The organism is Hassallia byssoidea VB512170 (genome assembly GCF_000817785.2).
Taxonomy (GTDB): Bacteria; Cyanobacteriota; Cyanobacteriia; order Cyanobacteriales; family Nostocaceae; genus Hassallia; species Hassallia carrinoi.
Window position 1 is genome coordinate 1 of sequence record NZ_JTCM02000028.1, and the last position, 57671, is coordinate 57671.

At 41.1% G+C, this 57671-nt stretch carries 57 protein-coding genes and 1 pseudogene; 22 read left to right on the forward strand and 36 right to left on the reverse strand.

The genetic code is table 11. The features are described from left to right. The first annotated feature begins 139 nt into the window (after positions 1-139). The gene (locus PI95_RS14435; RefSeq protein ID WP_039754803.1) at positions 140-796 is read left to right on the forward strand and encodes an L-threonylcarbamoyladenylate synthase; all 657 of its coding nucleotides are present in this window, start codon (positions 140-142) and stop codon (positions 794-796) included. Positions 797-858: 62 nt separating this feature from the next. On the opposite strand, the gene PI95_RS14440 is transcribed toward PI95_RS14435, so the two are convergent. Then, positions 859-1083, reverse strand: a complete 225-nt coding sequence (locus tag PI95_RS14440; protein ID WP_163518900.1) for a hypothetical protein — start codon at positions 1081-1083, stop codon at positions 859-861. Positions 1084-1142: 59 nt separating this feature from the next. On the opposite strand from PI95_RS14440, the gene PI95_RS14445 reads away from it, so the two are divergent. Together PI95_RS14445 and PI95_RS14450 are read left to right on the forward strand one after the other, a co-directional pair. After that, positions 1143-2363: a HetZ-related protein gene (locus PI95_RS14445; RefSeq protein WP_039754804.1), complete on the forward strand. Its 1221-nt coding sequence runs from the start codon at positions 1143-1145 to the stop codon at positions 2361-2363. A 623-nt stretch (positions 2364-2986) separates the two neighbouring features. Next, positions 2987-3469, forward strand: a complete 483-nt coding sequence (locus PI95_RS14450; RefSeq protein WP_039754805.1) for a PD-(D/E)XK nuclease superfamily protein — start codon at positions 2987-2989, stop codon at positions 3467-3469. On the opposite strand, the gene PI95_RS14455 is transcribed toward PI95_RS14450, so the two are convergent. After that, complete coding sequence (locus PI95_RS14455) at positions 3466-4395, reverse strand: DNA adenine methylase (protein WP_039754806.1); 930 nt, start codon at positions 4393-4395, stop codon at positions 3466-3468. The genes PI95_RS14450 and PI95_RS14455 overlap by 4 nt on opposite strands. 156 nt (positions 4396-4551) lie before the next feature. Here PI95_RS14455 and PI95_RS14460 point away from each other — a divergent pair, with 156 nt between their 5' ends. The 5 genes from PI95_RS14460 to PI95_RS14480 all read left to right on the forward strand — a co-directional run bounded on the left by PI95_RS14460 (position 4552) and on the right by PI95_RS14480 (position 7407). Further along, positions 4552-4758, forward strand: a complete 207-nt coding sequence (locus PI95_RS14460) for a DUF751 family protein (RefSeq protein WP_039754808.1) — start codon at positions 4552-4554, stop codon at positions 4756-4758. A gap of 101 nt (positions 4759-4859) precedes the next feature. After that, entirely contained in the window at positions 4860-5273 is a 414-nt protein-coding gene (gene rbfA, locus PI95_RS14465; RefSeq protein WP_039754809.1) for a 30S ribosome-binding factor RbfA, read from the forward strand. 542 nt (positions 5274-5815) lie between these two features. Further along, on the forward strand, positions 5816-6130 hold the full coding sequence (locus tag PI95_RS14470; RefSeq protein ID WP_039754811.1) for a hypothetical protein: 315 nt from the start codon (positions 5816-5818) through the stop codon (positions 6128-6130). Positions 6131-6462: 332 nt separating this feature from the next. Beyond that, positions 6463-6699: a DUF4327 family protein gene (locus PI95_RS14475; protein WP_039754813.1), complete on the forward strand. Its 237-nt coding sequence runs from the start codon at positions 6463-6465 to the stop codon at positions 6697-6699. Positions 6700-7248: 549 nt separating this feature from the next. Continuing rightward, positions 7249-7407 carry a hypothetical protein gene (locus PI95_RS14480; RefSeq protein WP_163518901.1) on the forward strand — a complete coding sequence of 53 codons (159 nt, stop codon included), beginning with the start codon at positions 7249-7251 and terminating at the stop codon, positions 7405-7407. Here the strand turns inward: PI95_RS14480 and PI95_RS14485 are convergent. Further along, positions 7383-7736, reverse strand: a complete 354-nt coding sequence (locus tag PI95_RS14485) for a hypothetical protein (protein WP_039754814.1) — start codon at positions 7734-7736, stop codon at positions 7383-7385. The two genes, PI95_RS14480 and PI95_RS14485, sit on opposite strands and share 25 nt — an antisense overlap. A gap of 408 nt (positions 7737-8144) precedes the next feature. Between PI95_RS14485 and cdf31 the strand changes: the two genes are divergently transcribed. Then, positions 8145-9032, forward strand: a complete 888-nt coding sequence (cdf31, locus tag PI95_RS14490) for a CDF family zinc efflux transporter Cdf31 (RefSeq protein ID WP_039754815.1) — start codon at positions 8145-8147, stop codon at positions 9030-9032. 32 nt (positions 9033-9064) lie between these two features. Here the strand turns inward: cdf31 and PI95_RS14495 are convergent, their stop codons facing one another. After that, positions 9065-9715: a TetR/AcrR family transcriptional regulator gene (locus PI95_RS14495; protein WP_039754816.1), complete on the reverse strand. Its 651-nt coding sequence runs from the start codon at positions 9713-9715 to the stop codon at positions 9065-9067. Positions 9716-9796: 81 nt separating this feature from the next. Here PI95_RS14495 and PI95_RS14500 point away from each other — a divergent pair, with 81 nt between their 5' ends. Together PI95_RS14500 and PI95_RS14505 are read left to right on the forward strand one after the other, a co-directional pair. Next, positions 9797-10846, forward strand: a complete 1050-nt coding sequence (locus PI95_RS14500) for a methyltransferase (RefSeq protein ID WP_201280453.1) — start codon at positions 9797-9799, stop codon at positions 10844-10846. 264 nt (positions 10847-11110) lie between these two features. Further along, positions 11111-12352: an RNA-guided endonuclease InsQ/TnpB family protein gene (locus tag PI95_RS14505; RefSeq protein WP_039754817.1), complete on the forward strand. Its 1242-nt coding sequence runs from the start codon at positions 11111-11113 to the stop codon at positions 12350-12352. Positions 12353-12446: 94 nt separating this feature from the next. On the opposite strand, the gene guaA is transcribed toward PI95_RS14505, so the two are convergent. The 5 genes from guaA to PI95_RS14530 form a co-directional block, all read right to left on the reverse strand. Next, positions 12447-14066: a glutamine-hydrolyzing GMP synthase gene (gene guaA, locus PI95_RS14510; protein ID WP_039754818.1), complete on the reverse strand. Its 1620-nt coding sequence runs from the start codon at positions 14064-14066 to the stop codon at positions 12447-12449. Positions 14067-14495: 429 nt separating this feature from the next. After that, the gene (locus tag PI95_RS14515; protein ID WP_039754819.1) at positions 14496-14795 is read right to left on the reverse strand and encodes a DUF7734 family protein; all 300 of its coding nucleotides are present in this window, start codon (positions 14793-14795) and stop codon (positions 14496-14498) included. A gap of 84 nt (positions 14796-14879) precedes the next feature. Next, the gene (locus PI95_RS14520) at positions 14880-17375 is read right to left on the reverse strand and encodes a two-partner secretion domain-containing protein (protein ID WP_039754821.1); all 2496 of its coding nucleotides are present in this window, start codon (positions 17373-17375) and stop codon (positions 14880-14882) included. Between the two features lie 270 nt (positions 17376-17645). Next, on the reverse strand, positions 17646-18242 hold the full coding sequence (locus tag PI95_RS14525) for a DUF3177 family protein (RefSeq protein ID WP_039754823.1): 597 nt from the start codon (positions 18240-18242) through the stop codon (positions 17646-17648). 393 nt (positions 18243-18635) lie between these two features. Then, entirely contained in the window at positions 18636-18881 is a 246-nt protein-coding gene (locus PI95_RS14530) for a Calvin cycle protein CP12 (protein WP_039754825.1), read from the reverse strand. Between the two features lie 266 nt (positions 18882-19147). Between PI95_RS14530 and PI95_RS14535 the strand changes: the two genes are divergently transcribed. Both PI95_RS14535 and PI95_RS14540 read left to right on the forward strand, forming a co-directional pair. Next, positions 19148-19354: a hypothetical protein gene (locus PI95_RS14535; RefSeq protein WP_163518898.1), complete on the forward strand. Its 207-nt coding sequence runs from the start codon at positions 19148-19150 to the stop codon at positions 19352-19354. A gap of 27 nt (positions 19355-19381) precedes the next feature. After that, the gene (locus tag PI95_RS14540) at positions 19382-20602 is read left to right on the forward strand and encodes an FIST signal transduction protein (RefSeq protein WP_039754828.1); all 1221 of its coding nucleotides are present in this window, start codon (positions 19382-19384) and stop codon (positions 20600-20602) included. Between the two features lie 307 nt (positions 20603-20909). Here PI95_RS14540 and PI95_RS14545 read toward each other — a convergent pair whose 3' ends face one another. Further along, positions 20910-22010, reverse strand: coding sequence for a metallophosphoesterase family protein (locus PI95_RS14545; protein WP_039754830.1), 1101 nt, complete (start codon positions 22008-22010; stop codon positions 20910-20912). 373 nt (positions 22011-22383) lie between these two features. Between PI95_RS14545 and trmB the strand changes: the two genes are divergently transcribed. Beyond that, positions 22384-23025, forward strand: coding sequence for a tRNA (guanosine(46)-N7)-methyltransferase TrmB (gene trmB, locus PI95_RS14550; RefSeq protein ID WP_039754997.1), 642 nt, complete (start codon positions 22384-22386; stop codon positions 23023-23025). Positions 23026-23176: 151 nt separating this feature from the next. Here the strand turns inward: trmB and PI95_RS14555 are convergent, their stop codons facing one another. From PI95_RS14555 to PI95_RS14590, 8 genes and pseudogenes are all read right to left on the reverse strand, one after another. Beyond that, a complete protein-coding gene (locus tag PI95_RS14555) occupies positions 23177-24352 on the reverse strand; it encodes an ATP-binding protein (protein ID WP_063842477.1) in 1176 nt (391 codons plus the stop codon). 174 nt (positions 24353-24526) lie between these two features. Continuing rightward, entirely contained in the window at positions 24527-24973 is a 447-nt protein-coding gene (locus PI95_RS14560) for a response regulator (protein ID WP_039754834.1), read from the reverse strand. After that, entirely contained in the window at positions 24918-27224 is a 2307-nt protein-coding gene (locus PI95_RS14565; protein WP_039754836.1) for a sensor histidine kinase, read from the reverse strand. The genes PI95_RS14560 and PI95_RS14565 overlap by 56 nt, the downstream gene beginning before the upstream one ends. Before the next feature lie 253 nt (positions 27225-27477). Then, positions 27478-28977 carry a dolichyl-phosphate-mannose--protein mannosyltransferase gene (locus tag PI95_RS14570; RefSeq protein ID WP_039754837.1) on the reverse strand — a complete coding sequence of 500 codons (1500 nt, stop codon included), beginning with the start codon at positions 28975-28977 and terminating at the stop codon, positions 27478-27480. Positions 28978-29117: 140 nt separating this feature from the next. Next, on the reverse strand, positions 29118-29669 hold the full coding sequence (locus tag PI95_RS14575) for a GNAT family N-acetyltransferase (RefSeq protein WP_039754839.1): 552 nt from the start codon (positions 29667-29669) through the stop codon (positions 29118-29120). A gap of 21 nt (positions 29670-29690) precedes the next feature. After that, positions 29691-29909, reverse strand: a pseudogene (locus PI95_RS14580) (PhzF family phenazine biosynthesis protein); the annotation flags it as partial. Between the two features lie 71 nt (positions 29910-29980). Next, positions 29981-30532: a GNAT family N-acetyltransferase gene (locus PI95_RS14585; protein WP_039754840.1), complete on the reverse strand. Its 552-nt coding sequence runs from the start codon at positions 30530-30532 to the stop codon at positions 29981-29983. Positions 30533-30556: 24 nt separating this feature from the next. Then, the gene (locus PI95_RS14590) at positions 30557-31345 is read right to left on the reverse strand and encodes a PhzF family phenazine biosynthesis protein (RefSeq protein ID WP_039754841.1); all 789 of its coding nucleotides are present in this window, start codon (positions 31343-31345) and stop codon (positions 30557-30559) included. A 312-nt stretch (positions 31346-31657) separates the two neighbouring features. Here PI95_RS14590 and PI95_RS14595 point away from each other — a divergent pair, with 312 nt between their 5' ends. Together PI95_RS14595 and PI95_RS14600 are read left to right on the forward strand one after the other, a co-directional pair. Further along, the gene (locus tag PI95_RS14595) at positions 31658-32956 is read left to right on the forward strand and encodes a TolB family protein (RefSeq protein ID WP_039754842.1); all 1299 of its coding nucleotides are present in this window, start codon (positions 31658-31660) and stop codon (positions 32954-32956) included. A gap of 17 nt (positions 32957-32973) precedes the next feature. Beyond that, positions 32974-33936, forward strand: a complete 963-nt coding sequence (locus PI95_RS14600; protein ID WP_039754843.1) for a M23 family metallopeptidase — start codon at positions 32974-32976, stop codon at positions 33934-33936. 84 nt (positions 33937-34020) lie between these two features. Here PI95_RS14600 and PI95_RS14605 read toward each other — a convergent pair whose 3' ends face one another. Then, entirely contained in the window at positions 34021-34509 is a 489-nt protein-coding gene (locus PI95_RS14605; protein WP_039754844.1) for a hypothetical protein, read from the reverse strand. A gap of 214 nt (positions 34510-34723) precedes the next feature. Then, complete coding sequence (gene ppsA, locus PI95_RS14610; protein WP_039754845.1) at positions 34724-37303, reverse strand: phosphoenolpyruvate synthase; 2580 nt, start codon at positions 37301-37303, stop codon at positions 34724-34726. A gap of 489 nt (positions 37304-37792) precedes the next feature. Between ppsA and PI95_RS14615 the strand changes: the two genes are divergently transcribed. After that, on the forward strand, positions 37793-38836 hold the full coding sequence (locus PI95_RS14615; RefSeq protein WP_039754846.1) for a hypothetical protein: 1044 nt from the start codon (positions 37793-37795) through the stop codon (positions 38834-38836). Positions 38837-38914: 78 nt separating this feature from the next. Here the strand turns inward: PI95_RS14615 and PI95_RS14620 are convergent, their stop codons facing one another. Continuing rightward, positions 38915-39934, reverse strand: coding sequence for an aldo/keto reductase (locus tag PI95_RS14620; protein ID WP_039754847.1), 1020 nt, complete (start codon positions 39932-39934; stop codon positions 38915-38917). 28 nt (positions 39935-39962) lie between these two features. Beyond that, positions 39963-40280: a cytochrome c6 PetJ gene (gene petJ, locus PI95_RS14625; RefSeq protein WP_371641016.1), complete on the reverse strand. Its 318-nt coding sequence runs from the start codon at positions 40278-40280 to the stop codon at positions 39963-39965. 286 nt (positions 40281-40566) lie between these two features. On the opposite strand from petJ, the gene PI95_RS14630 reads away from it, so the two are divergent. Continuing rightward, on the forward strand, positions 40567-41346 hold the full coding sequence (locus PI95_RS14630) for a hypothetical protein (protein ID WP_039754850.1): 780 nt from the start codon (positions 40567-40569) through the stop codon (positions 41344-41346). Positions 41347-41561: 215 nt separating this feature from the next. On the opposite strand, the gene PI95_RS14635 is transcribed toward PI95_RS14630, so the two are convergent. From PI95_RS14635 to PI95_RS14655, 5 genes are all read right to left on the reverse strand, one after another. Then, a complete protein-coding gene (locus PI95_RS14635; RefSeq protein ID WP_039754851.1) occupies positions 41562-41750 on the reverse strand; it encodes a YqaE/Pmp3 family membrane protein in 189 nt (62 codons plus the stop codon). A 165-nt stretch (positions 41751-41915) separates the two neighbouring features. Then, entirely contained in the window at positions 41916-42314 is a 399-nt protein-coding gene (locus PI95_RS14640; protein ID WP_039754852.1) for a phage holin family protein, read from the reverse strand. Between the two features lie 230 nt (positions 42315-42544). Further along, positions 42545-42904 (reverse strand): 2Fe-2S iron-sulfur cluster-binding protein, encoded by a 360-nt coding sequence (locus PI95_RS14645; protein ID WP_039754853.1) that lies wholly within the window; start codon positions 42902-42904, stop codon positions 42545-42547. Between the two features lie 274 nt (positions 42905-43178). Beyond that, complete coding sequence (locus PI95_RS14650) at positions 43179-43601, reverse strand: ester cyclase (RefSeq protein WP_039754854.1); 423 nt, start codon at positions 43599-43601, stop codon at positions 43179-43181. Between the two features lie 329 nt (positions 43602-43930). Next, positions 43931-46090, reverse strand: a complete 2160-nt coding sequence (locus PI95_RS14655; protein ID WP_039754856.1) for a Tex family protein — start codon at positions 46088-46090, stop codon at positions 43931-43933. A 234-nt stretch (positions 46091-46324) separates the two neighbouring features. Between PI95_RS14655 and PI95_RS14660 the strand changes: the two genes are divergently transcribed. Further along, positions 46325-46585 carry a hypothetical protein gene (locus PI95_RS14660; protein WP_039754857.1) on the forward strand — a complete coding sequence of 87 codons (261 nt, stop codon included), beginning with the start codon at positions 46325-46327 and terminating at the stop codon, positions 46583-46585. A gap of 218 nt (positions 46586-46803) precedes the next feature. On the opposite strand, the gene PI95_RS14665 is transcribed toward PI95_RS14660, so the two are convergent. The 4 genes from PI95_RS14665 to PI95_RS14680 form a co-directional block, all read right to left on the reverse strand. Then, a complete protein-coding gene (locus PI95_RS14665) occupies positions 46804-48165 on the reverse strand; it encodes a hypothetical protein (protein ID WP_052325912.1) in 1362 nt (453 codons plus the stop codon). Positions 48166-48273: 108 nt separating this feature from the next. Further along, a complete protein-coding gene (locus PI95_RS14670; RefSeq protein WP_039754859.1) occupies positions 48274-48873 on the reverse strand; it encodes a hypothetical protein in 600 nt (199 codons plus the stop codon). 253 nt (positions 48874-49126) lie between these two features. Beyond that, complete coding sequence (locus PI95_RS14675; protein ID WP_052325913.1) at positions 49127-50305, reverse strand: hypothetical protein; 1179 nt, start codon at positions 50303-50305, stop codon at positions 49127-49129. 311 nt (positions 50306-50616) lie between these two features. Beyond that, on the reverse strand, positions 50617-51129 hold the full coding sequence (locus PI95_RS14680) for a DUF4385 domain-containing protein (protein WP_052325936.1): 513 nt from the start codon (positions 51127-51129) through the stop codon (positions 50617-50619). A 217-nt stretch (positions 51130-51346) separates the two neighbouring features. Between PI95_RS14680 and PI95_RS14685 the strand changes: the two genes are divergently transcribed. Continuing rightward, a complete protein-coding gene (locus tag PI95_RS14685; protein WP_039754862.1) occupies positions 51347-51817 on the forward strand; it encodes a VOC family protein in 471 nt (156 codons plus the stop codon). On the opposite strand, the gene PI95_RS14690 is transcribed toward PI95_RS14685, so the two are convergent. After that, positions 51774-51941, reverse strand: coding sequence for a hypothetical protein (locus PI95_RS14690; RefSeq protein ID WP_163518899.1), 168 nt, complete (start codon positions 51939-51941; stop codon positions 51774-51776). The genes PI95_RS14685 and PI95_RS14690 overlap by 44 nt on opposite strands. Positions 51942-51999: 58 nt before the next feature. Between PI95_RS14690 and PI95_RS14695 the strand changes: the two genes are divergently transcribed. Together PI95_RS14695 and PI95_RS14700 are read left to right on the forward strand one after the other, a co-directional pair. After that, entirely contained in the window at positions 52000-52287 is a 288-nt protein-coding gene (locus PI95_RS14695; RefSeq protein WP_039754863.1) for a hypothetical protein, read from the forward strand. 221 nt (positions 52288-52508) lie between these two features. Further along, the gene (locus PI95_RS14700) at positions 52509-52790 is read left to right on the forward strand and encodes a hypothetical protein (RefSeq protein ID WP_039754864.1); all 282 of its coding nucleotides are present in this window, start codon (positions 52509-52511) and stop codon (positions 52788-52790) included. Positions 52791-52847: 57 nt separating this feature from the next. Here PI95_RS14700 and PI95_RS14705 read toward each other — a convergent pair whose 3' ends face one another. The 4 genes from PI95_RS14705 to PI95_RS14720 all read right to left on the reverse strand — a co-directional run bounded on the left by PI95_RS14705 (position 52848) and on the right by PI95_RS14720 (position 57634). Further along, positions 52848-53603: a class I SAM-dependent methyltransferase gene (locus tag PI95_RS14705; RefSeq protein ID WP_039754866.1), complete on the reverse strand. Its 756-nt coding sequence runs from the start codon at positions 53601-53603 to the stop codon at positions 52848-52850. Between the two features lie 122 nt (positions 53604-53725). Beyond that, entirely contained in the window at positions 53726-55297 is a 1572-nt protein-coding gene (locus PI95_RS14710; protein WP_039754867.1) for a metallophosphoesterase family protein, read from the reverse strand. A 63-nt stretch (positions 55298-55360) separates the two neighbouring features. Then, on the reverse strand, positions 55361-55630 hold the full coding sequence (locus tag PI95_RS14715) for a hypothetical protein (RefSeq protein ID WP_039754869.1): 270 nt from the start codon (positions 55628-55630) through the stop codon (positions 55361-55363). Positions 55631-55801: 171 nt separating this feature from the next. Next, a complete protein-coding gene (locus PI95_RS14720) occupies positions 55802-57634 on the reverse strand; it encodes an ABC transporter ATP-binding protein (RefSeq protein WP_039754870.1) in 1833 nt (610 codons plus the stop codon). Positions 57635-57671 lie beyond the last annotated feature (37 nt).

Consider the following 57671-nt stretch of genomic DNA (forward strand, 5'->3'; position numbering starts at 1 on the left):
CAACGGAGGACACCTCCGCACAGCGCTGGCTCCCCTTGTCCACGCCAGACGCCTCAACGGAGGACACCTCCGCACAGCGCTGGCTCCCCTTGTCCCCTTGTCTCCCTGTCCCCCCCTCCCCCACTCCCCCACTCCCCCTATGGCAACAATTTTCTCTGTCCATCCTGATAATCCCCAAAGCCGGCGAATACAAGAAATAAAGGAGGCACTTGCTGGTGGAGCAGTGATGCTTTACCCTACCGATACAGTTTACGCGATCGGTTGTGACTTAAATGCTAAATCGGCGGTGGAACGAGTGCGGCAAATTAAACAGCTAGCAAATGATAAACCACTGACGTTTTTGTGTCCTTCCCTTTCAAATGTGGCAACTTATGCTTTGGTGAGTGACACAGCTTATCGAATTATGAAGCGCTTGATTCCTGGACCTTACACATTTTTGTTACCTGCGACCAAGTTAGTACCGCGACTGGTGCAAAGTCCCAAGCGGAAAACTACCGGGATTCGCGTACCAAATCATCCAGTGTGTTTGGCGTTGTTAGCAGCTTTAGAAAATCCGATTATTTCGACTTCGGCACATTTGCCGGTAGATAAAGAAGATGAAGAGATTGAGGTAGACATAGAAGATATCCTGTCGCGAGCAGATTTATTTGACCGTTTGGACAATTTGGTAGACGTGATTGTGGATACTGGCGAGGAACCTACATATGAAGTGTCTACTATTTTGGATTTGACGGGAGAGGAACCAACGATTACTAGACGGGGTTTAGGTTGGGAGGAAGCGGTAGCTTGGGTGTAATAAGTTAACTTCACATACTGCCCCGGTAATTTCGGAAAATGACAAAAAAGATGCTCCAGTTTTCATATTGTCATACCGATCAAGCTAGGAGCGGCTACAATCGGGATGGCGGCAAAAGTCGGCACAGCAACGGTTATAACCGATTTTAGGCATTGGCACATAGCCTTGTGCCAGTCGCTATCTGGTTGCTGATGAAAAAACCGACACACCGACATCCCCGTAACTTTTGCATATTCTTTACAGTCATACATATATGTGAGCAGCGCTTGCGGCGAATTATGAAGCACTTGCTTTAAATGCTGTGTCTGCTTGAAGTTACGGTGCTATACCCCTCCTAGGAAAAGTCATGAAAGTCAACCTCGCCAATCTACCAATTTCTGAGCCATCTTTAGACAACCACGTTACGAACGAAGAATTGTCAGCCAGCAACGCCGATGCTTTGATAAAGCTGCTATGTAAGGAAATGCAAGCGGCTGTGAAAGCTACACCTGCAAGCGTAGAATCTGTAGTCAAACGCATCGTCAAAGAAGTAGAGCGCATTTGCGATAAGAGCTATCGCATCCAAAATTCTGGGGAAGTTAAGTCTTGGCAGCTAACATTAGCAAGGCATCGCCTGCAAAAATGCCTGCGTTACTATCAATTGGGTTCCAAGCAAGGGCGCGTAGAATTACATAGCCATTTAGGTGCGATTGTTTACCGTCACATTTCCGCTGTCGGCGGCGAGTTAAAATTTGAGGCTCGTTACAATCTGATTGAAGATTTCTTACAAGCATTTTACATCGAAGCAATCAAAGCTTTTCGCCGGGAAAACGAATTACCGGAAAATTACACTCCCCGCACTCAGTTGGAATTAGCAGAATACATGGCGTTTACAGAGCAGTATGCCAAACGCCGGATTAATTTACCAGGTGGTGCTAATCAGCAGTTGATTATACTGCGTGCCCAAGGTTTTGCCCGTCGTCAACCGCAGGAAACTACGGTTGATATTGAAATGGCGGTGGAATCTGCTAAGGGTGAAGAAGGAGAATCTTATCAGCGTAACTCGGCAGTGCAACAAGTGCGATCGCAAATGCTTGCCCAAGCTAGTTTCGATCCGGCTGAAGAATCTGAGCGCGATCGCGTTATCGCTGAGTTGGTAAAATATCTAGAATCTCAAGGTCAATCTGACTGCGTTGATTATCTCACCTTGAAACTTCAAGATTTGTCAGCACCAGAAATTGACTCGATTCTCGGTTTAACCAGTCGTCAGCGCGACTATCTGCAACAGCGTTTTAAATATCATGTAGAAAAGTTCTCCAAACAACACCATTGGCAATTAGTACATCAATGGTTGGGTGCAAGTTTGGATCACAAGCTGGGACTATCTTCGCAGCAGTGGGAAATGTTTTTGAGCCAACTTTCACCGCAGCAACAGCAAATCTTGCAGTTGAAAAGCGCAAAACATAGCGATCAGGCGATCGCCAAAGCAATTAAATGCACCCCCAAACAACTGCAAAAGCGCTGGACTCAACTTCTAGAACTTGCATGGGCTATTCGTAACAATAACTCAGAAGCCCAGGCTGGCTAAAGTCTTAGTATAGTAGGTGATATTTAAGTAATATCAGCATTTTCTAAGCTTTATCCTAATTCTGCAAATATTTATTTTAGATGTTTTATCTAATCTCCAAGCAAGTTAATCTTCCTTATCTTCCCCCCCCATAAAGGGGGGAATTTAAGTATTAGGCTTGTTAGATTTGTCAAATGTGAAATGATATCAAGGCTTAAAATAGTTTTAAATCCATAGTCTCATCAATCCAAACAATTAAGTTAAATTTCCAATACAGTTATCTTTATTTAGTACAAAAATACCACCCGTAGGGTGTGTTAGCTTCGCTAACGCACCATATGTAATTGTCGATTTCGTTGCGTTAGTAAATAAATTTCAACCGTAGGGTGTGTTAGCTTGGCTAACGCACCATATGTAATTGTCGATTTCGGTGCGTTAGGCTAATGCCGCAGGGCACCCTACATGAACTTAATACATTTGTCTTTGATTAGTACACAAATACTATTTATTTTTCGCTTTCTATTTATAAAACTAGTCTTTCCCATCTCCAATCGAAAATTCATATTAAGTAACTGATAATTTTCTGCTGCTTCCGTGGAATCCTAGAATAAGCAGGACTTTTTGCAGAAAAACTCAGGATAGCTATGAATCAAGGCGCAAAGGCAAACAAGGTTGGTGAAGTTTTAGAAAAGACTGTAGAAGGAACATTACGGGGACATGGGTATTATGAAGTATGTCCTAATGTTCCGAAGTCGCAGCAAAAAGAATACATATTAAACTCTATATTATTTCCAAAACGCTATGCCAGGAGTGTTTACATTGGAACGGGAATCTATGAAACTGAAGTTTATGTTGACTTCTACATCATTGACTTAGACAAGTTCCCATTTGGCTTAATTATTGAATGTAAATGGCAAGAAAGTGGTGGTTCGGTTGATGAAAAGTTTGTTTATTTAAACCAAAATATTAAAGAATGTTACCCTACACAAACTATCCTAGTAATGGGAGGTGAAGGAATGAGACCAAAAGCACTGAACTGGCTTAAAAAACAAGTTGATTATAATCAAAATTTATTAGCAGTCCATAGTATAGATAGATTCATTGCCTGGGCAAACAAAAATTTTTAATAAGACGTTATTAAATACTCTGAAATTCTCCCGCGATTTTCCGTGTTAGAGTTAATTGAGCGTGTTGCTTGTATTGTGTGTATTTTCAAACCAACTTCGCTGTAAATATCTTTAATAAACTCACAATAAGAGTTAGATACCATAACTTTAACACCCCGATTTGCTAGTTGTACACAAGTATCTCTCAATTTTTCTTGGTCTTTTTCACGATCTTTAATTTCATGAAAAGAATGTTCACTATAGGCTGTAAAATAGCTAGTTTTACTAATAGGATAATATGGTGGGTCAAAGTAAACAAAATCATTAACGCTGTTTGCATGATTTAGCACTTCTGTAAAATCTGCTTGTTGTATTTCAGCACCAAAAAGGGCTTCGGAAGCGTCTCGAAGTAAATCTTCTTGACAAATTTTAGGATTTTCGTATCTACCTAACGGTACATTAAATTTACCTCTTGAATTCACCCTATAAAGACCGTTAAAACAAGTTCTATTAAGATAGATAAAACGAGCCGCTCTTTGAACGTCTGTATCATAAATTTTATCTCTAATATCGTAATAATACAAGTTTTTATGTTTGCTATTATAGTTTTTATGCATATTTATTTTGTAAATATTTGCAGATTCGTTGTGCAGCTTTTCATGTTCTTTTAGCAGTAAAATTACATCATCAACTTGGTATTGAATACATTTATATGTATTAATTAATTCTTCATTAATATCACTGAGATATGATGTTTTTATAGATGAAGGTGAATTCGCTAAATAAAAAAACAAAGCACCACTGCCTACAAACGGTTCATAGTAACGTTTAATGTTATCAATATCGGGTAATAAACTACGAATATGCTTGGGAATTAATCTAGTTTTTCCGCCTGCCCATTTGAGGAATGGACAATAATAAGTTTTATGGGGATTTTCAGTTAACATTATCAATTGGTATAATCAGATAAAAAGTTGCACTATCTGACTGAGGAATTATATTTTATATTAGTGTGTTGCGACAAAATCAAGACATATTAGAATAAAATATGAGAAAAAAGGTAATATGGACATCTGAATTATAATAAAGGAGTATAAATTCAAATGTTTGACGGATTCTGGGATAATATCTTACGTTACTTCCGCTACTTTATTACTACCCTCTTAGGCGTATTGCTGAACACGTTTGCGCCATTAGCGCCGTTGTTTAAAAACCCAGTTACTTCAATCGCTGTTTTCGGCTTAATTGTCGGTAGTCTCGTTTTCGTTACTCTTACCCTACGCGCAATGCTTGGCTTGAGTACAATTTAGACCATGAGTATACAATTGCTTGTATCAAGGGTGGCGATCGCTGCCGTCTTTGACTGATATCTATTTGTTTAGTTGAACCTCTGTGAGGAGGCATAATATCTATGGCTACAACTCGCCGTGTTTCCCGCGTTGCTGAATTAATTAAACGGGAAGTTAGCCAAATGCTGCTCAGTGGCATTAAGGATGACCGTGTAGGCACAGGAATGGTAAGCGTTACCGATGTTGATGTTTCTGGCGATTTGCAACATGCCAAAATTTACGTCAGCATTTATGGCACTGACGAAGCCAAAGCAGAAACAATGGCAGGCTTAAAATCGGCAACAGGTTACGTTCGCAGCGAACTTGGTGCCAGGGTGCGTCTGCGTCGCACTCCAGAGGTGGTTTTTGTCGAAGACCGCTCAATTGAACGCGGTAATAAGGTGCTGTCCCTATTAAACCAAATACAGAATAACCGTCCACCGGAAAATCAGGCATCAGACGACAGCACCGATGAAGATGATGATTTTCCCGATTGACATCCTCACCCGCCATTATGTTGATAATTTGGCGGAAGTATGCATGTTTGTAATATCCCCTCAGCTTAATTAGGCTGAGGGGTTTTAATTTTTGTGATGCTGGGAAACTTCACGGATATTTACGTAACTGAGATAACAATGTGATTTGAACAACAATTACTTCCAGGAAATCAGCCAAACACTTTACAGATGCGATCGCTTTACATTTGCTTAAATATGACTATGCCTGCTTCAGGGATATGGTAGTCACATATATATTATTTATGTATCCGTGGCTACTTTATAGCATCGCTTGTGCTCGCTCATAGCGGTGAAAGCATCATAGGAATGCAAACGACTTAACTAAATATCTTTGTTAAGGTTTGGTAACAAAATTAAATAGTTAATGATTCACTACCTCTCTTATCGATAAAACTTATCAATGTAATAAAACTTTATACACAAGACAGTATTCATTTACACAATCTAATTGCCAGAAATCACCTTTTGGCATTAGATTTTTTCACTTCAAGCCACCCAAGCAATTAAGGAAGCTATACCAAATGCTATACATAACTCCAAATAGCGATCGCCATACCCAAACCAGTATTAATTTAAAAGCAAATCATCCAACATTGTTACAGTTGTTTACCAAAAGCCATGCTTTTTTCTACATTCCGGAACTGAAATTCACATATGTATATTTATTTAATAAATTATTAACAATTAGTTATCCAAAAGCTTTTGTGGTGTACTTTAGCCGTTCTGCCTTGCAACAGTTTATACCCTGGTTGCTGCTAAATATTTCTGATCTGTTTCACCAGAAAACGATTTTACCCATCTGTGACACTACTTTAAGTACATCATGTGATATTTAAATAACTTCCCAAGAAACTAATAACTTCTACCAAATCAGAGATGAAAGCATCTTCTGTAAAGCTTTTAAACCTTCTCAAAAGAATTTGCACTTTTGATAAACAGGTTACTATAATTACCGAGGTACTATTTTTTGAGACGCATTCAAAGTAAATGTCATGAATACTTGACTTTCTTAACATTTCTTTAGATAATTTGAGGATATGTAGCGTCAAAATGAAAATAGTTCCGTATACCAAAATACAAAAGCCAAGCCACAAGATTAATCCTTGTGGTGTTCGTTCCTAACAAAAGTTGGGAAGACTAATTAAGTGTAACTTTGTGAGTTAAAACCATGAGTATCAATACGGTGCCTTCTATTAATTACTACTCTCTGGATGTCATCCAAGACGAAGCACGCCGACTGGTGCAAAAGGGAATGGTCAGCCGACAACAGCCAATATACACACTCTGCCAATACATTCCCGCGAGAGAGTGGGTTTGCGTGGAATGCGAATTAGAAAAATGTGATTTTTTACTGCGCGATCGCATCGGCGATTTGATTGGTCGTGAAAAATGGGAAAACGATTAATCGGTTTTTGTTGTAAATCTCAGTTTTTGAAATGAAAGTGTCTAAATGGATGTGCGGATGTGACAACAGAAGATTTAAGGCTTAATAGTCAAGGATATTCTCTGCTGATAATCGGTCTTTCCCGCTCCATGCCGCTCAATTCCATCATTACAGAAACTCGCTTAGTCTAACTTATACAAAAGCGTCAAGTAGCGCGATCGCCTCTATAACCCCAAGAGGTTTCGTTTATGGAAACTTCTTAAGCGTCACATGAAAACACGAAAGCAAGTGTCTTGGAGAAACGCTTAAAGGTTAGTACAGGCTGCGCGACGATTCGTATGTTGACTCTTGCTTTTCTCTTTGAAAAAGCTTCCTCCTGCTTTAAAAGAGCCAGGATAACCAAACAAAGGCAGCGGCGCGTTAGGCAATTGCAGCACATCCGGTACAATACCTAGAAAATAATTTGTTAATTAAATTACCGGGGCGGTTTCTCAAATGGAACTGCTCCGGTGATTTTTCATTTCTGATATGGGAATTGGGAATTGGGAATTGGGAATTGGGAATTGCTAATTGGGAACGTGGGAATTGCTAATAGTGATGTGCATTTTTCCCATTACCCATTCTCCATTACCCATTCCCTATTACCCATTACCCATTCCCCATTCCCCATTACCCATTCCCCATTCCCCATTCCCCATTTTCCCTCAACCAACTTGCTCCAAATACTGATTCACATCTTCAATCAAGCGGGTGAGTTCAGCTTCTGTGGTTAGACGGATACTCGCATCACGGATGGTGAGCAGGACTTTAGCCGCGAAGGGTGTAGCCCAGATATTGGGATTACAAAAAATTTCTAAAAATACCTCTCCCGTGTAACGATATTCCATCGGACGTTGGGGAGTAACTTTGCCGCTGCCAGAAGCGTTTTTAGTAGAAACAGCTTTGAGGCTTTGCATCAATTGATCGATCGCTGCTTTTAATTCCCGTGCTGCTTGCGGTGAAAAACTAAAAGAGACAGAACCTTCAATCAGGTTCAATGTTAGATTGTTTGGGGACATGAGCTATTTATGAGAACATCTTGCTACAAATAATATTTTCAAGCGCGATCGCGCTTTTTTCTTAATGGTTTTGCCCTTGGTTCTTATGGTTTAGAGAAAACCCTGCATACCAAGTTAATTTTGACGCTTATGGTGTGAACTTACTAAATGTCAACAATACCACTAAAGAATGATTTTTCATTAAATATTCCTGCTGTTAATGAGAAAAAGAAACACTTGCCTGAGTAAAGTAAATAGCAACGTTTATCAGGCTTGTAGCTAATTTTAGTTAAAAATTATGTCAATAATCTGGCGTAATAAGTTGAGGTTATAGAGAGATAAAATCCTTACTGCGTAAGAGTTTGATACATTAAAATGGTGTTTTAAGTTTTACATTAGAGGTCATAAAACATAATTGTAAAAACCTCTATGACATACGATAATCGTGCCACGGTGCGAAGGGTGTTAATTATCACCCTGCTACTAAACTTGTTTGTAATGATATTAAAAGCGGTAGTCGGAACGTTGACAGGTTCTCTCAGTTTGCTAGCTGATGCTTTACATAGCGTTACCGATAGCGCCAACAACATTTTAGGATTGATTGCTAGTAGGTTTTCTTCCCCAAAACCCGATCGCGAGCATCCCTACGGACATCTAAAATTTGAAGCTGTGGGTGCTTTGGGAATTTCCGCCTTTTTAGGAATAGCCTGCTTTGAAATTCTCCAAGGTGCAATCGAAGGAATTTTTAAAGGTAGGAACTTAGTAAAAATATCACCACCTGAATTGTGGTTATTACTGGTTGTACTGGGCGTGAATATTTTCGTAGCCTTTTATGAACGCCGTGTGGGTAAATCTGTAGGCAGCCCAATTTTGATTGCCGATGCCAAACATACCATGAGCGATGTTTGGGTAACAATTAGTGTAATAGGTGGTTTGATTGGCGTTTGGTTGGGTTATCAATGGCTGGATTTGGTTTTAGCCTTTCCCGTGGCTTTGTTGGTATTTTGGAGTGGCTGGTCAGTTTTAAAAGAGAATTTACCTTGGCTGGTGGATCAAATGGCGATCGCCCCAGAAGCAATTTATGATATCGCTGTTTCTGTACCTGGTGTCGTTAATTGTCACGAAATCGCCTCTCGCGGTGTTCTCGGTCGCCAAGTTTTCATCGAGATGCATTTAATCGTAGATTCCCCAGACGTTGAAACCGCACACCACATCACCGAGGAAGTAGAAAGACGCTTAGAAGAACGCTTTAGCCCAGTCAGGATTTTAATTCACGTCGAACCACCCTCTTACAAGTCTGAGCGAATTAGCTTTTGAGCTAAATAGCGCCTGTAGTTTTTCTTACAAAGCTAGTAAGCGCGTAAAACTCCTGCCATAATAAATGCGATCGCTTCAGTAGTGTGTTCTTCTATCATGTCTTGAGCGCTGATTTCGCGCTCCTGAAAAAAATGCTGTAAGTTGCCTTGAGAAATGAAATAAAAGAGAATCGTGCCCAAAATATTCACTGCCATATGTTGTGGATTAAGTGGGCGAAACACACCCGCCTCTACACCACGCTCTAAAATACACGAGAGCGTTCCATACACTAACTGTCCAACCTCTAGTTCTTTGTAATACAAACCCTGGTTTTGAATCGCTTCCAAAGCTAAGAGAGTGTGAATATCGGGTTGACTGGATGCATTTCGCAACACCTGTTGAATAAAGTTAGCAAGAGCTTGTTCAGGTGAGTTGTGCGTAAACTCTTCCTGCCGCTCCGGAGTTAGCAAGCCGCTAAACTGATTCTCTAAAACGGCGCGATAGAGTCCTTCCTTACTCTTGAAGTAGTAGTGGATCATCGCTTTAGTAACATGAGCCCGATGGGCGATTGCCTCGGTGCTAGTGGCTCTAAGCCCGTGTTGAGAGAATTCCTTCATCGCAGCAGCAAGAATCTCTGTCTTTACCTCATCCGGGTTGCGATTGGATTTAGACGGACGACCAATTTTAGAAGGAGTTGCAGGCATTGACAGGTACTTCAGGTAAGGTTAAAAATTAATTAACTGATTAATTATTTTATTGGCTGTTAATTTAGGAGACTCTTTAAAATGTCCGTGAATTCCACATTCTTTCAAGCCAATCCTAGTTTACAAAGCGATACGCTCAAGTCAATGCTTGAGATGATGAACGGTATGTGGCTAACGCAAACAATTGCGGTTGCAGCCCAACTTGGTGTAGCAGACCAACTTATTGAAGGTGACAAAAGTGTAGATACTTTGGCTGAATCCCTCAATGTTAACCCGCAAGCCCTCTATCGCCTTCTAAGAGCATTAGCTAGTGTTGGAATCTTTGCTGAAACAGAGCATCGACACTTCCAATTAACCCCGATGGCAAACCACCTTCGTAGCGACGTACCAAACTCGATTCGGGCGTTAGCAATTTGGACAGGAATTGAACCCGCCCATTGGCAAACCTGGGGACGACTGCTCGATAGCGTGAAAACAGGGCAGCCTGCATTTGAGCAGGTCACAGGAATGCCGATTTTTGCCTACATGAGTCAAAATCCTGAATTTGCCGCTATCTTCAATGGGGCAATGACTAGCGCTTCTTCAATGTATAACCCTGCAATCGTTGCTGCCTATGACTTTTCTTCCATCACAACGCTAGTTGATATTGGTGGCGGATACGGTGCGTTCTTAGCTGCCATCCTCCAAGCTAATCCCCATCTCAAGGGAATTGTTTACGATCTCCCTCCGGTTATGGCGGGTGCAATACAATATCTTGAAAAAGTTAATCTCACGCAACGGTGTCAAGCAGTAGGTGGCAGCTTCCTGGAATCTGTTCCCAGCGGCGATGCTTACATCATGAAAAATACCATGAGTAATTGGGATAATGAGAATGGCATTAAAATTCTGCAAAACTGTTATCATGCCATGCCATCTGGTGGAAAAGTCCTCCTTGTGCAAAATGTCCTGACAACCGCGAATGAGTCATCTCAAGGAAAGTTTACGGATTTGGAAATGCTGCTAGTGACGACAACTGGACGAGAGCGAACTGCCGCAGAATTTGAGAAACTCCTCAACGCAGGGGGATTTAAACTGAGTCAAATCATCCCGACACAATGCCCAGTCAGTATTATTGAAGGAATTAAACTTTAAAGAAAGGGAAAGTGATGAGTTTTAAGTTAACTTCACTCAAAACTCATCGAGATTCTCCGAGAAACCCCGTCGCATGAGAGCGCGGGGAGGAATAAAAGGGCGACTGACTGAGGAGTTCGACCCCTGAGCGATACCAATAAGCATAGCTTTTGAAAGGCGTTGGGGTGGACGACGAATGAGCAATAAATCGGGAGCATGGCAAGAAAAATTATTGGTTGCCTATTATTTTTCACTATATATTAAAAATATAGCGAAAAACTGTCTATGTACTTAACTCAGAAGAACCAATTACGCAATCTTGGCAAAGTCGAATTTTTGGCTCTGAAAGAGTTGTGCAGACTGAGTAAGAACCTTTACAATGTCGGTCTTTACAATGTTCGGCAATACTTCTTTGAAGAACGTAAACACCTGCGCTATGAGTCGGCTTACCATCTGTGCAAAGAAAATGAGAACTATCAAGCACTCAATACTGATATTGCACAACAGACGTTGAAAGTAGTAGATCGAACCTTTAATGGTTTTTTTGGACTAATTAAAGCTGTAAGATCTGGCACTTACCAACAAAAAGTAAAGCTTCCTCACTACCTACCCAAAGATGGGTATTTCGTTTTGATAATTCCTCGAATCAAAGTCAAAGACGGTAAGTTTAAAGTACCTATGTCTCCTGCTTTCAAAAAGCAGTTTGGCGAGGTAGTAATCAACTTTCCAGAACGACTAAATTCCGACACTATCAAAGAGGTTCGGATTCACCCTAAATATGATGCTCGATTCTTTGAGGTTGAGTATATTTCCAGGAGTGATAACGAACCAGTAGAAACAATTCCTGATAGTTCTTTGGCTATCGACTTTGGTTTGGATAATCTGGCAACTTGTGTTGATACCAATGGGGCATCCTTTATAGTGGATGGTCGCAAACTGAAATCTATTAACCAGTGGTTCAATAAGGAAAATGCTAGACTTCAATCTATTAAAGATAGACAAAAAATACAGAGACTTACTGAGCGTCAAGCACGGTTGTATGTCAATCGCAGCAACAAAGTCAGAGATTACCTGAACAAAGCTGCCAGACTGATAATAGACCACTGTATTAATGCCAAAATTGAATGCCTGATTGTCGGTTTTAATCTTGGCATGAAGCAAGATATTAATCTTGGTAGTCGCACTAATCAAAATTTTGTTCAGATTCCTTTTTTTAGTTTGAGAAATAAACTCAAATCTCTTTGTGAACGATATGGTTTGCAATACAAAGAACAAGAGGAGTCCTACACGTCTAAATCCAGCTATTTGGATGGCGACAATCTGCCCATTTACAACGCCGACAAGCCTGCTACTTACCAATTTTCTGGTAAGCGAGTTAAGCGGGGATTGTATCGAAGCAAAGAAGGGCATTTGATTAATGCAGATGCAAATGGTGCTGCAAATATTGGCAAAAAAAGCAAGCAGAATGGTTTCACCGGACTGTCTAGAGGCTGTTTGGCACAGCCGTTACGAATTAAAGTCTATTGAGGTTTTATTTCTTAAGAATCCCCGCTCGTTATACGGCGGGGAGTGTCAAAACTTATACTTTACCAACGCTGAATTCTGCCTCCTGAATTCTTTATTATTCCCACTCGATGGTTCCAGGTGGCTTCGATGTGATGTCATAAACCACGCGGTTAACGCCTTTTACCTCATTTACAATTCGGTTAGAAATCGCTTCTAACACATCGTAAGGTACACGCGCCCAATCTGCTGTCATACCATCTTCACTTGTGACAATCCGCAAGACAATCGGGTAAGCATAAGTACGCTGATCGCCCATTACCCCAACACTTTTGATTGGTAGCAATACGGCAAACGTTTGCCAGTAATCATGATATAAGCCGCGTTGGTTAATTTCTTGCCGCACAATCAAATCAGCGTCGCGCAAAATATTTAACCGTTCAGCGGTGACTTCGCCAAGAATGCGAATCGCCAAACCCGGACCTGGGAAAGGATGGCGTTGAACAATTTCTTCTGGTAAGCCAATAGATCGCCCGACTTTGCGGACTTCATCTTTAAATAGTTTCCGCAACGGTTCTACGAGTTTGAATCGCAAATCTTTGGGTAAACCACCGACGTTGTGATGGCTCTTAATTTTTACCGCTACCCGTTCGCCTGTTTGCGGATCGACGTTGGTATCAGCAGATTCGATCACATCTGGATAAAGTGTACCTTGAGCTAGATAGTCAAAATGACCCAGGCGTCTGGATGTTTCTTCAAATTCGCGGATAAATTCGTGTCCGATGCGGCGGCGCTTTTCTTCGGGATCGGTGACACCTTCAAGGGCATTGAGGAAGCGATCGCGTGCATTTACGTACTCTACCGGAATGTGAAACTGCTCTTTAAATAATTTCAGCAATCGCTCAGGCTCTAACTTCCGCATAAAGCCTTGGTCGATAAACACGCAAGTCAGCTGCTCGCCGATCGCTTTATACATCAAAAACGCCAGCGTCGAAGAATCCACCCCTCCAGAAAGCGCTAACAGCACTCGCTTTTCACCTACTTTGGCGCGAATTTCTCGAATCGCTTCTTCCACAAAAGCGGCGGTTGTCCAAGTCGGTTCACATTCACATATGTGGTATACAAAATTACGTATTAATGCTAAACCCCCTAGGGAATGCACCACCTCTGGATGAAACTGGACACCGTAAAGTTTTTTCGTGTGGTCGGCAATGGCTGCACAGGGCGTATTTTCAGTATGTGCTAGCAATTCAAATCCCGGCGGCATTTTCGTTACTGAGTCTCCGTGGCTCATCCACATCGTCGTGCCATCTTCGACATTAGTCAGTAAATCTGTGGGGTCATCTATGTATAGTGATGATTTGCCGTACTCACCCCGGTCAGCTTTTAATACTTCGCCACCAAGCTGATTTACCATCAATTGCATTCCATAGCACACACCCAAAATGGGAATTCCCAAATTCCAAATTTCTGGGTCACAATGGGGAGCGTAGTTGTCATACACTGAACTTGGTCCACCAGAGAGAATTATTCCCTTGGGATCGAGTTCGCGCAATTGTTCTGCTGTGGTGCGATAAGAAAGAACTTCCGAGTATACTTGTGTTTCGCGGATGCGACGGGCGATCAATTCAGAATACTGAGAGCCGAAATCGAGAATTAAAATAATTTGCCGATCGAGTCGCCCATAAGACTTAACTTTTTGAGGCGCTTGTTCTGTAGGTATCACCGCTGTATTCATGATGGCAAAAGTGGTAGATGTGATGAATAATTGTGGCTCTCTGGTCTAAACTGAGAGGTTTTTGCTGATAAATGGGCTTTTAAGGTAATCAAATCCCCAACAAACGCGCTGATGTCACGTTTGTCTTGTTGATAAAGAAAGCAAATGGTATTAAGAAGAAAAATTTAACCTATAGAAGCTACAAACAAAAATATTAATTGATTGGGATTTATGATGATTATTCATAATAAGTTAACATAATTTTGTCAATCGGATACAAGCAGTTTTTATCTTAATGGTAACGATCGCGCGATCGCATAAACATAAATTAAAACCATTGGCAGTAGCGGTTACGCCACTATCACCATAGTTTTTGATGTAAAAGAGCGAAAACGATAGCTGGATGTATGAGGCGATCGCCTGACTAAACTTTATTTACCTTCATACCCCTTAAACTCCCACCTCTGATAACAGGACTTGCATAGCTGACCAAGACAGTCCTTGTTGAATATAACGAGGTGTTTGGGGATTGTAAGGACTCGCTACTCGGTCGATACTCTCAATGTTTGCCTCATCTGGCAATACAGGTACATCCGGATCGAATGCAGTTGAGCGCATCAAAGAACTAGAAAAGCCTTTAAATATAACAATTGTGTCTTGTTCGCCAGCAATTTCTGCCGTTACAACTAAGACTTCTTGGGGGCGTTTGGTAGTATACTGTTCCAGCCGCTTGCTGATAAAATTTTGCATACATTGTGAATTATTACCTAGCTACTGACCGCCTTTAGGGTATGTTAAGCATCGAGAATGCGCTGTAGATTAGCATCTGCTGTTTCACCGTTGAGGGCAACTAGCAGGAGTAGCTTTAAAAGCAGTAGCATTGGAGGCAGAAGATATAAGCGTTACTTCTCCTTTATCGTTGAACACCCAACCAGTAGCAGGCACAATTTCCACGGATTTTGGCTTTGAAGGTTTATTAGTGGGTTTCTCTGAACGATACTGCTGCACGGTGATATTTGGCAGACGAGTATCTGACCAAACCACATCACTGCTAAGAGGTTCATCAGGGCTGGGGGGTACACCACCGCGTCCAGTCACGACGAAAGTACTGCCTTCTGAACCAGCAAAAGCATTACAGCTAGAAGCAATTAGTTTAATGTTATCAACTAAACCTGTAGGCAGTTCTACTAATCCTTGAATGGGGTCGATACCCGATGTGTTGAATTCTACCACACCAGCCACCCCACGTTCAGAGCTGGCAGTGATGTCACTTTCTAAGGTCTCTAGGGCACGAGACTGAATACCATAAATGCCAGAGGCTGTAATATTTATTCTGCCGCCTCTGCCAGTGAAGGCATTAGCTGAAATATCGCTATTTTCACCAGGGACACTAACAATGAAGCCATTGGGAGCATTGATAGTGATGTTGCCACCGTCTCCACCAGCGTCTTCTCTGCCTGCGGTAGTGGATATCCGACTGTTGCGACGCAACAGTAATAAGTCCTGCAAATCCAGTGTAATATTTCCGCCGTTACCTGACGCAGTTTCGGCTATGAGTTGTCCTTGGTTATCCAAATCAATAGAACGTGCCTGTACCTGAAGCCGACCTGCAACACTTGAACCTAGACTGCTCACACTAACTTGAGCACCATCGCGAACAACTAGGTTTCCAGTAGTAATCTTCAGGTTTCCACCGACACCAGTGCCGATGAATCTAGATCCCTCAATTCCTGATGAGGCAAACAAGCCACTGGGAATTAGCCGCTCACCACTGATAAGGGGAATTTTCGCGATTCCACTCAGCTCCACCGATTCCGAGGCATTTACGACCAAATTTCCAGCAGAACCTATACCCAGACTAGCGGACGATACTTGCCCTCCATCTCTAACAATCAGCTTTTTAGTGGTAATCGTCAAATCTCCAGCAGTTTCCAACCCAAAAGTATCTGTAAACAAGAAGCTTTCGGCTCCCCCTATTTCTACCGACTCTGAAGCAGTCACTGCCAAACTTCCTCCCTCTCCTGAAGATGAAGTAGCATTAAGGACTTGTCCACCATTAAAAATATTTAGATTTTTTGTGTCAATAGTCAATTGACCAGCATTTCCCTCGTTCAGAGAGCCTGTAGCGATCAAGCCTCGGTTTACTATATTCACCGAGTCTGTTGCTCGTATTGTTAAGTTTCCTGCATTACCTACACCCTCAGTTCCAGTTTCTACTACGCCTCCATCTTGAATATTGAGGTTCTGAGTTTCAATAATTAAATTCCCACTGTTGCCTATCGCCGTTGTACCAGTACCCACAATAGAGCCATTATTAATGTTTAACTGCCTTGCCCCAATAGATATATCTCCTCCGTTTTGATTACCTAAGGTGCCTGCAAAAATTACTGACTGATTGGTTGCTGTAACTTGCCCACCCCGCACTTGGATATCACCTCCACCATTACCACTGGCATTGACTGTAGCTGCACCTGATAGTTGGATGTTATGGAAGTTTTGGACACCTTCATATCCCAAAGCCCAACCTTGAATCGTTGGCGTTAGGCTAACCAAACTTGGGCTAGCGACACTCCCTAGTTCAATCCGTCCCCCTAGAGCGGTTAAATTCCCAGATTCGATATCTATATCACCACCTACTAGCGCCAAGGTTCTACCTGGGAACACCTGTAGCTGAGTCGGTCTACTGAAAATGTCTCTTAGCCTTGTGTTTACAAATTCCAGTGTTTCTGTCACACTTGGTGAAGATGTCAAGGGAGGAAAATTTGTAGTGGGAGGCACTGCTTGCACGAGAATCTTTCCTTGTGTCTGACCAAATTGCAAGCCAATGGGAACACTTACCGTTAGTAGAGGTGTTGTTTGAGGAGTAGTTGCACTAAACTCTGTACCATCGGCAAATTTGAGTGCACTGGCAGTACTTGCGAAAAACGAGCCGCCAACGTTTAACAGAGCATTGGGACCAAATACAATGCCATTGGGATTGATTAAAAATAAGTTAGCTGTGCCGTTAGCACCAATCAAACCATCAATGTTAGAAATTGATGAACCGGTTACGCGAGTAATAATATTCTGAATATCAAGAGTGTTGTTGAAGAAAGCCGAACTTCCAGTGGGAACAGAAAACTGTTCAAAGCTGTGGAACAAGTTGCTTCCAGCTTGGGTTCCTCTTTCAATGATTCTAATGTTGTCCGGCGTTGTTGTTACACGAGAATTATTAGGTAGAGTGCTATCTGGGGTAATTTGAGCCACGCAAGTTGTAGAGAAAGCACACGTACTACTTATAGCAATCCCAAAGTTTTTTAACCAATGCCAATAAGTGCTGATTCCAGACATTGTAAACATTAGTGTAGCAGCTTTAACTAAATTTTAGTCGCATATCATACCACTAATTATGTATAGTGCTTTATTTATGCAAACTTATGTAAAATTAGTTTAACACCTCAATTATATTAATTACTTAAATAATATTACTGCTAATAAATGTAGTATTTATATGAAGCTTGACTATTAAGTGTAAATACTTGTAAAAATTATAGAAAACTAAAAGTCAAGAGTTTTATTAACTCTTGACTCTTTCCTTGTTGAACGCGACTATACTTATGGTTACTGTTGTGTAGCCGATCGCCCCTGCTTGCCTAGCTTAATTAAGACAAAATAGCTTAAGCAAACTACATAAACTATTAAACCAACTATGCCGAGAAAGCCCAAAAACCCCGGCTTGCTATTCGGATGAAAATAGTCTTTAAACATTAACGGTGCTTCCGCCCAGACGCGACAATAGGGGGTAGCGAAGGCATTTGCCGAAAAAGCACAACCCAAAAAAGGTAGAGTAGCAAGTGCGCCTAAGGCACAATAAACACTCACAGCCCAGCGCCAAGAAGTAAAAATCAGCTTTAAAATACCACTTTGAGTATACTCAATTTCATCGTTGAGATCTATCCAGAACCATAACGAAATCGGAATCAGGATACGAGCCATCGGACCTGAGATAAAACTTACCCCGAACCCACCAATCATTAAGTAAACTGAGATTGCCAACAGACTCGATACTCGCCAGTAAATGATTAACAAGCGTTGTATCGCTTCTGCTTTTTGCACAAACGCCCAAATTAGAAGAATTAGGGGAATAATCACTGTGAATAATACCGCTAGTCGGTAGTCTATCCACACTAACGGGCGAAACCAAACTTCATTAGCCATAATTTTCTCAGTTGACAAAAAAAACAAGCAACTTGCAGACCCTATATTTAATGTCTAGCAGAAACTTCTAGCAGTGTAAGAGAGAGTTTGCTCTCATTACACTAATCGGCTAAATTCTTAACTCGCTCTCACCACTTTTAAAGCACATTGTCGTTTCTTTTCCCTGCTTGCTTTAATTCTTCCTCCAAAACTAAAGTCTAGATATTTTCTCTACTTCCTTAGGGAAGTAGAGACTGAGGAAGATAAAAACTTTTGAATAACGGGGACTATGCTTATCGGGGGAGAGAGTGAGATTAAAGAGCGCGAATGCATTTGTGAAAATGCTTTCTATCAGTAATACAGTTCTCAGTTGCTTGCCCACTGCATAGCGAAAAACTCGCCCTTTCTCAATTGTTAGTTGTCGTCAATTCGACACTCAATTGCCTCTGGGTTGTCATCACAGTATTGCTCTAAGGAGTTTTTCTTCTTATTTTGCCGTTGGTGAGAGGCTTCGGCTCGCAGTTCTTCTACTGCATCCCAAGCAGCAGCACATTCGGCGGAGTTATTGCCGGAAATGTCACAGACAGTACGAGCTTGCTCCACCTCTTGCTCTATTTGGTCATCGATATTGGACTTAGCTGTTTCTGAGATGTTGGTCATTGCTTTAGTCTCGTTATGTGTTCTTAATACCAGTATAGAAAAAGTTTAAAATTGCAGGTTTTTTTTGGATTATTGCTCACCACGCTAGCCACTTAGCTGTTAAAGTTAGTGTTTTAGCCTGATAATCCACTACTATTACAGCAAACTCCGCAATCTATACTGGATTTACTTTTATCTTTTAAGATTTTGCGGAGCTTTTACTACAAAAGACGAATTATACAATATCTTAAATGCATGTACTAGAGGATGGGAATGGGGAATGGGGAATGGGGAATGGGGAATGGGGAATTGGGCATGGGGCATGGGCATCGGGCATCGGGCATCGGGCATCGGGCATGGGAAAGAGATTTGACTTAATTACCTATTATTTATTACCAATGCCCATTGCCCTATGCCCAATTCGCAATCGGTTGGCATCATCTGATTGTAGGATGCAATTAATGTGCCCCAAGATGAAAATAAGAAATTACTAGCCTAAATACAGAAAGAGCCGAAAACTAATGGCAGACCAAATGCAGTGGGCAAATGCCCTATCAACCCGTCCTTCTTTAGAAGCAGCTGTTGCAGATGTGGTACAACGCGCTGTCTCGTCGTTAACAGCGCCTGCGGATCTAGGGCTGGTTTTCATTTCGTCTGCTTTTACGAGTGAATATTCTCGGCTTTTGCCTTTGCTGGCTGAGAAACTTTCAGTACCTGTGTTAATTGGCTGTAGTGGTGGCGGTGTCATTGGCACGACAGATAAGGGACAAACTCAAGAATTAGAAGCAGAACCAGCTTTGAGCTTGACTTTGGCGCACCTTCCTGGGGTGAATATTCAACCGTTTCATATTGTTGCGGAAGAATTACCCGATTTGGATGGTCCGCCAAATCCTTGGCTTGATTTGGTGGGTGTACCTTCATCTCCTACGCCTCAGTTTATCTTGCTGTCTGGTTCGTTTTCTTCGGGAATTAATGATTTATTGCAGGGGCTGGATTTTGCTTATCCAGGATCGGTGACGGTGGGGGGACAGGCTAGCGGCGGTGGTATGAATGGTCGGATTGCGCTATTTTGTAACGATCGCCTGTATCGTGAAGGAACGGTTGGCTTGGCTTTAACTGGTAATATTGTTTTAGAAACTATTGTGGCGCAAGGATGCCGACCGATTGGCAAGCCTTTACAAGTAACAAAAGCCGATCGCAATATCATTATCGAACTCGATGAACAAGTGCCGCTGGTAGTGTTAAGAGATTTGATCGGCAGTCTCAGCGATGCCGATAGAATGCTGGCACAAAACTCACTGTTTGTCGGTGTGGCTATGGATGAGTTTAAATTGGCTTTGCAGCAGGGAGATTTTTTAATTCGCGGTATTCTAGGTGTAGATCCATCAGCCGGAGCGATCGCAATTGGCGATCGCGTTCGTCCCGGACAGCGCTTGCAATTCCACCTGCGCGATGCTGAAGCCTCCGCTGAGGACTTAGAATTACTTTTACAACAGTATCAAGACCAAAGCGCTTCTGAACCCTCTGCGGTTGCAGCGTTGATGTTTTCTTGTTTGGGACGAGGTGAAGGACTCTACGGTAAACCTAATTTTGATTCTCAGCTATTTAGGCGCTATCTCAACGATATTCCCATAGGTGGATTTTTCTGCGGTGGCGAAATTGGTCCTGTTGCTGGTAGCACCTTTCTCCACGGTTACACTTCAGTGTTTGGAATTTGCCGGGAACTCTTTACTGGGGAGTAGGGAGTAGGGAGTGGGGAGTAGAAAGTCAAAAGTCAAAGGTCAAGAGTCAAAAGTCCAAAGTCAAAGGTCAAGAGTCAAGAGTCAAAAGTCAAAAGTCAAAAGTCAAGAGTCCAAAGTCAAGAGTCAAGAGTCAAAAGTCAAGAGTCAAGAGTCAAAAGTCCAAAGTCAAAAGTCAAGAGTCAAAAGTCCAAAGTCAAAAGTCAAAAGTCTATTGACTATTGACCCTTGACCACTCCCCACTCCCCACTCCCCACTTTCCACTCCCCACTCCCCACTTTCCACTCCCCACTCCCCACTCCCTAGTCCCTTAAAGCAGCAGGGTGCTGTTGTTATCTATAAGGGCAGGTGTGCCAGAAGTGGCGATCGCGCCATATTTCTGAAAGTAGCGGCTTACTTCTGGTGGAAAATTGTTGTAGTTAAATAAAGCATCCCCATCGGCAATATTTGCCCAGAAGTCGCGCAAATTCGGGGCTAGTTCTTCTGCCTGGGCTGATGGTAAGTTTAATGGAGGTAAAGTTAGCAGTTTGAGTAAGAAGGGAAGAGAGCGATCGCCCATCCATTTTCGTGAGGTTTGTTGCAATTTCGGGAAATCCGGTACTGATTCCACCCGATGCGAGGCAATTTGCAACCAATCTCTTCCGTGATTATCCCGATGAAACTCTAATACGCGATAAGGATGTGGATAGCTGACTAAAGAGCCTGTAGTTATATCGTATACACCTTCTGAGTAGGCAACATCCTGAACGTGCAAATGTCCTGTAAATACTAAACTAACTTTGTAGCGCTTTAATATTTGCAACAATTGTGGTGCATTTTCCAACATATAGCGATTTGCCATTGGGTGACGCGATTGGTTAGGCAAATGCTCAACAACATTGTGATGCACCATTACCAATACTAATTCATCATTTGCAGCTGCTAAGACCTCTTCTAACCAATTTAGTTGTTGGATATCTAAACGTCCTACCTGCTGACCTTGGTCATTAAAAGAGTTAGAATTCAAACCAATCAGTCTGACTCCAGGTAGCAACTGACAAGTGTAGTAAAGTTGGTCAGGATCGTCATAACCAAACTTGCGATAATAAAGTGGGAAATCGGCAAAACCAATTGATTGTTCATCTGCTGTAAGGACAGGAACATCATGATTGCCAGGAACAACGTAGACTGGAAAAGGTAATTCAGCCAAACGTTTTTGCAACCAAATATGATTTTCTGGTTCACCGTGTTGAGTTAAATCTCCTGGAAGTAAGAGGAAATCTAAATTCAGTTGTGTTAAGTGTTCCAATACACTTTCAAACGCGGGAATGCTGACTTCCACCAAATGAAATCGGCTGGGATGATTCCAGATTGTGTGGGGAAGCGCTAGGTGTAAGTCGCTGACTATGGCAAAGCGAAAATTTAGAGTCATTGTAGTAAGGAGAATGTTAAAAACAAAGTAAAAAAGCTCTTTTTAAAGAAGTATAACTCTTGCTTTGTCATGCTGCGTAGAAGCGATCCCGCTTAATATTTATATACAAATTGGGTAATTGGTAATTGGTGGTTGTTAGTAGTTAGTAGTTAATTGCTGAGTGGTGATTGTTGTACTAACCACTAATGTCAGAATAAATTAGGACTTATGCAAAAAGTCGTTAAAACCTTGAATTTAGGTAGGGAACCCTTCATGAAGGGTCCCCTACTTTAGTTTTGCGTAAGTCCTGTAAATAAGATATTATTTATTTTTCATCCGTAATTCTGACTTTTGAATTCTGTTTTATTAACTGAAAGGAGAGTTGATTTTGGCATTGCGAGTTCGTCGAGTCCGTCAACATGTAAATCCACTAGCAAAGAAGTATCAAACACCAGCGAATCCTGTAGAATGGGAAAAAGTTTATCCCCTGCTAAATCAACCGCTTCATTTAGATATTGGTTCTGCACGGGGACGGTTTTTGTTGAGTATGGCACAGTTAGAAACAAACTGGAATTTTCTCGGTTTGGAAATTCGCGAACCTTTGGTAATTGACGCGAATAAATTGCGTGATGAGTTGGGTTTAACTAATTTGCATTATTTATTTTGTAATGTAAATAATTCAGTATCCTCGCTTTTATCTTCTCTACCTAATAAAACTTTACAGTGCGTCACAATTCAATTTCCCGATCCGTGGTTTAAAAATCGTCACGCAAAACGGCGAGTTGTACAACCAGAATTAGTCGCAGAATTGGCGAATTATCTCGCACCTAGGGGAACGGTATTTTTGCAATCGGATATTAAGTTTGTGGCTGAGGAAATGTGCGATCGCTTTAGCGAACATCCAGCTTTTGTTAGAGAACATGCTGAAGAATGGTTAGCCGAAAATCCGCTACCAGTCTCTACAGAAAGGGAAGAATATGTGCTGTCACGGGGTGAATCTGTTTATCGGGCTTTGTTTACAAGAGTCAGCAGTTAATCAACATTCTTTAGTACAACAAAGAAATAATATTAAGTATGAGAACTAATCGTAGTAAGGACTTTAGTCCTTAAAATGCTTGCCCAGAGCGATAAATCGCTCACTACGAAATCATAATTTTATTTTATATTTAATAATGTCAGTAAATAAGTTAACTGTTAACAGCTTCAGCACTTATCAGCGGTAAGGTGACAGTAAAAGTTGTGCCTACTCCAACTTCACTACTAACTGAAATCTCACCTTTATGTCTTTCTACACACTTTTTCACAATCGCTAATCCCAAACCAGTGCCAGGAATTTTCCCAACATTATCGGCTCGATGAAAAGGCTGAAAAAGTTGCTTTTGGTCTTCTTCAGGAATGCCAATACCAGAGTCTTGAATGCGGAAAATTACTGTTTTCTCCTGACGAATTAATTCAAATAGCACTGTACCGCTCGGTAACGAATATTTTATAGCATTGTTAAGTAAATTACCCAAAATGTGCCGCAGTAAACTTTCATCGGCTAAAGCTTCTTTTAATTCACCCTGAGTTGTAAAAATCAGACTAAGATATTTCTCATTAGCAGCTAGTTGATTTTCTGCAACTATTTCACGGCATAAACCTTCCAAATTCATCGGCATTAATTGACATTCAAGTTTATCTGAATCAGCTTTGCCGATGAATGAAGCTTCATCCAACAGATGTGCCATATTTTTGATAGCGGAGCGAATCATCTGATAATGAGAGAGTTTTTTCTCTTTAGTTACTTTGTCGTCATCATTTTGCAGCAATCCAGCAGCTAAAAGGATAGTATTTAAAGGATTGCGAATATCGTGAGAGAGCATGGAGACAAATTCAGATTTGAACTGATTGATTTCTTTAGCTTTCACCAGTTCGTTTGTTCTTTCTTGAACGCGAGTTTCTAAAGTTTGATTATCAGCGCGTAATGTTTCTAAAACCTGCTTGCGCTCGATCGCATAACATAGCGATCGCACCAACACATCCACACTCACATGTCGCTTGACTAGATAATCTTGCGCTCCCCGACGAACTGCTTCAATAGCTAATTTTTCGTCGTTCGTATTTGTTAATACCACAATCGGTACACTAGGCACAAGATTAATTAAAATCGGCAGAGATGACAATCCTTCGCTGTCAGGTAAAGTTAAATCCAACAAAATAACATCGTAAATAGATTTATTTAGTTCTTTAACAGCTTCCCCCAATCGTTTGACATGCAGTAAATTAAACTGTTTGGACTGGGTTTGCATCAGAAACTCTTGTAACAACCTAGCTTCTGCCAGATTGTCCTCAATTAACAATATTTTTAAAGAGCTTCCAGGTATAACCACCTGATTTCACCCCCTGGAAAATAGTAAGTGCTTCAAGAGTTAGGAGTTAGGAGTTGGGAGTTGGGAGTGGGGAGTGGGGAGTGGGGAGTTAGGAGTCAGGAGTTGGGAGTTGGGAGTTAGAAGTTAGGAGTCCCCCTTGTCCCCCTTGTCCCCCTCCCCCCCTCCCCCTCACTCCCGTGGCAAGGTAGCGGTAGAGAGCCAAAATTCTTCAATTCCCTTGACGATTTGGAATAGTTCGTTGATGTTACGCGATTTGGTGATGTAGCAATTTACATGCCAGTCGTAACTGTAGAAAATGTCATCCTCGTTTCTGGAAGTTGTCAGCACTACCACGGGAATGCGTTTCAGCTTGGGGTCGCTTTTAATTTCTGCTAGCACTTCTCGACCATCTTTTTTGGGCAAGTTTAAATCTAGCAGGATGAGGTCGGGGCGAGTTGCATTAGCATACTCACCTTCTTGACGTAAATAAGCCATTGCGTCCATGCCATCTCTAGCCGTTACGACCTCGTGCGGCACCAAGCTGTTTTTTAAGGCTTCTTTAATTAACCGGATATCGGCTTTATTGTCCTCTACCAAAAAGATGGTTTTGTGCTTTTCTTCCGTTTCTGCGCTCACGATCGCGTCCTCTGACTGGAATCGTAAAGTAGAAGGTTGCCCCTTCACCCGGTTGGGACTCTACCCAGATCCGTCCCCGGTGGCATTCGACAATTTTTTTACAGATAGCTAAACCCATACCTGTGCCGGGATATTCATCCCGTGTGTGCAAGCGTTGGAAAATCACAAAAATGCGATCGCTAAACTGTGGATCGATGCCAATTCCATTATCTCGCACTGAAAATAGCCAATCATCTTCTAGCCGAGAAGCAGCAATATGAATTTCTGGCGATTTGTCGCTGCGGAATTTAATCGCATTACCAATCAAATTCTGAAACAACTGCATCAGTTGGGTGCTGTCAGCCATGATGCTTGGCATTTCTTCATGGGTAATCACGGCTTTAGTTTCTCCAATGCGTCCCCGCAAACTGCCTAACGCACGCACTAAAGCTGTGTTCACCTCAGTTAACTCAAAATCAATCGCTTGCATATCCACTTTAGAATATGCCAACACATCATCAATTAGCGTCTGCATCAGGCTGACACCTTCTACAGTAAAATTGATGAATTCCTTGGCATCTTCGTCAAGTTCTTCGTGATAGCGCATCTCCAATAATTGCACATAATTCGCTACTTGATTGAGCGGTTCTTGCAAATCATGAGAAGCGACATAAGCAAACTTTTTCAATTCAGCATTAGAACGTTCTAAATCGTGAGCTAACTGGGCAAGTTCATCAGCTTGTCGCAAGACAATATTCACAATCGCTTTTCTCAATTCTAATGCTGCTTTTATTTCTACATATTTCCAGGGTAAAGACGTTAACCGAACTGTTTCTTTCCACAATTCAAAAGATTTACGCGGACACAGACGGACATCTCCCTGTGACTGATTCACCTCAAACGCATTATTCGGATCGCCACCCCAATTAACAGTTTGAATTACTTCTGGACGAAACCACAAAACATAATTTCGCTTAGAAATAGGAATCGCTAATAATCCACTAGCAACATTCTTATATCTTTCCGCATCTGGATAAATATGCGGCAGAGAATCTGTATAGAAAACTTCTTCTTCAACGTTATTCTTTAGCCATTGAACTAAATAATTCAAGTCTTCTTCGCTGGGAGTTTCACCTATTAACGTGCATTTTTCTCCAAAACAAACGGCTGCACCTTGAGCGCTCGTCAATTCTAGTATATTTGGATCGTGCTTAACTAAACCATCAATAAAGTTTTCTTCTTGGGACATATAATCAATCAAAGCTGATTGGATATATGTCAACTTCATCCGATAATCGTAATCTTCAGTTTCTTCTCTGACAGAAATTTCGGAAAAGATTAACCGTCCTAAAAATTCGCAAGCTTTTCGCAACTCGAAAGAAACATACTTGGCTGATTGATGATGACAAGCAATTAGTCCCCAAAGCTTTCCTTCTTTAATTAAAGAAATAGTCAAAGAAGCACCTACACCCATATTATGTAAATACTCTATATGACAAGGTGAAGCGCTTCTAAGAATCGAGTTAGTTAAATCAAGCGGACGCTGGCTAACCGGATTATTAACGGGTAATATTTGTGTAGGTTGAGAGTTTGCATCCGGGATTAATCTAATTGAATTTGAGACAAATAATTTTCTTGCGGGTTTAGGAATATCTGACTCTGGATAGTGCAAACCTAAGTATGATTCCAGATTTTCTATTTTTTCTTCAGCAATGACCGAACCATGACCATCGTCATCAAATTTATATAGCATCACTCTGTCAAATCCAGTGACTTTTCTGACTTCCTGGACAATGATTTGAGAAAAGTCACGCAAATTTGATGTTGCTTCCAGTTTGTTGATAGATGCTCTAGCTAAGTGATAAAAGCTTAAAAATGGGATATTCTCCTGATAAATAGTCGGCTCTAATTCTAGAATCAAAAATCCTTCTTTATTGCGGTGGAAAACTGCATCAAATACTACGTATTCATCACCTTTTTTTCTCAACCAAATTTTTGTCGGGTTGATGAAATCTAGATTTTCGTCTGCGAGTCCGGCTTTGATTTTCTCTGCTTGGAATGAGTCGAGTAAGTCTTCTAGTTTTTTGTCTAACATATTTTCGGGAGTAATTCCGAAAATCTTTGATGTATTACTGCTAACTTGTAATATTTTCAAGTCTGCTTCTGCTAAGACTAAAAGAACTCCGTGAGGTTGAATTTTACCAGAGATATGAATCGGTGCTTCTTTCAAGCTTGTTAAATTAATGCTGACTTCTGGTAATTCTATTGTCATGATGATTATCCTCTTTTATTTGGGAGTATCAAAAATTAAATATTGATAGATTTTAATTACCTATCATAATTTCCACTTCGGTAATTTTATAACTCTGAAATTAACTTGCAGATGCTTGCGTTTTTGTAGTGTAACAAGCAACAAATTTGTCTGCACATAAGAATTATTAAATAATATAGAGCAGTCACTCAAGTGAAAAGTTATGATTTATGAAGTATTTATACGAAATTATAAGTTATGACTCTTTACTGTTTTAAATCCACGAGTCAAACCACATTCGCAATTTATAAGCATCAGGAGAAACAGGTAAACCCAAATAAATCGGCATCCAGAAAACAAAGGCAACTAGAATGATGAAGGTGATGGTGACACCGACAGCGCGAAGATATAAGTGATAACTGCGGATACAGTGGTCTACAAACCAGGCGATCGCTAAAAATGTAAACACCACAGCAGGCATATAATGGTAGATAAAAACGCACCGCGTCACTTCTACCCAAGGTAATAAATTTGCCAGATAATTTAAAACTAAAAATAAAGCAATCCAAGTATCAATACAAATAGGTGCAGCAGCAGAAAAACGCTTTGGCTTCACCAAAAAGTTGACAAATTGCCATACTATTATCCCAACTAAAAATAACAAACTCGCCAGACCAAACCACCACAAAAAAGGATTACCCATCGCATGAACATCATAAAGAACTTTCGCAGTTCCGGGGGGTAAAGGTGGTCCCATTACAGGTAGTGGTTCATTTAAACTTAAAGCCGTTTGATAATAATACGCCATTGGTCGAGTCATCAAGGGCCATTTGTACCACGCAGCACAATATGGATGCACATCAGGAGTATTCCCACCTAGTTGTAAGTGAAACTTCAAAATTTCCTGATGTACTTTAATAAAGTCGAACCTTTTATCTAGTTGCAGGTGAGGAATCCAGATGATGCTGTAGATGAAAGCGGGGATAATTCCTAAAAAAAACAGCATCTGAAAAACATTTAGCTGCGTTAATTTTTGTAACGGTGTCTGAACTGCATTTAATTTTAAATTGCCGTCACGATAACTATCTGATACGTTAAATTCATCTAATACCTGCTTATTTTTCCCCAAATAAAACGCCTGCACCAAACGAATTAACCAAGCTGTTATCCAAATGAAATAAGCGCCCAGCAAAAACCATAAACCATTCCATTTAGTAGCTGCTGACGCACCAAAAGCAATACCCGAACAAACTAACCAAAAAGTGCGTTTTTTATTTTGTTTTTCTAATGCCAATAATAAAAGCCACTGCCCTAACAAACCAAAGATAACAATATAGATATTATTTAATGCATAGCGAGACTCAACCAGAAATATGCCATCACAAGCTGTAAATAAACCTGCCAAAAAAGCAAAGCTGCGACGATGACTTATTTGATAGGCAATTCCAGCAACAACTAAAGGAATAAATGAACCTGTAAGGGCATTTATCCAACGATAACTCCAAGGAGTTAGCAGCGAACCTGCAAGCCCATTTACTTGTTCTTGCCAAAAGGGAATGTGACTGCCAATCCAAATGCCAATGCCAATGATATATTGACTCAGCGGTGGGTGAGCATTAAAAAATGGCTTGTGGATAAGATAGTTATTACCAAATGTGGCGAAGTAAACTTCATCAAATACAAGAGTATTAAATCGTCCCAGTCCCCAAAACCGCAAAGCAAGGGATAGGAAAAATATACCCGCCATCCCTATCGAAAACCATTTTTTAGTCATTGGTCATTGGTCATTTGTTAGTTGTTGTTTGTTGGTGGTTAGTTGTTGGTGGTTAGTTGTTGGTTGTTAGTGGTTAGTGGTTAGTTGTTGGTTGTCCCCTTGTCCCCTTGTCTCCCTTGTCCCCTTGTCTCCCTAGTCCCCTAGTCCCCAGTCCCTATTCTTTCAGGTGCATCTAATTGAAACAAGAGCAGTTCAATACCGTAATACTTGTTTGTTCGTCCTACTGGTTTCATCCCTAATCGCTGCGTTACCCGAATTGAGGCATGATGTTCTGGTTTCACTACAGCATAAATTACTGGCAATTGCAGAATATTAAATCCGTAAGAAAGCATACCTCTTCCTGCCTCTGTCGCATACCCTTTACCCCAAGAAGCTCGCCGAAAGTGCCAACCTATCTCATAATCTTCAGTGGGCTGGCGATCGCTATCGGGTAGCTGTGCAAGAATTATAGCTCCCACAACCCTTGCAGTTTCTTTTTCCACAACAGCCCAATCACCAGTCCCGTTGTTAAGTTGACGGTATTGCTCGACTTCTCTAGTCAGACTCTGACGTTGTGACTCAACGCTTGTTTCACAAGCTCCCAGAAAGTATGTGACTTCCGGATCGCCGTAAATTTCAAACGCTTGTTCTGCATCTTGTTCGGGTATCCAATTGCGAACAATTAAACGTTCGGTTTCAAGAAGATTTGTCATCGGATTGCCTAAATTTAGTTTTTAGCAAAGTTCGCCGCGTAAAACGGTGACTGCTTGTCCGCTTAGATACACTCGTTCCCCGCCATAACGAACCCGCACTACTCCACCTCGCGCTGAAGCTTGATAAGCGATGAATTCATTTTTACCGAGGCGATCGCTCCAATATGGTGCAAGACAACAATGAGCCGCACCTGTAACTGGGTCTTCATTTATACCGACTTTCCAAGCAAAAAAGCGCGACTGGTGACAATCACACCTTCGGCAGACAAAGTTTCTAATGTTGGTTGGAGCGTTGGAGCGTGGGAGCGTTGTTAGTGGTTGGTTGTCTCCTTGTCTGTTTCTATTCTTTCAGGTGCATCTAGTTGAAACAAGAGCAGTTCAACATTGTAATATTTGTTTGTCCGCCCTATTGGTTTCATCCCCAATCGCTGTGTTACGCGGATTGAGGCATGATTTTCTGGCTTAACGACAGCATAAATTACTGGCAATTGTAGAACATCAAATCCATAGGAAAGCATACTTCGTCCTGCTTCTGTCGCATACCCTTTTCCCCAAGAAACCCGCCGTAAATGCCAACCTATTTCATAATCTTCTGGGTTATCGGGTAGTAGTTTAAGAATGATAGTTCCTACAATTGTTGCGGTTTCCTTTTCTACAATTGCCCAAAACCCCGTCCCGTTGTTAAGTTGTTTGTATCGCTCGACTACTCTAATCAGACTCTGACGTTGAGACTCAACGCTTGTTTCACGAGTTCTTAGAAAGTATGTAACTTCAGGATCGCCGTAAATTTCAAACGCTTGTTCTGCGTCTTCTTCTGGTATCCAATTACGAACAATTAAACGTTCGGTTTCAAAAATTGTCATCGGAAAATTGCCTAAATTTAGTTTTTAGCAAAGTTCACCACGCAAAACAGTAACTGCTTGTCCTCCTAAATATACTCGTTCCCCGGCGTGACGAACTCGCACTACTCCACCTCGCGCTGAAGCTTGATAAGCGATGAATTCATTTTTACCGAGGCGATCGCTCCAATATGGTGCAAGACAACAATGAGCAGAACCTGTAACCGGGTCTTCATTGATACCAACTTTCGGAGCAAAAAAGCGCGAGACAAAATCATATTCTGCGGTATCGGCGCGACTGGTGACAATTACACCTTTGGTAGACAAAGTTTCTAATAAGGTAAAATCTGGTTTGAGATTGCGAGCGATCGCCTCTGATTCCACTTCCACTAAATAGGCAAAGTTATTTTTTCCTACATATTTAAATTTCACTCCCAAAGCTTTAGTTAATTCTTCTGGTGCGGTTGCTGTTTCTGTCAGCTTGCTGGGAAAATTTAATTCAATCCATTCACCTTGTAGTTGCGCTGTTAACAATCCGCTGCGAGTATGAAATTGGGCTGTTTCTTCGGGCGATAAATGTCCTTCTGACCATAATACATGAGCGCTGGCTAAGGTAGCATGACCGCACAAATCAACTTCCACAGATGGCGTAAACCAGCGTAGGTTGTATCCTTCGGCTTGGGGTAGCAAAAAAGCCGTTTCGGAAAGATTCATCTCTTGGGCGACATTTTGCATCCAGATGTCATCTTGTGGTGCTGATAATACACAGACTGCGGCAGGATTGCCGGCAAAAGGTTTGGCGGTGAAGGCATCTACTTGGATGATGGTTTGTTTCATGTATCGAGGTGGGTATATTTTCTGTCGATGAACGGTTGAATCTTTTTCAACCCCACTGGTGTTTATGGGTGTCCAATTGTAGCCAGTCCTAAATAGTACCGCCTTTAAAGTTAACGGAAGTAACATTAGAACCCAGCTATCAAACAATTCTACAGATATCCTACAAAATTAAAAACCTCTACTGCATTACCGTACATTTACTCAAATAATTTAAGTACGATATGAAATTGAGTCAATTTTATCAGTCAAATTACGCTGCCACGTAGAGCATAGCAAAAGCTAAAGGGGGTTAATAAACAAACAAGTAACCACATGATTTATAAAAAGTTACTGCTAATTTCCGCTGGTTCCTTGCTAACAGTCGCTTCAATTCTCAACGTTACGGGACAAAAGGCAACAACCAATGTTTCTGATACTAGCGTCTTAACAACCACTCCAGTGATGCTTCTAGAGGAAAATGGACAAGAGGCAGTTTTTTTGGAACTGCCGAGTCATAAACAAAAAAACCAACTGAGTGACCTATTAGGGCAAAACCCTCAATTAACTGAAGATAAAAATGTGCATCGTCAAGTGTACAAAACAAAACTAATTGGTTTTGACAAGCAGCAAAAAAACAAATCAAGTAAAGCGTTTAACCGTCAGGAAGTTAAATTTAAAGATGAGATTACTGCTCAAGAATACACGCTTGACTTGCTTTCCTATGAAGGCAATAATGGACAATTTTTTGTTGCTGAACCTGGTTCTAAAACTCCCCGTTTGATTCCCAAGCCAACGGATGCTTCACAACAGTTGTTTCAATATAACGATGGTTTATACATTTTGGACACGAAAACGCTGCAAGTGAAAGCGCTTAGTGATGAGCAGGCAAGATATGCAACTTTTCAAAGGAAAAAAGATTTGCCTGATTTAGGTATTGAGAATGGGCGCATTCTCTACTGGGCAAAGCAGCCGAATTGGTCATCAGATGGTAGCACCATTGCTTTCATGTCAAACCGTGACCAAATTGAAACTAACCACATTGGTGTATGGATTCATGATGTTGCTACCAACCAAGAGTCCAAAGTATATGAAACAGACAACGTTACTCCTCATATTCTAGGTTGGACAGCAGATAATCGAATTCTAATTAACGAGTACAATCATGGGGGTGGAACTGGTGCTTTAGTTGCTATCGCTCCTAAAACAAAGCAAAGACAAGAACTTGTAAGTGGTGACTTTATTGCACAAAGTGATGACCGTCAAACTGTGTTATATACCAAACGAAATAGCACGGATGCTGATCTGTATGCACTAAACACTTCTACTGGAACATCTGAATTACTTTATCAATTACCTGCTGAGGAAAGTCTAGGTACTGGACAAGTAGATTTTTCAGCGGATGGCACACGTATTGCAATTGCTCTAGTTAATAGGAAAACAGGTGTAGAAAGCTTGTTTGTTTATAATCTGCAAAATAAGAATGCAAAACGTTTAGAACTGCCCCAAGGCAAAACATTTTATGGTCGTATGACGGTGAAATGGGTTGGTGATGAGTTGGCTGTGCCTGTTGAAAGTCGAAATTTGAATTTGCAGAATTCGACATCAGAAACGCTTTTGATGTCAGCATTTTAAGGTGAGGAGTGTAAATCATGAAGAAGTTACTTAAGACAACATCAGCAATGGTAATGGGATTGAGTCTCCTTGCACCATTGCCTACAATGGCAATCGACTATACGCAAAAATTTGCAGGGACTACAACTGGCTCTGGAACAGTGAATTTAGAAACTCCCACAGCTGACATTTGGGACGTAATCAGTAAATACAATCAACCACGGGAGGTTCCTACTGGTTATACGAATCCACACCAGGGAACTGACATTGCAGCACCCTATGGTACATACGTTTATCCCATTGAAAGGGGTTGGATCACTTATGTCAGTGACAGTGAACATGAAGTTGATATACAACTAGACATTAATGGAGACGGTATACAGAATGATAATGTATATGTGCGCTATGACCATCTTGCCGATATTTTTGTACAAGTAGGTAACTATGTCAACACAGTAACAACCATTGCATATTCTGGAAATGAAGGCGGAAAAGTAGGTGCACATCTCCACTTTGGTGTGATGAAACAAGACTCTGCCAATACTGGTCGTCCTGATTATTGGGTACGTAACGAACCGTTTTATCGAACCTATCCATTTGAATGGAATAATGGTAAGAAGCTTGACTTTATTTCCTACTCAACTTGGGACGGTGGTAAAACAGCAGCTTTCTATGCGTATGCATATGACGACACATATGGTTATGGTGCGATTGATAACGGAGACGCTGTGGTTTTCCACCGGAAGTCGGGTACCAATGCCTGGGCAATGAAGACAGCAACATCTGGTGGTGGTGTTTATAGATACTATGCGGATTTGAGTACCATATATCCGGTAGGTACGCAAGTTGATTGGATGGTACGAGTAGTTCGTTCAAATATCAAAAATAAGCCTGGGGTAAATTACTATTGGGCATTCCATAACCCCAAATTCGCCCAACCAGATTTTGATCCCAACTCAACCTCTAATCAATTTGATTATTTTACAAACACTAGGCAATAAAAATCAGTTGGATAATGCAAAAAGACCTAGTAAGTGCTAGGTCTTTTTTGTGTTTTAAAGATTGGAAATTCAGTTGTTCTTAAGCTATTCTCCAGCTATCCAACGCACATAAGGACGCAGCCCGCCTGTTCCCTGATATGTGATTGTGGTATTTAATGTTGATTGGTTCAAATCCAGGCGGAAATAAACCTTTCCATTCCGAAACTGGAAATTGTAAACGTTAGGTCTTTCCGACTTAGCGATGCCGACACAGGATGCATAGGATTGCCGCAACGGTGCTTCATATTCCACAAATTTCTTACCTGAGGCTACCAACCTAGCACTCCTAATGTCAGCAACGGCGGTATGTTCTGCACCACCTTCAAAGGGAAGCATAAAAGTCCAAATCCCGACTGTCTGTGGACATGCCCCAGCCTCGCGTTTTACGTTAAGTATCATGTTAGGTTTAGATGGTGGCGACCCGTCAGCCGTTGCAGTTTCGCTTCTACCTTGAACGCAGGCAGTTAATATCCCTAAACTTACAATAGGAAGAACTAGAACTAAGGTCAAGTGCTTTAGACTTTTAAAATACATTTTTGTAATTCCATTGATGAAATTTATTTTTAGTAGCAACAAGGTATGTTACTCCTCCGATGAAAAAACATTATCCTTTTTAATAGGAAGTATTTTTAATGACTTATTTGAGAATTTAAAAGTTGCACATATTTTTTTTAAATTACAGATCAATGGCACTAATTTTATAATAATTAGTGCCATTTAACTTGGAAATCTAGATTAGCGCTTTAACTCAAGCTTCAAGATTTTCGACTTTGGCAATTTCCAGCATTGTTTTTAAAACCGAATCTGGATTAAGGCTGATTGAGTCGATACCTTGTTCTACTAAAAATTGAGCAAATTCTGGGTAATCGCTGGGTGCTTGTCCGCAAATGCCGATTTTGCGATTTTTCTTTTTCGCAGATGCGATCGCCATTTTAATCATACGCTTTACTCCTTCACTGCGCTCATCAAACAACCGCGCTACTAATGCCGAATCTCGATCTAACCCCAGTGTTAGCTGAGTTAAATCATTAGAACCTATCGAGAAGCCATCAAATACTTCGGCAAACTCTTCAGCCATAATTACATTACTGGGCAACTCGCACATTACGTAAACTTGCAAGTTGTTGACACCTTGTTTTAAACCATTTTTTGCCATTTCTGTCAATACCAAACGCCCTTCATCGGGGGTGCGACAAAAAGGAATCATCGGGATAACGTTAGTTAAACCCATGTCTTCGCGTACTCGCTTAATCGCTTGACATTCTAAAGCAAAAGCTTCTCTATAGCCTTTATCATAATAACGCGCTGCTCCTCGCCAACCCAGCATCGGGTTTTCTTCGTGGGGTTCAAATTGTCTCCCACCTAACAAATTGGCATATTCATTACTCTTGAAATCTGACATCCGCACTATCACAGGTTTGGGATAAAATGCAGCGGCAATTCTGCCGATACCTTGGGCTAATTTATCGACAAAATATTGTGGTTTATCGTCATATAGTGCAGTTATTTCGTCAATTTTACCTTGAACAATTTTATCTTCTAACTTGTCAAAATAAATCAAAGCCATCGGATGAATTTGAATTTGATTGGCGATGATAAACTCTGTCCGCGCTAAACCGACCCCATCATTAGGAATTGTAGATAAACTAAATGCTTGTTGAGGATTACCCACATTCATTAAAATTTGCGTGCGGGTGCGGGGCAAGTTTTCTAATTGAATTTCGTTGACTTCAAAAGGCAATAAACCTTCATAAACTCGTCCTTCTTCTCCTTCAGCACAAGAAACTGTTACTTCTTGATAATTTTTCAAGACTTGTGTTGCATTACCACAGCCAACAATTGCCGGTAAATTCAATTCTCTGGCTATAATTGCGGAATGACACGTGCGCCCACCGGAGTTAGTAATAATCGCACTAGCGCGTTTCATAATCGGTTCCCAATCGGGATCGGTTCTTTCTGTTACTAAAATTTCCCCGGCTTTAAATTCATGGATTTTATTAACATCTAAAATCAGGTGAACTTTGCCTTGGCTAATAGCTTCTCCGACAGCGCGACCGGTGACTAGGGGGAGTGGGGAGTGGGGAGTGGGGAGTGGGGAGTTAGGAGTTAAGAGTGAGGAGTTAGGAGTTAAGAGTGAGGAGTTAGGAGTTAGGAGTTCTCCTTGTCCCCCTTGTCCCCCTTGTCCCCCTTGTCCCCCTTGTCCCCCCTGTCCTCCCTCTCCCCCCACTAATCGATAACTCCGCAAGACATTCTGCGCTTTCTGAGATTGCACTGTTTCCGGACGCGCTTGCACAACAAATAATTCGTTGGTAATGCCATCTTTTGCCCATTCGATGTCCATCGGGGTGAATTTGCCGTGAACTTGGGAATAATGGTCTTCTATTAAACATGCCCAATTAGCTAGTTGTAAAATATCGTCATCTGCCAGGGCAAATTTAGCTTTGTCGTTTGCGGAAACTTGTACGTTCTTGGTAAGTTTTGAGCCGTCATCATAAACCATTTTTAATTCTTTAGTACCCAATCTTTTATCGACGATTGGGCGGAAACCTGCTTTTAAAGTTGGTTTAAAAACTTGATATTCGTCGGGGTTAACTGTTCCTTGAACGACGTTTTCACCTAAGCCGTAAGCAGCTGTAATTATTGCTGCGTCTTTGAAGCCGGTTTCTGTGTCAATGGAGAACATCACCCCAGAGGTTGCTAAGTCAGAGCGCACCATTTTTTGCACGCCTACGGCAAGGGCAATGTTAAAATGGTCAAATCCTTTGGTGTGGCGATAGGAAATAGCGCGATCGGTAAATAGGGAAGCAAAGCAGCGATGACAGGCGGCTAAAACTCCTTGGATGCTGGTAACGTTAAGATAAGTTTCTTGCTGTCCGGCAAAACTAGCATCGGGTAAGTCTTCAGCGGTAGCGCTGGAACGCACGGCTACGTCGGTGTCTGCGTTGTAGCGATCGCATAAACTTTGATAAGCTTCACTAATCGCTTGCCGCAATTCTTTAGGAAATGGTGTGTGCATTAATAGCGATCGCGCTTTTCTTCCTTGTTCGCGTAAATTTGTTACATCCTCAACATCCAAGTTTTCCAGCAATTCCCGCAGTTTTTCTTCTAATCCGGCTGATTCGATGAAATACCGATACGCATACGCTGTTGTCGCGAACCCGGTAGGAACGTTAACGCCTTTCGGTGTCAGTTGTTGAATCATTTCCCCCAGTGAGGCATTTTTACCGCCAACTAGAGGAATAGAAGCAATCCCGACTTCATCAAACCAGAGAATGAGCGATCGCTCTTTTGCTGAAACAGTTAAAGGATTTTTAGATACTATTACCATTAGTATTTCCTCTTAAATATATTTTTTGGTCAAGAGTGCGCTCTAATTCTTTATTTTGGTTAGCTACTCTAATTTGTAATTTACTTCAGATTTTGTCTAGTTTCACTATCCCTGTTTTATCACTTTGGGGTAAAACCTTGATTTTTTATTGGGTCGTCTTCTCAACAAATCGTCGATTTCTCCAAGAATGACAAATATAAAGCTATGTCAAATATATGAAAATATTAGCTTTTAGCGAGATAATTATATAACTCAATTATGTCATATATCTGTTTTTCTCTTGCCGGACTTGGCGCTTAGACTAATAAATAAAATTGAAATGTTTATTAAACTTAAAATAATTATCCCAATTCATCAAAAATTTTTTTGTATGAATGTTACTTAGCTGTGTACTATAGTTCCTAGTTGTGTTTGAGCATTACAGATACCTACTAATTATTTCAGTGACACTCACTTATCACTCATTAGCCATTTAAGGAGGAAGCAATCATGGGCAAGTATGACAACATTTTTAACTCGCAAGAGAAATCAGAACAAGTACTGACTCCAGAAGAAGCGGTAGCAGCGATCGCCGTTGTCACCGCAGCAGCTGATTCTTCTGTTGAAGATGTGGATGCAGAAGATATAGCCATGATCCTCTGGGAATTTGAGGTATTTGAGGAATACTCAGAAGAGGAAATATCAGAAGTTGTCTATAGACTTATAGGTATTGCTGAGGATGAAGGTATCGGAACGTTGTTTAATACCGCCAATGATTTTCTTTCAGATGAATTAATACTAGACGCTTTTGCTGCCGGCGTGTTGATGGTTATAGATGAAGAACAACTAATTATTCCTCAAGCAAAAACGCCTTTGTTGAAAAAGTTACAGCAAGCTTTGGATCTAGAAGAAGAAGAAGCGCAGGAAATTATACAGGAAGTAATCGCTGCTTATGAAGAAGCTGAAAATGAAGAATATTCAGACGAAAACGAAACACTACTAGACTCTGACCTGGAAGCGTATGAATCACCTTTAGGTAATTTTATTGTGCCGATTCCAGTTGAGTCGCAACGAGGTGGTAGGGTTCAACATCAAGAAGGAGTAGTTGGCTTTTCTGATGACTATGGTACTTTGTTCAGAATCGATTATTATGCTTTAACCCCCGAAGAAGAGGAAGAAATCGAGTCTATGGGACTGGAAAAATATCTGCAATCGGTTCTGATAGATAAGTATGTGCCTCAAGCGATTTCTGACAATTTACCAGATGCTAAGGTGGAGCAAAACGAATATTTAGAAGAAACAATGGATGGGGCTTATTTTATGTTAGTTAATATGCCCAAAGGTTCAACGATTTCTAAGCAAGAAAATAACGGAACTGCTACCAGGATGGATGCGTACCGGGGTCTTTTGTCATTTTTTAATGGTGAATTTTTGTATATAGTCAGCTATCAACGCAGCTATTTGGAAGATGAAACTCGCGGTTCTCTAGAAGAAGAAGCATATCACATTAAGCAGAACATTTTGGGGTTTGTTGAGACGATAGAGTTCACTTAGTTTGAAAATCAAATTAAAATTGGGCAATTTGCGCTTATTGGAATGCTCTTTATAATAAAGGGCATTCCCAGCGATTTATCATTTTCTATATTCATCGCCACAATCGCCGATAATTTGATACAAATCGCGTGAATTGCGAGATATAGAATTAAGTCTTAAGCTATCCTCAGCATCAAGTGTTAAATTAAATATTCTGGCATTATCTTCTATATGTTCAGAAACACCAAGTCTCGCACCAACAATTACACCAGCTAATGCTGGTTTATCTAAGATGTAACGCACTGCTACGTTAGAAATACTCACACCATGCTTATCAGCAATTTGTTTCAATGTAGAAAGCAATTCTTGAAATAAACTCCAACCACCCCACGCATCTATCATATTTTTGTATTTTCTTAAGCTTACCGTTTCAAGGTAAGAGCTTCGCGGTTCGGGTTTACCTAAATACTTTTCTGATAATAAACCACCACAAACTGTGCCGTAAGTAAAAAGTTTGATGTCGTGTTCTTGACAAAACTTAATCATTTTCACTTCCGGACGACGGTCAACTAAAGAAAATTGCACTTGGTTAGAAACTATTTTGATACCTGCTTCGGTAATGATTTGTAAATGTTCAGTATCAAAGTTTGTCAAAGCTAAATGCTTAATTTTTCCCTCAGTTTGAAGTTCTGTCATATATTTTAGGGCATCTAAATAGTTTTTATCTCTATATTCCCACCAGTGAAACTGCATTAAATCTAATGATTCCACATCCATTCTTCTGAGGGAGATATTGATATTTTCCTCCACCAGTTTTTTAGTCATTTTTCCAGGTCGAGGAACCCATTTTGTGAAAGCTTGCAGGTTAGATAAAGCTTCTTTGCCACGAGTAGCAATTAATTGACGGCGAAACTCACCAATAAAGTCTTCCGCTGGACCATAATGGTCTGCTAAATCCCAAGTAGTAAAGCCCGCATCCATATATTTAAACATTGTTTCGATGGCGGTGGGTGGGTAAATGCGTCCGTGTCCCCCAGAAACTTGCCACATTCCATTTAATATCCGGCAAATGTTTAAATCAGAAGTGAATTGTAGACGACTTGATGTTGGTAATACCATTTTGGATTTGGGATTTTAGATTATTTGATTAACGCCAGTTTTTTTCTGCTTGTTCGAGAACGTATGCAGCTACATCTTGAATTTGCTGTTCAGTTAAGCGGTCTTTGTAAGCCGACATATTATTTTTGCCGTTAGTTACGATGGATGCGATCGCCTCGATTGAATCCATATGATTTTTCTTCAGCGCTTTCATTTTCAAATTCTTACCCCGCCTGATAATATTGCTACCATTAATATGGCATCCAGCGCAATGAACGCTAAAAATTTGTGTGCCATTAATATCGTCTGCTAAAGCCGGAGATATGAAGTTAAGATTTAATAATATTAATATAAGTAATATTATCACTTTGATAACCCTTTACACAGTAGATAATAATTATCTCACTAAGTGTAACGTCATACAAGTAAGTAAATTGCTAATTGGTAATTGGTAATTGGGAACGTGCTAATTGTTAATTTTTTTTTCCATTACCGATTACCAGCCCTAACCATATAATTAGGAACTTACGTTGATATTTTTCTACCTAAAGGAAGTGCCAAGCTCGGAAATACTGCGCCAAAATGTAAATACAACATCATGTCTAAGAATTTTAACTTTTAGAGATCCAAATTATCTACACTAGAATAGTACCATGCCTAACAATATCAAAGAACAAATTACAACCGACATCAAACAAGCCAAAGAAGCCGGACAACTTAGAGCCGATCGCATTCGAGAAATTGTCAAATCCGCAGTTTCTCAAGTCACCTCTGAGTTTAAAGAAGGTTCCACAGAACTTCGCACGATTGTCAGAGAAGCTGTTTCTACCGTCATTGAAAATTTACAAGAAAAAGGTAGCGAAGTTAAAGAAGAAGTGACAGCCTCAATTGAAGGAGCGCTGGAAGCTGTTAATAGCAAAAGACACGAAGTCATTGCTAAAACTCAAGCAGAAATGAAGCAACTCCAGGCAAAACTGGATAATGAAGAAGAACAACTTCAGCAAGAAATTGATGGCATTTTAACAGAAGTTGAACAGACCGGCAAAGAAAATGCTAATAGCAAAACTGTCGTTGACTCGGCTGTAAACACTATCAAAAACAGCGATGAAGCCGCATTATTAAAGAAACGTTACGCTCAATTGCAAGCGCAGCTAGCCATTGTCAGAGCTAACTTAGCTGCACGTTACGGTGGACGCGGTGAAGAAGTTAAAGGCTATCTAGACGAGGCTAAGACCTGGTATGATAAAGCTCGTCCGCAAGCGGAAACACTGGCTACACAGGTAGCACAACAGCGATCGCAGTTAGAAGATAAACTCGGTGAAGCCGGTTCTTCCATCGCTAAAAAAGAACGTCAGGTAAAACTAATTTTGCGGGAGTTGCTGTCAACAGCGGTTAACTCATTTAAAGAACATTCTGATAAATCTCACAAATAGAACACCTACCCTGGAAGGGTAGGGCTATACGAACAAAGCCTACCTGCGTAGGCTTTTAGATATTAAGTCCGCGTAGGCGGACTTTGTTTTTGTAGTCGCGACTTCAGTCGTCGGCTATTTTTTTGCAATATAACAATTAAAAGGGCGAACTTAATATTAGTCCGCCCTAATTTATTTCCTTGTTAAGAGAAGATTCATCAAACCTAAAAACTTTACTAAATCGGTTCCTGTCTATCCAAAGCTTCTTCGCGTTTAGCAATCACCCAAACTGCATGAATACTACCGGGAAGCCAACCGAGAAGAGTTAGCAAAACATTAATCAGCAAAGTTGGACCAACACCAACTGTTAAAAACACGCCTAACGGAGGCACAATCAGACCAAGAAGAAAACGAACTAATTTCATGGTATTGCTACTACTATTTCAACTTTATTTATTCACATTTTCTGGAAGTTACCGAATTATAAACTCCATCTGAGGAATTATCTTAATTCGGAAGTTTTATTTAAGCCTTCAGATTTCCTAGGGGTAGAGACATAATATTACTGGCATCTCTACTCCCATTAACGCTTATCTTGAAGGTAATTCGCCTTGGGTTTTAACGTCACCGCTAGTCAAAGCCAGATTTTTCTCGGCAAAGTACTTGCTTATGAAAGTGTTAGCAAAAGATAAAACAACTGGACCGAGAATAAAACCGAGAATTCCGTGAACGCTAAACCCCGGAACCAAAAATGCTGCTAATGTAAAACACAGACCGTTTACAATTAGAGAAAATGCTCCAAAGCTCAAGAAATTAAGCGGTAAAGATAAGGCAGACAGAACTGGCTTAACTGAACCATTGATTAAACCAACTACTAAAGCGGCAATTAAAGCAGCCGGAAAGTTAGCTATATTAACACCTGGCACAACTAAATCAACAATTAGCAGGCTTAAGGCTGTAGCTAGTGTTATAAAAAAGGTTCCCAACATTTTTTTTCACCTAAGAACCAAAGATTGTTTCAACGTTCTGAAACTATCTTCGACTAAACGCTTAGGTTTAAACCTCTCTAACAAGGTAGATTTGTCTTATGCCATTTGGCTGGTGTTGAGTAAAAATTAAGTAAGTCGGTAGAATTAAACTTAGATATTATTGCTTCTATTTCAAACGTAGGGTGCGTTAACATAGTAACGCACCCTACGTTATCAAGGTACAATTAAAGTTAGATATTATTGCTTGTATCGTCTGCTAAAGTCGCTTCAGATTGAAAGTAAAGCGATGATTTATACAAGACTTGTTCTTGATGAGTTTCTAAGGTGCAATCAGACAAAGGGTAAGCTACACAGGTAATCGTATATCCAGCTTGGATTTCTTGCTGACGCAAAAATTTTTGCTCGCTTTGATCGACTTCACCACTGATGAGTTTAGCGACACAAACGGAACATTCGCCTTGTTTGCATCCAGATGGTAAACGGATACCGATGTCTTCGGCTATATCAAGGATATATTGGTCTTCTGGTACTTCAATTGTCCGATCTAACGCAATTGCAGAATTGATAAGTCTAACTTTATAAACTGTCATTTTTTATTTATTATTTGAATAGTCACAATTTATTATTTTCTACCGCGATCGCACTCTCGTAAATATTTTTTGATTTTCCCTGAAGTATCTGTCCGCTACAACGACTCGCGTTAGACCGCTTACGGCATGATTTGTGATTCATTAATAAACTGTTGTTGGCAAGATTGTGGTTATTTACAGTGAACAAGAGCGATCGCCTAACAACTCAGGTCAATGACAATAGCTATCTTTTAACAAAAGTCAAGATAATTTTATAATTCTTTATAAATCTCACCTACTCTGACGTTCCCGGCGAAATCCGTGCCCCAAGCTGAAAAAGCCGCCCAAGATCATCAGCGTTTCGCCACGTTTCAGTTATCTTACCGTCAGCAATCGAATGAATAAACATAGCCGTGAACGTTTGCTGCTGACCATGACCGGGTATGCCAAAGAAACTTTCCTGGACGCAGGTGTTAGTTGCGCGCACGACAACTTTGTTACCCTCAGCAATTACGTCTTCAATCGTCCATTTCTGATCAATAGGTCCGATTGCATTAAAGAGTTTGCGAACTCCTTCCGGTCCAGGGGGCATTTCTGGCGCCCCACCGTGCATCGTCCAAGTTGGGGCAGTCATTGAGCAGATTTCCTCGATTTTGTGCTCGCTGATGAGTTCCAGCCACCGTCGAGCAATTATTTTGTTGTCCTCGATGGTAGACATCGCTGATTCTCCTAAAGCTGAGATTATAAACTGAATTAAAAAAAGAACGCGAACCCTAACTTTTTATTAGACACATAATGTGCAGTATTGTCAAATTACAGCGATTTTCAGGTAAATGAACTACATTATTTTTATCTCACGCCAAGGCAAGCCAGCGCCGTGCGGGGGTGGAGGAGTGAGGCGACTGGCGCGCAGAGGCGCAAAGGAAGAAACAAGAGTGTGGTCTAAATACATGAAAATTGCTGTAACCCAGAATTTCGCGGTTTGAATAATACAACAGATACCCTTACCCCTCCACAGCAAACGGGGAAGGGTAAAATGCTGAGATTCTACTGTTTAACAGCCTTCATTGACAAACCAATCCGTTTTAATTTTTCGTTAACTTCCATAACTCGGACTTTCACGACTTGTCCCACCTTCACGACTTTATTCGGATCGTCTACGAATCTATCAGCAAGTTGGGATATATGCACCAAACCATCTTGATGTACACCGATATCGACAAATGCGCCAAAATTGGCGACGTTGGTAATGATACCTTCTAATTCCATCCCTGTTTTTAAATCAGAAATTTCTTTGATTCCTTCTTTGAAGGTGGCATACTTAAATTCAGCACGCGGATCTCTTCCTGGCTTTTCTAGTTCGCTTTTGATGTCACGCAGGGTGGGTTCACCAATGGTATCGGTGACGTATTTTTTCAAGTTAGTTTTTTGCAACTTTTCGGCAATTTGCGTTACCTGTTGTAAGGGTACACCTAAATCGGATGCGATCGCCTGCACAACTGCGTAACTTTCTGGATGCACTGCGGTATTATCTAAAGGATTGTCACCACCGCGAATGCGAAGAAAACCCGCTGCTTGTTCAAAGGCTTTTGGTCCCAATTTGGGAACTTTCAACAGTTGGCGGCGATTTTTAAATGCACCGTTTTCGTTACGATATTTAACAATATTATTCGCTACGGTTGAGGTAATTCCCGATACAAAAGTCAGAAGTTCTTTTGATGCGGTGTTCAAATCCACGCCAACATAGTTAACACAGCTTTCTACCGTTTCATCTAACTTCTTTTTCAACAACTTTTGATCGACATCATGTTGATATTGTCCCACACCAATAGATTTCGGGTCTATCTTCACAAGTTCTGCTAGTGGATCTTGCAAACGGCGCCCGATACTAATCGCACCGCGTACAGTAACATCTAAATCGGGGAATTCTTCACCTGCAAGTTTGCTGGCAGAATATATAGATGCACCCGACTCATTTACCATTACTTTAATCGGCTTGCGTTCCATTGTTTGCAAAACTTCCGAGACAAATTCTTCTGTCTCTCGCGAAGCTGTACCATTACCGATCGCAATCAATTCTATCTTATATTTTTCCATCAACTTTTTGATGGTTTGTGCAGCTTTGGCACGTTGTTCTGCTGCTTGGTGGGGAAACACCGCTTGATATTCTAAAAATTTCCCCGTTTCATCGAGTACTGCAACTTTGCATCCAGTTCTAAACCCCGGATCTATCGCCAAGGTTGGTTTCATACCCGCCGGCGCAGATAGTAATAACTCTCGCAGATTCGTTTCAAATGTTTTGATTGACTCAATATCTGCATAAAGTTTCTTTTCGGAAATTACCTCACTTATCAAAGATGTTTTCATCAGGCGATTGAATGCATCTTTCAGCATATCCTGATAAAAATTTCTAATTACACGCTGCTTTGAGTGAATTTCCTGCGATTCTAAGTAAGAAAGTACCATATCTTCATCAAAGGCAATTTCAAACTGTAATATTTCTTCAGCTTCACCGCGACACAAAGCCAGCATATTGTGCGGTGCGATATTTGGCACGCGAATTTTATAGTCGCGGTACATTTCAAACTTGGTTGTCCCTTCGGGATATTTATCTTTGATGCGAGAGACAAATACTCCTTCTTCTAAGAGATATTCGCGCACATATGCCCGCAAAAAAGCTTTTTCTGCCACTTCTTCCGCTAAGATGTCAGCAGCGCCTTTGAGTGCTTCTTCTGCTGTCTTTACTCCCAAACTTTCGGAAATATACTTCGCAGCTTCTTCTTCTAGTGAAACCGCTACATTATTCTTAACATTTAGCGACTTGATAAACTGTGCTAAAGGTTCGAGTCCCTTTTCTCTAGCGATAGTGGCACGAGTGCGTCGCTTTGGTCGATAGGGTAAGTATAAATCCTCAAGCTCAGTTTTTTGTAAGCAGAATTCAATTTTTGCTTTCAGTTCATCAGTGAGTTTACCTTGTTCGGCGATCGCTTTCAAAATCGCCGCTTTCCTTTCTTCCAGTTCCTGTAAGTAAGTATACCTATCCGCAACATCACGCAATTGCACTTCATTCATCTCGTCGGTGCGCTCTTTGCGGTAACGTGCAATAAAGGGAATCGTCGCACCCTCCGCTAATAGTTCCAGCGCGTTTTGCACCTGATAAAGTTTAAGGTCTAGTTCAGTTGCCAATAATTGAGGAATGTTCAGCATCAAGTGTTAAGGAGGGAAAATATATTTCTAAGGTAATATGCCAATTGGCTGTTTCAGCGCAAGCATTAAGTGTTAAGCTAAGTTACATTACGATTCCGGAATTTCTATTTTATACGTTGTTGTTTGAGATTAGGTATTGTACTGAAAACATTTTTGGATGTAAAGTAAGTACAGTTACCGGAAATCTTTATATTCGAGAAAGCAACGTACTTCTAGTGCAGAGGTTTGTTAAAAATGGCTTTGTCTTTTTTGATACCACTCTTTACAGGCTTGATAACTGGTTACATCTTTAAGAAAGGTGTCGATGAAATCGCCTACTTTGCAGGCATACTTGCAGTTATCAGCTTAATTATAAGTTTGGTCTTAGCTCCTTGGCAGATTCAGCTTTTATTGCTAATTGTTGTTCTCATTACTACTCAGATACTTTTAGAAAAAAATGAGTACAAAATGAAGCAATACCAAAACAACCAAAATCAAATAAATTCTAGCAGCTAGAAAAAAATATTTTTTATTTAAATTCTCATATCCGGCAAATCAACAGTAATAGAAAACTGTAATAGATGATTATGGCGATTTATCGGATATGATATCACACATATTGTACAGACGTGACGCCATTGTACAGACGTGATGCCATTGTACAGACGTGACGCCATTGTACAGACGTGACGCCATTGTACAGACGTGACGCCGGAACGTCTCTACCAGGCTAATTAATTACAAGCAGTATCGCATCTATGGACTTTTGCCCAAACTTTTTTGGCAAGTGGAGTGTTATTGGAAGTTAGAGATTCTACTTTAATAATCTTTACTTTCTCTCTTGGCTTAAGAACAGCTACTTCTTTATAATTAAAGTTAGCTGCATTTGGTTTATTCTTCCTCAACCTTACGCCTGGTTTAACAGTTACAGTTACTATTGACCCTACTGATGGCACAACAGAAGAATTAGTATACTGTGAACCTTTGATAAAACGTTTTCCAATCAATGTAGAATCGGAAGCGTTGTTGATATTACCTAGAAAAATCCAACCTTGATTAACTGTTTCTGGTTTATCTACGGTTGGACTTATACTTTGATTAAATTCTAATGCTTGTGTTCCTAAAAATTGTTCTTTTGGACTTAATCCTAAAGATACACCCATAAAAGTTATAGTAACTGCTCCGAGAATAATTCCAGTAATTGTTTGAATTTTTTGGGGTTTAGGCTGGTGAGCAATTTCTTCTTGCCTTTGTTGAATATTATACTCAATCGCTTTTACGTCTGTGTTGGGATTATTATATGGTTGTAAATAATTTAAGTTTTGTTTTGGCTGGTTAACAGCATTATTAAAAAATAGCTTTTGGCTTGGTTGCACTGTAGCCTGCGGTTCATCTGGCTTGCTGTTGCGATTATGAAATAACTCCACTTGTTCAGTATCTTTTACCGCTTCTACACTTGTTTGGGAGGGTTTGACCTCCTCGACAGTATCTTTTACCGCTGATTCTACACTGTTTGCTGTTACCTGCTCAAGTGTATCTTTTACCGCTGATTCTACACTGTTTGCTGTTACCTCCTCGACAGTATCTTTTACCGCTGATTCTACACTGTTTGCTGTTACCTGCTCAAGTGTATCTTTTAGTGCTGATTCTACAGTATTTACAGTTTGCTTAACAGCCTCAGCTACATTATTAGCCGCACCAACTACAGATGGCTTGACCTCATCAACTGTATCTCTAACTGCATTTACTACACCAACTACAGATGGCTTGACCTCTTCAACTGTATCCTTGAGTGCATTGCTTACACCGCTTACACTGTCGTTAACAGTCTCAGTTACACTTTTGGCTGCGATCGCTACACTTTCTATAGTGCTGATAGCGCGGTTAATACGTTCAGCTGTACCCTTCCCGACCAAAGCACCAGCTGCTGCGCCGACTGCACAACCAAAAACTCCGCCAACTTTGCGACCGAGTAAACCACCAATTGCCGCTCCAACTAACCCACCACCTATACCTGTAGAATGATGCGCGTATTGCTTTGTAATGCAGTTAGGGTTTTGGTCATTGATATTAACAGGCTGCTTGCGATCGCTCATACTAACCAAATTAATAACGACATTTTACATTCCTGCTAATTGTGCATCAGTTTTTGGTTGTAGGCAAACAAAATAAATTACAAAGGTGGGAATTGCCCACCCTTGGCTTTACTCTTGGTTTTCCACTGGAACTAAAATGTAAGCCGTCTGGTTATTAGGTACATTGACGCTCTCACTACCAGATGGCTTGACATCTTCAACTGCACTCTTAGCTACATCCACTGTACCTTTAATCGTGTCGTTAACGCCCTTAGCTGCACCCTTGACGATCTCCGCTGTATTTTTGACAGTGCTGTTAACACCGATAGCTGCACCGCTGACAGTATCCACTGTATTTTTTACAGTGTCATTAACGCCCAAAGCTGTACCCTTGACAGCAGTGGCTACATCTTCAACGCTGTCGTCAACACCCTCAGCTACAGTATTTATTGCGGTTCCAATATCTTTTACAGTTTGGTTAAAACCCTCAGCAGCACCTTTGACTGTGTTGCCGACATTTTTTACAGTCTGATTAACTTTTTCGGCTGTACCCTTAATAGCTAAAGCACCAGCTAAAGCACCTAACGCAGCACCAACGAGTGTTCCTAGCGCTATTTTATTGAAAGCCTCATTTGTTTTTTTCTCTACTTCATAACTATCAGCTTGATCTATAACGGGATCAATATTTTCTTCAGACCGATCCAAAAGCTGCTGGTTTCCATTGTTCATAATCGTTTCCTCTTAGGCAAAACTGAATTAATTTTTATTTAGCTACACAATAAAAGGCGAAAGCTTCACCTTTTTTGTTTGATTTGACATTTCAGTGGTGAAAATCCTGCCTCATTGGTATAACTTGGGAGTTTTCTATGTTTGCAGGTAGTCCTAAAAATGCAAGGAAAAAACTGTGGTTTATCCTGACATTTCTAAGACTACCTTCATTTATTGTCTAGGTTTGATTTCTGACTTTCCGAATGTCGGTTGTCTATTTGTATTCATCAAACCGAGCAATTTCTTCCTCAAGCGACTCGTCTTGAGAAGTTCTTAAGACTCCCGCATCTGATGGCAGGATTAGGTCAACTTCAGGTCGTGGCTGCTCTTGGGTAGAAACGTAGATCATCGGTGTACGATCCATCTGGGTTTGATCGTTGTTCTGCTGATTGCTGGCAAACGTCCGATCTTGATATTGATTGCCCTGATTTTCTAATGACTTGGTGGCATCATCCGCTGCACCTTGTACAGCTTGGTTAACACCTTGCGCTGTATTTTGTACCGCGTCGATTGTACCTACTGCGCTTTGTTTAGCTGTCTCAGCGGCACTGTTTACTGTATCCTTTGTTGCCTGTGCTGCACCTTGTACAGCTTGGTTAACACCCTGCGCTGTACTCTGTACTGCGTCCAACGTACCTGCTACGGTTTGCTTGGCTACGTCCGCTCCTGCTTGTACAACTTGACCAACACCTTCGGCTGTATTCTGTACTGCGTCGATTGTACCCGCTACAGTTTGCTTGGCTAAGTCAGCGGCACCCTCTGCGGTGTCTACTGCACCACCTACAACAGCTTCGGTAGCACCTTCAGCGACACTCTTTGCCGCTTCTCCTAGACCTTTTGCTGTCTGACCAAGACCTTCACCAATAGTCTTTGATGCATCTCCTAAACCTTTTAGAGCAGTGTTAAAGCCCTGAGCTATTCTTTTACCAGCCCAAGCACCAGCTAATGAACCCAAGGTACCACCAATGAGTCCACCTATCAATGCTCTAGTTAATGCCGGATTTATATTTTTGTTTTGTTGTTCAGCGTTAACTGAAGGAGAATTTGCTTGTGTATTTACCCCAGCATTTATGTTTGCAGAACCAGCATTAGGTTGACCGGTGGTTACGCGGTTAACATCTTGGTTTCCATAGTTTGCGGAACCCGAATAAGGTTGACCTGTTGGGCGGTTAACATCTTGGTTTCCATAGTTTGCGGAACCAGATAATGGTTGACCAGCTACGCGGTTAACATCTTGGTTTCCATAATTTGTGGAACCAGAATAACTTTGATCGCTGCCTACCCGGTTAACATCTTGGTTTCCATAATTTGTCGAACCAGATAATGGTCGATCGCTAACTACGCGGTTTGCATTTTCATCTTGCTGATTTAAATCCTGTCTGTTCTGAACCATAATAATGAACTCCTTAAGTAAAAGGTTTACCGCCGATATCTAAATTGTTTATCCAGGGCTAATCTAACAATTAAACATAACAAGTTAACCGCTCTAAAGGCAGACATACCAAATTACTAAGTCTGTCTGAAGTTGCAATTACATAAGTATTAAATTTGATAACAATTTCTTAGAAATTAATGTGTTGTTTGTACATAAATAGTTTACAAATCAGTCAAGTTATTAAGTCTCTTTTTGTACCAGTAATTTAAGCGATCGCCTATACAAACTATCTTCATAATGAAGGCAGAAAGAAGAAAAAGTGAATATACTTAAGTAGATTTGTTTTCTTCGTAACTAATAACTTTTTCTTGATGTTTTCTTAACAACTGAAGATATTTTTCGTTGGTTTTGGCTTGTATCCATTTTTCTTTAAATATCGCTGCGGATTCGGCTTTCACTGGGTCTACTTCATAAGGTAAGATATCTTTTCGCGCTTGCAGTTGTGCTGATGGTGAAGTTTCTTTTTGCGGGTTGGTTTTGTATTTTCTGCCACTTTTGTGATTAGCATAACGACGCGATCGCGTATAACCCATTTGAATAAACTTTCGCGCCATATCTGCACCGACAAAATCATCTTGTTCCAGATAAGCAAGAAACATTTCGTAGATTTTTTCACTCGACTCTCTGGCAATATCCGGAGTCTTAAACCGCCAATAAGGAAGAATTTCTGATTTGTAGGGTTCTACTAAAAGTACACCCTGTTCGCCTTTGCCAACGCGATACAGTTCTGGATGTTGGCGAAAGTCGATATTCTTAAAGTCTAAAGAATAATCAAATTGCATCATCGCTTTTTATGATGAATAATAAGCTTTAATATTAATTCTATGTGAGGTTGCGTTTTATTCACCGACAGGCTAAAGCCTGCGGCGTTGTGCGTACCAAGTCCGCGATTAGGCGGATGGAGCGTCTACAATTGGTTGGGGTTTGAATCCCCAACGAAAATGTTCCTTCTGCCTTCTGCCTTCTGCCTTCTGCCTTCTTCAAAAATTGAGTCATACCATGCTTCCTAGCACCGCTTCCAATCCTACCCTTGTCGCCGGAAATCTGCGCCGCGTACATCATATTGCTCTAAATGTGCATGATATGCAAGCTTCCCGCCACTTTTACAGCACAATTTTGGGTTTGCATGAACTTACAGGGGAAGAAGTTCCGAAAACCTTAGTTGAGTTGGTAGCACAAGGTAAAGTTGCCAACTTCGTTACTCCAGATGGGACAATCCTCGATTTATTTTGGGAACCGGAATTATCACCACCCGATCCAAATCCAGAACAGACGTTTACTAGAGCATATCATTTGGCGTTTGACATCGAGCCGCAATTATTTGAGCGAGCGGTGACAGTATTAAGAGAGAATAAAATAGCGATCGCACACGGTCCAGTCACCCGTCCCACAGGTAGAGGCGTGTATTTTTACGACCCCGATGGCTTTATGATTGAAATTCGTTGCGATCCGGATGATGTAAATGGGTAATGGGGAGTGGGGAATGGGGAGTGGGGAGTGGGGAGTGGGGAATGGGGAGTGGGGAGTGGGGAGTGGGGAGTGGGGAGTGGGGAATGGGGAATGGGGAGTGGGGAGTGGAAAAAACAATTAGCAATTAGCAATTAGCAATTAGCAATTACCAATTAGCAACCAACAACCAACAACTAACAACTATGAAAATATTTCAAGTTATCGAAGAGGCATTAATCACAAAACCAGCAATTCCACACAATCCATATAAGGAGTCATTGAAAAATTGGGCAAAGTATTGCCTGCAAGACAGAGGTTTTAAAGTAGTATATGCTCAAAATGCCGACTTTGCTATTGAACCCAAAGGCAGCGAAAAGCTTTATTTTAAAGTCACAAATAATGCGGCTGATGTGGATGATTCTTGTAATTGGATAGTTTGGGATAGTACAGCAAAAAGCGCCAGCATCATTCCTCTTTCTACATCAAAATAGCAAATCTTAAGTAGGGTGCCCTGCGGCGCTTTAATCTTATTTCATGAAAAATCATACCAAAACATGCGGCTAACGCACCCTACAGTCAAATTTTGAGGAAAAATACACAGAGTAATTTATACCTTCAAAATATTTTTATATTTTAAGTAGATGAAGTGTCATAATTAGTAATATCACCAGATGCTGATTCTCTCACTAAAACCTTTGAGCGTGTATAGACCATGACAAATTATGCAACTTTAGTTCCCGAATTTGAAGAATTATTTAGACAAAAGCTAAAGCTAAATAATTGTCGGCTGATAAAGAAAAGACAAGAGAATAATTATCAAATTACTACTCCTGCCAAAGACATTTTTTTGATGTCTTGGCAGGAATTTCCGGAAGTTAACTTGATTTATCAGCCTGTCGGGGTACGCACAGAACAAACTTTAGTTTATGAACGGGCTATTCGTTCGCATCTTAATTTTTGTCTGAGTAGCATTCAAGATAAAGTTGCTTCTTGATTGCTATTATTGCTGAATTTTCAAGAAACACAAGGCAGCTATTCTAAAGGCACAGACTCATCTCTGCGGCTTTTCAAACACCATTAGATGCTGCTGTGGTAGCAAGTTTTTGGTTTCCCTCCAAGTCAAACCAACAGCTTGCATTTCTTTTTTTACTTGTTTCTGAGTCATCTTGTGCAAAGCTTTAATCATCACAAAGGGATTTTCGCCTCGGTATTCAACCAAAACGACTCTACCACCAGGTTTAAGGGCTTTGATAATTCCTTGCATCACTTCAAAGGGATACTCAAATTCGTGGTAAGCATCGACCATTATCGCCAAATCTACACTTTCAGGCGGTAGGTTGGGGTTACTCTCCGTTGCTAAAATCGGTTCAACGTTGCTGATATTTTTCTCTTTTTTCAAAGACTTAATTATATCTAACATTTCTGGCTGAATATCCACAGCAAACACCTTTCCTTTGGGAATTAACGGTGCGATGCGAAAGCTTAAATAACCTGTACCGGCGCCAATGTCTGCAACGACATCGTTAGGTTTGAGGTCGATCGCGTTTACAATCTTACTAGGCTGTTCTTCTGCTTCACGGCTTGGTCTTTCTAGCCATGAAGCGCCGGTGTGTCCCATAACTTGCGCTATTTCTCGTCCTTGGTAGAATTTGCCGATACCGTCTGGGCTGTGGATAGACTTATATTGATATGTTGCGGATGCTGTAGGTGCTGTTGGTGACAGCGTAGGTTTAAGTAGCCAGCTGCACAGTATTAATAGGATGCCTACGGTTAAAAATACAAATTTATCTTTTAGTTTAAATTTCATTGTTTGATTGGTTTTATTTTGTAGTCAGCACTTTAGTGCTGAAAATAAACGTGAAAACGCCTACTACCATATTTTATATAACTACAAGCGGGGTTATCCTCCCCCGCCATTTAGCCAAAAATTTAAATCACAAACGCTTCCATTGCCCGATCGCTCCAATTTTCTCCTACTCGCTCTGCCACAAACGGTCTAATGATAAACTTGGGTGGGGAACCGGATTGTACATCAATTCGCACGAATGAATAAGGCAATCGTCGATGTGGTTTGTAGCCCTCGCGACCAACATAAAGCAAGGAATCCGCAATTTTACGGCTTTTACTGCCGTCAATTTCCTCAAAAGTTTCCATCAATTCTCTTCCCTCTTTGCGTTGGCGACGGGGAAAATGACCGCTACCACCACTAATGATACAGTTAATATGCGAGTCTGCGTATCCAGTATCAGCGGTGCGGAGATATTCTAAGCAGTGCGCGTGACCGTTGAAGATTAAATCGACTATCGAACGTCCTTGAGTTAGAGAACCAACCTGAAGCGCGACCGCATCAAAACAAGCACGCAAGCGACGACGAACTGCTAATGTTTGCGCTTGATGCCATTTATTGCTTTCAGTGACGTAGGGCGGATGATGAAAGTAAATTATACGTCCGCGCACGTCTGAAGTGTGCCAAGATTCAATTAATCTTTGTTTTAACCATTCGAGTTGTTCAAAGTCGATCGCAGACGGTTTGTGAGATGCAAGTTGTTTCTCGATGTCAACTTTGATTTCGTTGATTTGGTCTAATTTGGCACTGAGTTCATCGAGTTGTTCTGCTTGTTTGGGGTTATCTGGGTTGAGGCGATCGCATAATCCCAAAATCTCTGATTCTTCTTGGTCTATTTCCCGCCGACGTTTTTCTAATTCCCGGCGATTAATTTCTCCTTCTTTGGTTGCCGGCAGCGGTAATGGTTCATTAAAAGTATTCGAGTCGAGAGCGAAAAAGTCAATACCGCCGTAACGAAACGTATAATAACGATTGGGCAAGCGGGTAAAGTGTCCGGGTTGATAACGCAAACAGCGCCCGGTGTCACTTTTTGCCGTATAATGCTTATCAAGGTGACGTTCTAACTCTTTGGGAGAAGCGATCGCCTGCAAATAATCAAGAAATGCTTTTGCATAAGCATTGCCTTGATACGAACCATGCCAGCCTATCTCAATATCTTTATAGCGGAACATCCGCCGTAAAGGTTGCGTTGTTCCGGTCAGCCAGCGATACATCAACGGTACATCGTAGTAATCGTGATTACCAGGGACGGGTAATATTGGTAGATTGAAGACCATGCGATCGTAACGAATGCTTTTAGGATTCTCGCCATTCTCCAAAAACTCGCGGTAAGGCTCAATAAAGTTTGAGCGATAATACTCATGGGAACCGACGACATAAATAACATCCCCCGTATGCAACACAAAACGGCAAGAATCGCGGTGAGGCAGCATTAATTCCGCGATTTTGCGTTGAGGATGTTCACCATAATGCGACTTAGTGCCAGTATCACCGATAACCATAAAAGAAAAATCTGGGCGATCGTCTCTACCGTCATCTAAAACCATACTCGTTTGGTCAATTCCGCGTGATACAATACTCGAATGATTCCATCGCACTCGTTCCTTCATCTTTTGGATTTTCACTGGAATCGGTGGATCGGATATTAACTTCATCGTAGATACTCCCAAATTTGAGTTTACCTTGATAGCTTCGTAGTGAGGACTTCAGTCCTCATCTTATGAGATAAGGACTGAAGTCCTTACTACAGCAAACATCCTCAGAAGGTCAACGATGAGCCTCAGAACCTCAACATTGAGCCTCAGAAGGTCAACTTCGAGCCTCAGAAGGTCAACGATGAGCCTCAGAAGGTCAACATTGAGCCTCAGAAGGTCAACGATGAGCCTCAGAAGGTCAACTTTGAGCCTCAGAAGGTCAACATTGAGCTTCAGAAGGTCAACGATGACCCTTTGAACTCGAAGTTTCATGTTCTGAACTCGAAGTTTCATGTTCTGAACTCGAAGTTTCAATCTGGTAGGGTGCGTTATGGACGGAACGTTCTAACGCACCGAACATGTGGGATGGTGCGTTGCGCTACGCGACAACACACCCTACTGCTACAGACGCGATTAATCGCGTCTCTACTCCCCCCCTTTGTACAGACGCGATTAATCGCGTCTCTACTGATACCCGGCTGCTTGCAATAAGAATAACTTCGCATAGCGTCCCCCAGCTTGCAATAACTCATCGTGAGTTCCCTGTTCTATCACTTCCCCATTTTCAATCACCACGATTTTGTCAGCCATCCGCACTGTAGAAAAGCGGTGAGAAATTAACAATACCATCTGATTTTTGGTTAAAGCGCGAAAATGATTGAAAATATCAAACTCAGCTTGAGCATCCATTGCTGATGTCGGTTCATCTAAAACCAAAATATCTGCACTATCTCGCATAAAAGCACGAGAAAGAGCTATTTTTTGCCACTGTCCCCCAGAAAGTTCTTGTCCACCCTTGAACCATTTACCAAGCTGAGTTGTAAAACCTGCGGGTAACTTCTCTACAAAAGGTAGTGCCATGCCTTTTTCAGCGGCAATTTCCCAAAGTTCTCTATCTTCTAATCGTTCCACATCACCGACACCGATATTCTCGCCGACGGTGAATTGATAGCGAACAAAGTTCTGGAAAATTACACCAATACGCCGACGCAATACATCGACATCCCATTCTTGCAAGTCTAAGCCATCGAGTAAGATGCGTCCGGAGTCTGGATAATAAAGCCGAGTCAGCAGTTTAATTAAGGTTGTCTTCCCAGAACCATTTTCACCAACGATCGCTAGTTTTTCACCTGGTCGCAAATGTAGAGATATATTTCTTAACGCTGGTTGCGAATTTCCCGGATAGGTAAATGTCATGTTCTCAAAACGAATACCATCTTTGGGTTTGACACCTTTGGTTGCTTTACCTATTGCCGTTGGTACTTCTTCTTCGAGAAAATCGTACAAATTGGAGAGATACAAGTTATCTTCATACATCCCGCCGATGGAAGTCAACGCCCCGGAAAAAGTAGTTTGTCCTTGGCGGAATACGGTGAGATACATTGTCATATCTCCTAAAGTAATTCTCCCCGCCACGGTTTCTATAACAATCCAAGCATAGGCGATGTAAAAACCAGCAGTAGAAAGTAAACTTAATAGATATCCCCACAAGCCCCGACGCAAAGTTAAATCGCGATCTTCGCCATAAAGCCGATTAAATAGAGCGTGATAACGTCCTAACAGCATATCCCCCAGCTGATAGAGTTTGACTTCTTTGGCAAAATCTTCTCTAGCAAGCAGGGTTTCTAAATAATGCTGTTCGCGGGTTTCTGGCGCCCGCCAACTAAACAGCCGGAAAGCTTGTGCCGCAAACTTCGTTTCCACAAAGAATGCAGGCATCCCGGCTAAAATTAGAACTAACAACGCCCAAACAGAAAACTTGACAAGCAAAGCTCCATATGTTATAAGTGAAAGAGCGCTTTGCACCAAGCCGAATGTGCGCGTTACCAAAGAAAGGGGACGAGTTGAAGCTTCTCGCCGCGCATTCGTCAATTTGTCGTAAAATTCCGAGTCCTCAAACTGGGTGAGATCCAAAGTGAGGGACTTTTCCAAGATAAGAACGTTGACCCGTTGACCGAGTAACACGCGCAGTAACGATTGACAGACGGAAAGTCCTCGTTGAGTAGCAGCTAATAAAGCAACAGCGATCGCTTCTAAGCCAACATACATCAACGGGTGAGAATTATTGACAAAATCGCTACTGTATGTATGCGATTGAGCGGCAAAAATGACCGCATCGACAATTAACTTACCGATGTAGGCGATCGCAGCAGGCAAAAGACCAGCCACTAAAGTTAAAGTGGCAAGAATAATAGTTAAAAAGCGGCTAGTAGTCCACACCAAGTTGACAGCACGTCCACTGTAGCGGAATACGGAAAGTGATTGACGCAGAGCGTTTCGTTTCTTTTGAGTCCTCATTATTCATTTTATAGCGTGAAGTGCCCCTTAATTGCTG

What these genes read in the sequence shown, in the direction of transcription:
- PI95_RS14615 (WP_039754846.1), top strand. Translation starts at nt 37,793, where the DNA reads ATGGGCAAGTATGACAACATTTTTAACTCGCAAGAGAAATCAGAACAA.
- PI95_RS14630 (WP_039754850.1), top strand. Translation starts at nt 40,567, where the DNA reads ATGCCTAACAATATCAAAGAACAAATTACAACCGACATCAAACAAGCC.
- PI95_RS14695 (WP_039754863.1), top strand. Translation starts at nt 52,000, where the DNA reads ATGAAAATATTTCAAGTTATCGAAGAGGCATTAATCACAAAACCAGCA.
- PI95_RS14535 (WP_163518898.1), top strand. Translation starts at nt 19,148, where the DNA reads ATGGGGAATGGGGAATGGGGAATTGGGCATGGGGCATGGGCATCGGGC.
- PI95_RS14515 (WP_039754819.1), bottom strand. Translation starts at nt 14,795, where the DNA reads ATGCAAAATTTTATCAGCAAGCGGCTGGAACAGTATACTACCAAACGC.
- PI95_RS14710 (WP_039754867.1), bottom strand. Translation starts at nt 55,297, where the DNA reads ATGAAGTTAATATCCGATCCACCGATTCCAGTGAAAATCCAAAAGATG.
- rbfA (WP_039754809.1), top strand. Translation starts at nt 4,860, where the DNA reads ATGGCTACAACTCGCCGTGTTTCCCGCGTTGCTGAATTAATTAAACGG.
- ppsA (WP_039754845.1), bottom strand. Translation starts at nt 37,303, where the DNA reads ATGGTAATAGTATCTAAAAATCCTTTAACTGTTTCAGCAAAAGAGCGA.
- PI95_RS14700 (WP_039754864.1), top strand. Translation starts at nt 52,509, where the DNA reads ATGACAAATTATGCAACTTTAGTTCCCGAATTTGAAGAATTATTTAGA.
- PI95_RS14520 (WP_039754821.1), bottom strand. Translation starts at nt 17,375, where the DNA reads ATGTCTGGAATCAGCACTTATTGGCATTGGTTAAAAAACTTTGGGATT.
- PI95_RS14635 (WP_039754851.1), bottom strand. Translation starts at nt 41,750, where the DNA reads ATGAAATTAGTTCGTTTTCTTCTTGGTCTGATTGTGCCTCCGTTAGGC.
- PI95_RS14505 (WP_039754817.1), top strand. Translation starts at nt 11,111, where the DNA reads ATGTACTTAACTCAGAAGAACCAATTACGCAATCTTGGCAAAGTCGAA.
- PI95_RS14600 (WP_039754843.1), top strand. Translation starts at nt 32,974, where the DNA reads ATGAAGAAGTTACTTAAGACAACATCAGCAATGGTAATGGGATTGAGT.
- cdf31 (WP_039754815.1), top strand. Translation starts at nt 8,145, where the DNA reads ATGACATACGATAATCGTGCCACGGTGCGAAGGGTGTTAATTATCACC.
- PI95_RS14675 (WP_052325913.1), bottom strand. Translation starts at nt 50,305, where the DNA reads ATGGTTCAGAACAGACAGGATTTAAATCAGCAAGATGAAAATGCAAAC.
- PI95_RS14530 (WP_039754825.1), bottom strand. Translation starts at nt 18,881, where the DNA reads ATGACCAACATCTCAGAAACAGCTAAGTCCAATATCGATGACCAAATA.
- PI95_RS14500 (WP_201280453.1), top strand. Translation starts at nt 9,797, where the DNA reads ATGTCCGTGAATTCCACATTCTTTCAAGCCAATCCTAGTTTACAAAGC.
- PI95_RS14475 (WP_039754813.1), top strand. Translation starts at nt 6,463, where the DNA reads ATGAGTATCAATACGGTGCCTTCTATTAATTACTACTCTCTGGATGTC.
- PI95_RS14445 (WP_039754804.1), top strand. Translation starts at nt 1,143, where the DNA reads ATGAAAGTCAACCTCGCCAATCTACCAATTTCTGAGCCATCTTTAGAC.
- PI95_RS14665 (WP_052325912.1), bottom strand. Translation starts at nt 48,165, where the DNA reads ATGAGCGATCGCAAGCAGCCTGTTAATATCAATGACCAAAACCCTAAC.
- PI95_RS14685 (WP_039754862.1), top strand. Translation starts at nt 51,347, where the DNA reads ATGCTTCCTAGCACCGCTTCCAATCCTACCCTTGTCGCCGGAAATCTG.
- guaA (WP_039754818.1), bottom strand. Translation starts at nt 14,066, where the DNA reads ATGAATACAGCGGTGATACCTACAGAACAAGCGCCTCAAAAAGTTAAG.
- PI95_RS14540 (WP_039754828.1), top strand. Translation starts at nt 19,382, where the DNA reads ATGGCAGACCAAATGCAGTGGGCAAATGCCCTATCAACCCGTCCTTCT.
- PI95_RS14450 (WP_039754805.1), top strand. Translation starts at nt 2,987, where the DNA reads ATGAATCAAGGCGCAAAGGCAAACAAGGTTGGTGAAGTTTTAGAAAAG.
- PI95_RS14715 (WP_039754869.1), bottom strand. Translation starts at nt 55,630, where the DNA reads ATGAAACTTCGAGTTCAGAACATGAAACTTCGAGTTCAAAGGGTCATC.
- PI95_RS14470 (WP_039754811.1), top strand. Translation starts at nt 5,816, where the DNA reads ATGCTATACATAACTCCAAATAGCGATCGCCATACCCAAACCAGTATT.
- PI95_RS14650 (WP_039754854.1), bottom strand. Translation starts at nt 43,601, where the DNA reads ATGTCTACCATCGAGGACAACAAAATAATTGCTCGACGGTGGCTGGAA.
- PI95_RS14680 (WP_052325936.1), bottom strand. Translation starts at nt 51,129, where the DNA reads ATGCAATTTGATTATTCTTTAGACTTTAAGAATATCGACTTTCGCCAA.
- PI95_RS14660 (WP_039754857.1), top strand. Translation starts at nt 46,325, where the DNA reads ATGGCTTTGTCTTTTTTGATACCACTCTTTACAGGCTTGATAACTGGT.
- PI95_RS14570 (WP_039754837.1), bottom strand. Translation starts at nt 28,977, where the DNA reads ATGACTAAAAAATGGTTTTCGATAGGGATGGCGGGTATATTTTTCCTA.
- PI95_RS14575 (WP_039754839.1), bottom strand. Translation starts at nt 29,669, where the DNA reads ATGACAAATCTTCTTGAAACCGAACGTTTAATTGTTCGCAATTGGATA.
- PI95_RS14720 (WP_039754870.1), bottom strand. Translation starts at nt 57,634, where the DNA reads ATGAGGACTCAAAAGAAACGAAACGCTCTGCGTCAATCACTTTCCGTA.
- PI95_RS14565 (WP_039754836.1), bottom strand. Translation starts at nt 27,224, where the DNA reads ATGACAATAGAATTACCAGAAGTCAGCATTAATTTAACAAGCTTGAAA.
- PI95_RS14525 (WP_039754823.1), bottom strand. Translation starts at nt 18,242, where the DNA reads ATGGCTAATGAAGTTTGGTTTCGCCCGTTAGTGTGGATAGACTACCGA.
- PI95_RS14435 (WP_039754803.1), top strand. Translation starts at nt 140, where the DNA reads ATGGCAACAATTTTCTCTGTCCATCCTGATAATCCCCAAAGCCGGCGA.
- PI95_RS14460 (WP_039754808.1), top strand. Translation starts at nt 4,552, where the DNA reads ATGTTTGACGGATTCTGGGATAATATCTTACGTTACTTCCGCTACTTT.
- PI95_RS14585 (WP_039754840.1), bottom strand. Translation starts at nt 30,532, where the DNA reads ATGACAATTTTTGAAACCGAACGTTTAATTGTTCGTAATTGGATACCA.
- PI95_RS14455 (WP_039754806.1), bottom strand. Translation starts at nt 4,395, where the DNA reads ATGTTAACTGAAAATCCCCATAAAACTTATTATTGTCCATTCCTCAAA.
- PI95_RS14590 (WP_039754841.1), bottom strand. Translation starts at nt 31,345, where the DNA reads ATGAAACAAACCATCATCCAAGTAGATGCCTTCACCGCCAAACCTTTT.
- PI95_RS14545 (WP_039754830.1), bottom strand. Translation starts at nt 22,010, where the DNA reads ATGACTCTAAATTTTCGCTTTGCCATAGTCAGCGACTTACACCTAGCG.
- PI95_RS14705 (WP_039754866.1), bottom strand. Translation starts at nt 53,603, where the DNA reads ATGAAATTTAAACTAAAAGATAAATTTGTATTTTTAACCGTAGGCATC.
- PI95_RS14655 (WP_039754856.1), bottom strand. Translation starts at nt 46,090, where the DNA reads ATGCTGAACATTCCTCAATTATTGGCAACTGAACTAGACCTTAAACTT.
- PI95_RS14595 (WP_039754842.1), top strand. Translation starts at nt 31,658, where the DNA reads ATGATTTATAAAAAGTTACTGCTAATTTCCGCTGGTTCCTTGCTAACA.
- PI95_RS14640 (WP_039754852.1), bottom strand. Translation starts at nt 42,314, where the DNA reads ATGTTGGGAACCTTTTTTATAACACTAGCTACAGCCTTAAGCCTGCTA.
- PI95_RS14495 (WP_039754816.1), bottom strand. Translation starts at nt 9,715, where the DNA reads ATGCCTGCAACTCCTTCTAAAATTGGTCGTCCGTCTAAATCCAATCGC.
- PI95_RS14620 (WP_039754847.1), bottom strand. Translation starts at nt 39,934, where the DNA reads ATGGTATTACCAACATCAAGTCGTCTACAATTCACTTCTGATTTAAAC.
- PI95_RS14670 (WP_039754859.1), bottom strand. Translation starts at nt 48,873, where the DNA reads ATGAACAATGGAAACCAGCAGCTTTTGGATCGGTCTGAAGAAAATATT.
- PI95_RS14645 (WP_039754853.1), bottom strand. Translation starts at nt 42,904, where the DNA reads ATGACAGTTTATAAAGTTAGACTTATCAATTCTGCAATTGCGTTAGAT.
- PI95_RS14605 (WP_039754844.1), bottom strand. Translation starts at nt 34,509, where the DNA reads ATGTATTTTAAAAGTCTAAAGCACTTGACCTTAGTTCTAGTTCTTCCT.
- PI95_RS14485 (WP_039754814.1), bottom strand. Translation starts at nt 7,736, where the DNA reads ATGTCCCCAAACAATCTAACATTGAACCTGATTGAAGGTTCTGTCTCT.